Origin of the sequence: Salinarimonas sp. NSM, assembly GCF_052380005.1 — a bacterium.
Lineage (GTDB): Bacteria > Pseudomonadota > Alphaproteobacteria > Rhizobiales > Beijerinckiaceae > Salinarimonas.
Genome location: NZ_JBQTCJ010000021.1, coordinates 1 through 55,125 on the forward strand (window position 1 = coordinate 1; position 55,125 = coordinate 55,125).

Consider the following 55,125-nt stretch of genomic DNA (forward strand, 5'->3'; position numbering starts at 1 on the left):
ACTGTCAACCACTCAACCGGTCCATTCCGTCAGGGATATATCCGGTCCGAACAGACCCCGCGACGCGATCCGCGAAGCGGAAGCCTCGGTTTCCGCTGCCGCCGTCGCTCTTCGGCTGCGCCGAACGCGCTTCGCGCGCCCCATCCGTCTCGGCTTCGCCGAGCCACCTTCCCCTACGGGGAAGGACAGGGGCGCCAGCGCCGGTCGTCCAGAGCCGGGACAGGCGAATGAAGATGTGTGCATCGACCAGCCACGAGGGGGGGGGAGGACGGCGGAGGGCGACATTCACGGATGGGCTTTACGCCGCGATGTTCGCCGGTCACATACGTCTCATGCCCGCTTCCGATTCGCCCGACGCCGCCCTCGCCGCCTACTCCGTTTCACGTGAAACCCGCGCGCGCCTCGAGATCCTCGTGGCGGAGCTGCGGCGCTGGCAGCCGGTCAAGAACCTGGTCGGGCCGCGGACTCTCGACGAGGTCTGGACCCGGCACGTCGCCGATTCGCTCCAGCTGGTCGATCTCGCACCGCCGGGAGCGACACGCTGGGTCGATCTCGGCTCCGGCGCCGGCTTTCCCGGGCTCGTCGTCGCCATCGCGCTGGCGGATCGTCCCGGCTTCCGCATGGACCTCGTCGAGGCGAACGCCCGCAAGTGCGCCTTCCTCAGGCACGTGGCGCGGCTGGCGCAGGCGCCGGTGCGGGTCCACGACGGGCGCATCGAGGACGTGGTCTCGGGCTTCGCCGGCGCGGCGCAGGTGGTCTCCGCCCGGGCGCTGGCGCCGCTCGACACGCTGCTGGGCTGGAGCGAGGAGCTGTTGAAAACCGGCGCGATCGGCCTGTTCCCCAAGGGCGCCGGCGTCGAGAGCGAATTGACCGCCCTCGCGAAATCCCGGACAGTCGCCATCGAGGAGATCCCGAGCCGCACCGATTCGCGCGCGCGCATCCTGCGGATCCGCTGGCTCTCCCGGGACGACGCGTCCCGGATCGACTGACCAGGACAGACCGATCATGACCAGCGACACCTTCGTGGACGACGTGACGAGCGACGTGCCGGCCGGCGACGAGGCCCTTCTCGAGGCGCCGGTGCAGGGCCGCGAGGCCACGGACGCGGCGCCGCAGCGCGAGGCCCGTCGCCCGCACGCCCGCCCCCGCGTGCTCGCGCTCGCCAACCAGAAGGGCGGCGTCGGCAAGACCACGACGGCGATCAACCTCGGCACGGCGCTGGCGGCGATCGGCGAGAAGGTGCTGGTCATCGATCTCGACCCGCAGGGCAACGCCTCGACCGGGCTCGGCATCGAGCGCAAGCAGCGCCGCGTCTCGACCTACCACGTCCTCACCGGCGAGGCGGAGCTGCGCTCGGCCATCCGCGAGACCGCGGTGCCACGCCTGCACCTCGCCCCCTCGACGCTGGACCTGCTCGGCGTCGAGCTGGAGATCGCCTCCGCCCGCAACCGCGCCCACCGGCTCAAGCTCGCCGTCGACGGGCTCGCGCTCGGCGACGCGCTCCGGGCCGAGCCCTTCACCTACATCCTGATCGACTGCCCGCCATCGCTGAACCTCTTGACGATCAACGCCCTGGCGGCGTCCGATTCGGTGCTGGTGCCGCTGCAATGCGAGTTCTTCGCGCTCGAGGGGCTGAGCCAGCTGCTCAAGACGGTCGAGCAGGTGCGCGACAACCTCAACCCGCGCCTCACCATCCAGGGCGTGGTGCTCACCATGTTCGACCCGCGCAACAACCTGTCGAACCAAGTGGTGGCGGACGTCCGCTCCTTCATGGGCGGCAAGGTCTACGAGACCATGATCCCGCGCAACGTGCGGGTCTCGGAGGCGCCGTCCTACGGCAAGCCGGTCCTCCTCTACGACCTCAAGTGCTCGGGCAGCCAGGCCTACCTGCGGCTCGCCTCCGAGATCATCCAGCGCGAACGCACGCTCAAGGCGGCCTGAGACACGGACCCGGGGAAAAGACCATGGCGGAAGAGGGACAGCGCCTGCGGCTCGGCCGCGGCCTCGCGGCGCTCATCGGCGACATGGGGGACGACGACGAGGGCGTGGTCGAGCGCGGCCGCGGCCAGCGCCGCGTGCCGATCGAGTTCCTGCGGCCCAATCCGCGCAACCCGCGCAAGTCCTTCGCCGAGAGCGACCTCGAGGACCTCGCCCAGTCCATCCGCGAGCGCGGCATCATCCAGCCGATCGTGGTGCGCTCGCTGCGCGGGCTCGAGGACGCGTACGAGATCATCGCCGGCGAGCGGCGCTGGCGCGCCGGCCAGCGCGCCGGCCTGCACGAGGTGCCGATCGTCGTCGTCGAGGCGGACGACCGGCTCTCGCTCGAGTACGCCATCGTCGAGAACGTCCAGCGCACGGACCTCAACGCGCTGGAGGAAGCCGCGGGCTACGAGAAGCTCATCGCCGAGTTCGGCTATTCCCAGGCCGATCTCGGCCAGGTGATCGGCAAGAGCCGATCGCACGTGGCCAACACCCTGCGGCTCCTCAAGCTGCCCAAGAGCGTGCAGGACAAGCTTTCCTCGGGCACCATCAGCGCCGGCCACGCCCGCGCGCTGCTCGCCGTGAAGGACCCGGAGGGCGCCGCCGAGCGCATCGTCGCGCAGGGCCTCAACGTCCGCGACGTCGAGCGCCTCGCCCGCGACGAGGAGGCCGCGCCCGGCGCGCGCGGCGGTCGCCCGCGTACGGAGAAGGACGCCGACACCCGGGCGCTGGAGCAGGCGCTCGCCGAGACGCTGGGCCTCGACGTGGCCATCGCGGCGAAGCCCGGCGCGCCCAGCGGCGAGGTCCGCATCCGCTACGACAGCCTGGAGCAGCTGGACATGCTCTGCCGGCGGCTGCGGGGCGGCTGAGGCGAAGCGGAAGGCGTCGCGCCGGGGGCCCCCGCCGCAGGACGCCGGCATACCCTGTCCTTCCCCTGCAGGGAAGGAAAACGCCTCGACTACACGTCGCGGGATCCGTGCTTCGGCGCAGCGTCCGCAGACGTGTCCATCGACCGGTAGGGCGGGAACGGCTCAGCCGCGGGCGCCGAAGATGGCGCTGCCGACGCGGACCATGGTGGCGCCCATCTGGATGGCGGCGCCGAAATCCGCGCTCATGCCCATGGAGAGCTCCCGCAGTCCGTTGCGCTTCGCGATCTCGGCGAGGAGCGCGAAGTGGGGGGAGGGCGGGTTGTCGGCGGGGGGGATGCACATCAGGCCCTCGATCGCCAGGCCGTGGGTCTCGCGGCACGCCGCGACGAAGGCGTCCGCCTCGCCGGGCGCGACGCCGCCCTTCTGCGGCTCCTCGCCGGTGTTCACCTGGACATAGAGCCGCGGGACGCGGGCGCCGGCCTCGCGCGCGCGGGCGATCTCCTTGGCGAGCGCCTGAGCGAGCGAGGGACGGTCGAGCGTCTGGATGGCGTCGAACAGGGCCACCGCGTCGCGGGCCTTGTTGGACTGGAGGGGGCCGATGAGGTGCACCTCGGCGTCCGGGTAGGCTTCGCGCAGGCCGGGCCACTTGCCCTTGGCCTCCTGCACGTAGTTCTCGCCGAACACGCGGTGGCCGGCGGCGAGCACGGGGGCGATGCCGTCGGCGTCGTAGGTCTTCGAGACGGCGACGAGCGTCACCGCGGCCGGATCGCGGCCGGCGTCACGCGCGGCGCGGGCGATCGCCGCCTCCACCTGCCGCAGCCGCTCGACGGTCGCCGCGCCGGCCCGCGCCCGCGCAGCCGCGAAGGCCTCCGCGCCCATGCCTGTCGAATCCATGCCCGTCCGCTCCCTCCGGCGCGCCCGAACCCGTTGACCGGCGCGCCCTTTCGTGCCCAATTGCCCCCGCGTCGCGGGCTCGCGTCGGCGGCGCATGATGGCGCGCGCCGTCTCTAAGCGCCATCCTGCCACATCTCCCACAGGACACGCCAGATCGACCCCGCGATGAAGGCCGAGCGCTACAATCCCAAGGACTCCGAGCCCCGGTGGCAGGCGGAATGGGCGGAAGCCGAGACGTTCCGCACCCGCAACGACGATCCTCGGCCGCGCTACTACGTGCTCGAGATGTTCCCGTACCCGTCCGGGCGCATCCACATGGGCCACGTGCGCAACTACGCCATGGGCGACGTCGTGGCGCGCTACAAGCGCGCCCGGGGCTTCAACGTCCTCCACCCGATGGGGTGGGACGCGTTCGGCATGCCCGCCGAGAACGCGGCGATGGAGAACAAGGTCCACCCCAAGGAATGGACCTACAGGAACATCGCCACGATGCGCGGGCAGCTCCAGTCCATGGGCCTGTCGCTCGACTGGTCGCGCGAGATCGCGACCTGCGATCCGTCCTACTACAAGCACCAGCAGGCCATGTTCCTCGACTTCCTCGAGGCCGGCCTCGTCGACCGCAAGACGGCGAAGGTGAACTGGGACCCGGTCGACCAGACCGTGCTCGCCAACGAGCAGGTGATCGATGGGCGCGGCTGGCGCTCCGGCGCGCTCGTCGAGCAGCGCGAGCTGACGCAGTGGTTCCTGAAGATCACCGACTATTCGGAGGAGCTGCTCGAGGCGCTCGACGGGCTCGAGCGCTGGCCGGACAAGGTCCGGCTGATGCAGCGCAACTGGATCGGCCGCTCGGAAGGCCTGATGGTGCGCTTCGCGCTGGATGCGGCCACCGCCCCCGAGGGCGCGACGGATCTCGAGATCTTCACGACGCGGCCCGACACCCTCTTCGGCGCGAAGTTCATGGCGCTCGCGCCCGACCATCCGCTCGCCAAGGCCGCCGCCGCGCGCGACCCGAAGCTCGCCGCCTTCGCGGAGGAGTGCCGGCGCATGGGCACGTCGGCGGAGGCGATCGAGACGGCGGAGAAGCTGGGCTACGACACCGGCATCCGCGCGGTGCACCCGTTCGACCCGTCCTGGACGCTTCCGGTCTACGTCGCGAACTTCATCCTGATGGAGTACGGCACGGGCGCGATCTTCGGCTGCCCGGGCCACGACCAGCGCGACCTCGACTTCGCCCGCAAGTACGATCTGGGCGCCACCGCCGTCGTCTGCCCGCCGGATGCGGACCCGGCGAGCTTCTCGATCGGCGACGAGGCCTATGTCGGCGAAGGGCGGCTGATCAACTCGCGCTTCCTCGACGGGCTCTCCATCGCCCAGGCGAAGGAGGCGGTGGCCGCGCGCCTGGAGGCGGAGAGCCTCGGCGAACGGCCCGTGGCGACGCGCAAGGTGAACTTCCGCCTGCGCGACTGGGGCATCTCGCGCCAGCGCTACTGGGGCTGCCCGATCCCGGTGATCCACTGCGACGCCTGCGGCGTCGTGCCGGCACCGCGCGAGAGCCTGCCCGTGACGCTGCCGGAGGACATCGCCTTCGACAAGCCGGGCAACCCGCTCGACCGGCATCCGACCTGGCGGGACGTGTCCTGCCCGCGCTGCGGCGGCGCGGCGCGGCGCGAGACGGACACGATGGACACGTTCGTCGATTCGTCCTGGTACTTCGCCCGCTTCACCGATCCGCATCTCGCGGACCGGCCGACGGACCCGAAGGAAGCCGACGGCTGGCTGCCGGTGGACCAGTACATCGGCGGTATCGAGCACGCGATCCTGCACCTGCTCTATTCGCGCTTCTTCACGCGCGCCATGCGCAAGTGCGGCCACCTGAGCCTGGACGAGCCGTTCCGCGGCCTGTTCACCCAGGGCATGGTGGTGCACGAGACCTACAAGGACGCGGGCGGCCGCTGGGTCATGCCGATCGACGTGCGCATCGAGACGGTCGACGGCGAGCGCCGCGCGTTCCACGTGAAAACGGGCGAGCCCGTCACGATCGGCTCCATCGAGAAGATGTCGAAGTCGAAGAAGAACGTCATCGACCCGGAGCACATCCTCGACAGCTTCGGCGCCGACGCCGCACGCTGGTTCGTCCTCTCCGATTCGCCGCCCGAGCGCGACGTGATCTGGACGGAGGAGGGGGCGCAGGGCGCCTATCGCTTCGTCCAGCGCGTCTGGCGGCTCGTCAACGAGACGCCGCTCGGCGATCGCGCCGCGCCGCGCCCCGAGACGCTCGGCGACGATGCGATGGCCCTGCGCAAGGCGACCCACCGCACGCTCGCCGCCGTCGAGGAGGCGATCGAGGGGCTGCGCTTCAACGTGGCCGTGGCGAAGATCTACGAGCTGGCGAACGCGATCTCCGGCGCAGCGCCCAAGGAGGGCGCGAAGGACGGCTCGGCTCCGGCGCCGGATCTCGCCTTGTCCATGCGGGAGGCGCTGGGCGTGCTCGTCCAGCTCGTCGCGCCGATGATGCCGCACCTCGCCGAGGAATGCTGGCGCGTGCTCGGCCGGGACGGCTTCGTCGCGGACGCCGCCTGGCCGGCGGTCGAGCGGGACCTTCTCGTCGAGGACACCATCGTCCTGCCGGTCCAGGTCAACGGCAAGAAGCGCGCGGACATCGCCGTCGCGCGCGACGCCGGAACGGAGGCCATCGAGGCCGCCGCGCTGGCGCACGAGAACGTGCAGCGTGCGATCGAAGGGCGTCCCGTGCGCAAGGTCATCGTCGTCCCGCAGAGGATCGTGAATGTCGTCGCCTAAGGATCGCGCCGCCGTCGCGCCCACCCGCCGCGCGGTGCTCGCCGGGCTCGCCTGCCTCGCGGCTCTCCCCCTCGCCGGCTGCCTGCGGCCGCTCTACGGCACCGCCGCGACGGGCGAGACCGTCGAGGACCTGCTGCGGCAGGTCGCCGTCGAGCCGGTGAAGGTCGAGCCGGGGGAGGAGGTGCTGGCCCACTACCTGCGCCAGGAGCTGGTCTTCGCGCTCGACGGTACGGGCCGGCCGACGACCGAAGGGCCGCGCGCCTTCACGCTCGCGGTCCAGGCACGCGCCGTCGTCCGGGTGCCGATCGTCGACGCGGTGACCCTGCGGGCGAGCGTCGCCAGCCTGGTCGGCTCCGCCACCTACACGCTCGCGACCGCAGAGGGCGCCACCGTGGTCGACAGCGCCACGGTGAACGCGGTCGTCACCTACGAGCGGACCGTGCAGCGCTTCGCCGCCGTCCGCGCCGGGCGCGATGCGCGCATCCGTCTCGCCAAGCGCCTGGCCGAGGAGATCCGCACCCGCGTCTCCATCGCACTGCGGACGGCGCCCGAGCCCGCACCCGCCGTCGCCGCGCCCGTCCCCCCGACCGGCTGAGCGCGGCATGGTCGCGGTCAAGGCCGCCGATGCCGAGGGCGCGCTCAAGCGGATCGACCCGCGGGTGGCGGTCGTGCTGCTCTACGGGCCCGACACGGGCCTCGTCGCCGAGCGGGCGCGGTCCGTCGCCCGGGCCGCCGTCTCCGACCCGGAGGACCCCTTCCAGCTGGTGAAGCTCGACGGGGACGGAATCGCCGGGGATCCCGGCCGGCTCGCAGACGAGGCGGGCACCATCGCCATGTTCGGCGGGCGCCGCGCCGTGTGGGTCCGCCCGACGTCGAAGAACCTCGCGCCCGCGGTCGAGGCGGTGCTCGCGATCCCCACGAGCGACGCCCTCGTCGTCGTCGAGGCCGGCGACCTCGCCAAGACGTCCCCCCTGCGTACGGCGTGCGAGAAGGCGCCCCGCGCGCTGGCGATCCCCTGCTACGCCGACGAGGGCCGAAACCTCTCCCAGGTCGTCGACGACGCGCTGCGCGCAGCCGGGCTCGCGATCGACCGGGACACACGCACGCTCCTCGTCGAGAGCCTCGGCGGCGACCGGCTCGCCACCCGCTCCGAGCTCGACAAGCTCGTGCTCTATTGCCACGGCAGCGGCGCCGTCACCGCCGCCGATCTCGAGGCGGTGCTCAGCGACGTGTCCGGGCTCCAGGCGAGCGTCGTGACGGACGCCGCCTTCGCCGGCGCCGTGCGGCAGGCCGACGAGGCCCTGCGGCGCCTGCGCCTGGAGGGGACCAGCGCGACCGGCATTCTCACCCCGCTGCTCGGCCACGCCACGACGCTGCTGCCGCTCGCCCTCGACGTCGCCGCCGGCTCCGCGCCCGCGAGCGCCGTGGAGGGCTGGCGGGGGCTCCACTTCAAGCGCAAGCCGCTCGTGACGAAGCATCTCGCCCTGTGGACGCCCGACCTGCTGCGACGCCTCGTCGCGCGCATCCAGGACACCGTGCTCGCCACGCGCCGCTCCGCCGACCTCGCCGACCCGCTGACCGAGCGCCTCGTCGTCGACATCGCCCGCACCGCCGCGCAACGCGCGAACCGCTGAGACGCCGGACCGCGGGACGCGGCCTTCCGCCGTAACCTCGGCACGCCCCTTCGGCAGGCCCCTTCGGCACGCCCCTTCGGCACGCCCCTTGCCAAGCGGAGCCGGGCTCGCGAGGATGCGGGTCGGTGCGGCGGGCATGCCCACGCTTTGAGCATTCGAACCGGCAGGGATAGGCAACGATGACGCTTTCTTCCACTGCGAGGCGCGCGGTCGCAGCCTCCACGCTCGCTCTCCTCGCCGCCGCTCCGGCGCTCGCCCAGAGCGGCGATCTCCGCGAGGTGCGCTTCGGCACCAACTGGGTCGCCCAGGCCGAGCACGGCGGCTACTACCAGGCCGTCGCCGACGGCACCTACGAGGCCTGCGGGCTCTCCGTGGAGATCGTGCCGGGCGGCCCGCAGGCGAACAACCGGATGCTCCTGCCGGTCGGCCGCATCGACTTCTACATGGGCGGCAACATGATCCAGGCCTTCTCGGCCATCCAGGAGGAAATCCCGACGCTGGTCGTGGCGGCGAGCTTCCAGAAGGAGCCGCAGATCCTGATGTCGCATCCGGGCGTGCACGACACGTTCGAGAGCCTGAAGAACTCGCAGTCGATCTACGTCGGGCGCGAGGGCCAGGCGACCTTCTACCAGTGGCTCGTCACCGAGTACGGCTTCACCGAGGAGCAGGTGAAGCCCTACACGTTCAACCCGGCGCCCTTCATCGCCGACACGGACGCGGTGCAGCAGGGCTACCTCACCTCCGAGCCGCTCGCGGTGGAGCGCGAGGCGGGATTCACGCCCAACGTCTTCCTGCTGGCGGACTTCGGCTTCGACACCTACTCGACCACGATCGAGACGCGCCGCGAGTTGGTGGAGCAGGAGCCCGAGGTGGTCCAGTGCTTCGTCGACGGCTCGGCCATCGGCTGGTACAACTACCTCTACGGCGACAACGCCGCCGCCAACGAGATGATCAAGGCCGACAACCCCGAGATGACGGACGACCAGATCGCCTATTCCATCGAGAAGATGAAGGAGTACGGCATCGTCGATTCGGGCGACGCGCTGGAGCTCGGCATCGGCGCCATGACGGACGCGCGCATGGAGAGCTTCTTCGGCAAGATGGTCGAGGCCGGCCTCTTCCCCGCGGACCTGGACTACGAGCAGTCCTACACGCTCGACTTCGTCAACAAGGGCGTCGGCCTGGAGCTGCGTCCGGCGCAGTGAGCCGGCCTGTGCGGAATCGGTCCTCTCCGGCGGCATGGCCGGGGAGGTCCGTCGACGCCAGGATGATCGAGGGGAGCAGCGGCAGCAGCCGATGAGCGCGATACAGGCCATGACGTCACCGCCTCCGCCGAGGAGCCGTTCCTCGGACGCGCAATCGGGGAGTGCCACGCTCGTCGCCCTGCGCGGCATCGACAAGACCTTCGCCAACGGCACGCTCGCGCTCTCCGGCCTCGACCTCGACATCCGCGAGAACGAGTTCGTCTCGCTGCTCGGCCCCTCCGGCTGCGGCAAGTCGACGGCGCTGCGCATCCTCGCGGGGCTCATCCCCGCCTCGCGGGGCGACGTCGCCTGGACGGGCGGTGGGAGCGCGGAGGATCATCGCGGGGAAATCGGCTTCGTCTTCCAAGAGCCGACGCTGATGCCGTGGGCGACCGTCGCCGACAACGTCTTCCTGCCGCTGCGCCTGCGCGGCGTCTCGCGCCGCGACGCGGCGGACGCCATTGCGTCGAGCCTCGATCTCGTCGGTCTCTCCAGGTTCGCGCACGCCTATCCGCGGGAGCTGTCGGGCGGCATGAAGATGCGCGTCTCGATCGCCCGCGCCCTGTCGCTGCGCCCGCGCATCCTCTTGATGGACGAACCCTTCGCGGCGCTCGACGAGATCACCCGCTTCAAGCTCAACGACGACCTCCTGCGCCTGCAGCGGGAGTTCGGCTGCACCGTGGTCTTCGTCACGCACTCGGTCTACGAGAGCGTCTACCTGTCGACCCGCATCGTGGTGATGGCGGCGCGGCCGGGACGGATCGTCGCCGAGATCCCGGTCGCGGCGCCGACGCCGCGCAGCGAGGCCTTCCGGACGACACCGCTCTACGGCACGCTCTGCCGCGAGGCGAGCGCGGCGCTGCACGAGGCGATGGGCCCGGCCGACGACACCGATCCGGCGCACGCGGATCACTGATGGGGAGGGGAGCGCCATGAGCGAGGCGAACGCCGCCGCACCGGCGGGACCCGCCGTGGAGATGCGGGCTCCGGCGAAGGACGGCCCGGCACCCGCGAGCCGGCCCGAGCCGGCGCGCCTGCTGCGCGTCGCCCTCCCGCTCGGGCTCTTCGCCCTCGTCGTCCTCGGCTGGGAGCGCTGGGTCGTCGCGTACGAGGTCCCGCACTACATCCTGCCGGCGCCGAGCCGGATCATGGAGACCATGATCGCCGACTGGCCGGTGCTGTGGGCCTCGCTGCTCCAAACGCTGAAGACGACCTTCCTCGGCCTCGCGCTGGCGGTCGCGGGGGGCGTCGGCCTCGCGGTGCTCCTGTCGCTGTCGCGGCTCGTCGAGTACTCGCTCTACCCCTATGCCGTGGTGCTGCAGGTGACGCCCGTCGTCGCCATCTCGCCGCTGCTGCTGATCTACATGCCGCAGGAGGCGGCGGTCCTCACCTGCGCCTGGATCGTCGCCTTCTTCCCGATCCTGTCGAACACGACGCTCGGGCTGCAATCGGTCGACCGCAACCTGCTCGAGCTGTTCGATCTCTACGGGGCGACGAAGCCGCGCTGGGCGCCGCCCTGGCTCGGGCGCTTCCTGTCGCGGGTCAAGGCGCTGTGGTACCTGCGCCGGCCCGCCGCCCTGCCCTACTTCCTCGCCGGCCTCAAGATCGCCGGGGGCCTAGCGCTGATCGGCGCGGTCGTCGCCGAGATCGCGGCGGGCTCCGCCGGCGCCGGGTCGGGCCTCGCCTACCGCATCCTGGAGAGCCAGTTCCGGCTCAACATTCCCCGCCTGTTCGCGGCGCTGGCGCTCCTGTCGCTGACGGGCGTCGTGATCTTCCTCACCCTGTCCGCGGTCTCGCATCTCCTGCTGCGGCGCTGGCACGAGAGCGCGATCGCCGAGGAGCGCTGAATGACCGATCCCTTCGCCACGCGCACAGGCCCGGCGGTCGCCCTCCCGCGAGAGGTCGTCGAGGCGCATTCCTGGCGCATCGAGAACGCGCGGGCGCCGCTGTGCCTCCTCCAGGCCTCGGGCGTGGCGGGCGACGCGGAGGGGTTCGCACGCATAGATCTCGTGGTGGAGGACGGGCGCATCGCCGGGATCGGGCCCGCCGGGGGCTTCCACCTCGACGGGGACGACCTGCCGCGGGTGGATCTCGGCGGGCGCATCCTGCTGCCGCGGCTCGTCGACGTGCACACCCACATCGACAAGGGCCACATCTGGCCGCGCCGCCCCAACCCCGACGGCACCTTCCCCGGCGCGCTCTCCGCCGTCGCCGCCGACCGGGACGCGCACTGGAGCGCGCAGGACGTGGCGCGGCGGATGGACTTCTCCCTGCGCTGCGCGCTCGCCCACGGCACGGGGGCGCTGCGCACGCACATCGATTCGGGCGGGCGCCAGACGGCGATCTCCTGGCCGGTCTTCGCCGAGATGCGCGAGACCTGGCGCGGCATCATCGCGCTCCAAGGCGTGTCGCTGTTCCCGCTCGACCTGATCCACGAGGACCCGCACCAGTTCCACGAGATCGTCTCGACCACGGCCCGCTACGAGGGCGTGCTCGGCGCGGTGACCTTCCTCGGAACGGCGCCGGACGCGCGGGTCGATACCGCGCTCGACATCCTGATGAAGACCGCCGCGGCGGAGGGGCTCGACCTCGACCTGCACGTCGACGAGAGCCTCGCGCCGGAGGCGCGCACGCTCGAGCGGATCGCCGACGCCGCGATCCGCAACCGCTTCCCCGGGCGCATCCTCGCCGGCCATTGCTGCGCGCTGGCGGCGATGGAGGCGGACGAGGCGGCGCGGGTGATCGACAAGGTGGCGCAGGCGCGTATCGCCGTCGTTTCCCTGCCGATGTGCAACATGTACCTCCAGGATCGGCACTCCGGCCGCACCCCGCGGATGCGTGGGGTGGCGCCGCTGCACGAGCTCGCGGCCGCCGGCGTGCCGGTGATGGTCGCCTCCGACAACACCCGCGACCCGTTCTACGCCTACGGCGACCTCGACCTCGTCGAGGTCTTCCGCGAGGCGACGCGCATCCTGCATCTGGACCATTCCGGGCACCGCTGGCTGCGGACGATCGCGGCGACCCCGGCCGACGTCATGGGCCTCGACCGCGCCGGGCGGCTGGAGGCGGGGGACGCCGCCGATTTCGTCCTCCTGCGCGCCCGCTCGATGGACGAGCTCCTGTCGCGCCCGCAATCCGACCGCATCGTCGTCGCCGCCGGCCGCCCGCTCGCCTCCGGCCCGCCGGACTATTCCGAGCTCGACGACCTGATGCACCGCTGACCGATACGAAGACCGCGTGCCCCCGCAGGAGTGACCATGAGCGCCCGCTACGACATCGACGCCCTCGAGAGGCGCCTCGACGGCATCAGGACCGAGCGCAACCCCGCCCTCGTCAAGCAGAAGAGCCGGGACTTCTACTGGTACTCCCCCATCCTCAAGCGCCAGCTCGACGCGGTCACCGGCGAGATCGTGGTCTTCCCGCGCTCCCGCGACGAGGTCGTGCGCACCCTTTCCGCCGCGCACGCGCTCGGCATTCCGGTGACGCCGCGGGGGACGGGGACCGGCAACTACGGCCAGGCGATGCCGCTGTCGGGCGGCATCGTGCTCGACCTGTCGCTCTTCTGCGCGGTCCAGGAGATCCATCACGGCCGCGTCGTCGCCGAGCCGGGCGCGGTGATCGCCGCGATCGACAAGGAGACCCGCGCGCATTCCCGCCAGGAGATGCGGCTGCACCCGTCGACCTACCACACCGCCTCGATCGGCGGTTTCGTCGCCGGCGGGTCGGGCGGCGTCGGCTCGATCCGCTGGGGCGGGCTGCGGGACGCGGGCAACATCATCTCGCTCGAGGTGGTGACCATGGAGGCGAGCCCGCGGGTGCTGACGCTGACCGGCGACGACCTGCACAAGGTCTCGCACGCCTACGGCACCAACGGCATCATCACCAGGGTCGAGATGCCGCTCGCGCCGGCCTACGCCTGGGTGGACGTCATCCACGGCTTCGAGAGCCTGAGGGCCGCGACCGAGTTCGCCAATGCCGCCGGCGAGCAGGACGGGCTCCTGCTCAAGGAGCTCGCGGTCGTCGCGGCGCCGGTGCCGCACGACCATTTCAAGCGCCATCGCAAGTACCTGCCGCGCGAGAAGCATCTCGTCCTCGCGATGGTCGCCGACTTCGCGCTCTCGTCCTACCTCGCGGTGGCCGGGCGCCATCGCGGCGCGGAGCTTCTGTTCCGCAACGACACGCTGCCAGTGGAGGACCTCAAGGGACTGCCCCCGGTGTTCGAGCTGTCGTGGAACCACACGACGCTCCGGGCCCTGCGCGACGACCCGACGATCACCTACCTGCAGGTCCTCTACCCGTTCCCGAACCAGGTCGAGCTCGTCACGAAGATCCACGAGCGCTTCGGCGAGGAACTGCCCGCCCACCTCGAGTTCGTGAAGTTCGACGGCAAGGTCACCTGCTTCGGCCTGCCACTGGTGCGCTTCACCAGCGAGGAGCGGCTCGAGGAGATCATGGCGATCCACGAGGAGATGGGCGCGCCGATCTTCAACCCGCACCGCTACACGCTGGAGGAGGGCGGCATGAAGCAGACCGACGCGGTCCAGCTCGCCTTCAAGCAGGAGGCCGACCCGCAGGGCCTGCTCAACCCCGGCAAGATGATCGCCTGGGAGGACCCGAGCTACGACTACCGCTCGGGCAAGACCTTCCTGTTCCGCGCGCTGGCGGAGGGGTGAGATGAGGGCCGTCGAGACGCCGATGGAGGCTCTCCCCTCTCCCTCGTGGAGAGGGGCCGGGGGTGTGGGGCGGGCAGAACAGGCTCCACGCCGATGCAGCGCTCCGCCGACGCCCGTCGGCATCCATGCCGAGCCTCATCCCGAACGCCCCACACCCCCCACCCCTCTCCACGAGGGAGAGGGGAGCTCCCGATCGCCCTTCATCGGCGGGGCGGGGCGTCCTTCGCTCGCCGGAGAGGGGAGGACGCCCTGACATGCGCATCCTCGTCCTCTACGCCCACCCCGACCCGGAGAGCTACGTCGCGGCCCTCCACCGGACCGTCGTCGAGACGCTGACCGCCCGCGGCCACGAGGTCGACGATTGCGACCTCTACGCGGAGGGCTTCGACCCGGTCCTCTCCTGTGCCGAGCGGCGGGGCTACCACGAGACGCCCTCGAACCGCGCGCCGGTGGAGGACTACGTCCGGCGGCTCGAGGCGGCGGACGGGCTCGTGCTGGTCAACCCGGTCTGGAACTTCGGCTTCCCGGCGATCCTCAAGGGCTTCCTCGACCGTGTCTTCCTGCCGGGTGTCAGCTTCGTCATCGCCGACGGCAAGGTGGCGCCCGCCTTGCGCAACATCCGGGTCCTGATGTCGGTGACGACCTACGGCGCCACGCGCTGGCGCGCGTTCCTGATGGGCGATCCGCCGCGGCGCTGCGTCATGCGCATGCTGCGGGTGCTCGCGGCTCCGACCGCACGCACCGCCTATCTCGCGCATTACGACATGAACAACGCCACGCCCGAGAGCCGCGAGGCCTTCCTGAAGCGGGTCGCGGCGACGCTCTCGGGGGTGTGATGCGCGTTCTCCTGGTCTACTGCCACCCGGTCCCGGAGAGCTTCAACGCGGCCGTGCGCGACCGCGCGGTCGCCGCGCTCGAGGCCGGCGGGCATGCCGTGGATCTGCTCGATCTCTACGCCGAGGGCTTCGACCCGGTCCTCTCGGCGGACGAGCGGCGGGTCTACCACGAGGCCGGCGTCAACGAGGTGCCGGTGGCGGGCCATCTCGCCCGGCTGAAGGCGTGCGAGGCGCTGATCTTCGTCTTCCCGACCTGGTGGTACGGTCCGCCGGCGATGCTGAAGGGCTTCGTCGAGCGGGTCTTCGTGCCCCACGCCACGTTCGGCATGCCGCAGCCGGGGCGGCCGATCACGCGGGTCTTGACGAACATCCGCGTGCTCGGCGCGATCTCGACGCTCGGCGCGCCGCGCTGGTGGTGGTGGCTCATGGGCATGCCCGGCCGGCGCATGCTGCTCACCGGGCTGGGCGTGCTGTGCGCGAAGGGCTGCCGCACGTTCTGGATGGGGCTGCACGAGATGGACTCGGCGAGCGCCGCCGATCGCGAGCGGTATCTCGACCGGGTGGCCGCACGGCTGACGCGGCTGGGCTGAGGCGGTCGTTCTTACCCGGAGGGGAGGAGTCCGCGCGAAGCGCGGGCGGTGGGGCCGTTCGTGTCTTCCTGGCGAGCGGCATCGCCGCCCTCCCCACCCTCCGGCCTTCGGCCTCCGTCCTCCCCTGCGGGGAGGAGGCGGGTTGCGGCCTTCATCCGCCGTTCGGCACGAAATCAGGTGTTCATCGAATCGAAGAACTCGCCGTTCGACTTCGTGGCGCGCAGCTTGTCGAGCAGGAACTCGATGGCGTCGACCGTGCCCATCGGGTTGAGGATGCGGCGCAGGACGTAGGTCTTCTTGAGCTGGTCGGGCGGGACGAGCAGCTCCTCCTTGCGGGTGCCGGAGCGGGTGATGTCCAGCGCCGGGAAGGTGCGCTTGTCGGCCACCTTGCGGTCGAGGATGATCTCGGAATTGCCGGTGCCCTTGAACTCCTCGAAGATCACCTCGTCCATGCGCGAGCCGGTGTCGATCAGCGCGGTGGCGATGATGGTCAGCGAGCCGCCCTCCTCGATGTTGCGCGCCGCGCCGAAGAAGCGCTTGGGGCGCTGCAGCGCGTTGGCGTCGACGCCGCCGGTGAGCACCTTGCCCGAGGACGGGACCACCGTGTTGTAGGCGCGGCCCAGGCGCGTGATCGAATCGAGCAGGATGACCACGTCGCGGCCGTGCTCGACGAGGCGCTTGGCCTTCTCGATCACCATCTCCGCCACCTGGACGTGGCGCACCGCCGGCTCGTCGAAGGTCGAGGCGATGACCTCGCCCTTCACCGAGCGCTGCATGTCGGTGACCTCCTCCGGCCGCTCGTCGATGAGCAGCACGATGAGGTAGCACTCGGGGTGATTCGTGGTGATCGACTGCGCGATGTTCTGCATCAGCACAGTCTTGCCGGTGCGCGGCGGCGCGACGATGAGGCCGCGCTGGCCCTTGCCGATCGGCGAGACGATGTCGATGATTCGCGCGGAGTAGTCCTTGCGCGTCGGGTCCTGCTGCTCGAGCTTGAGCCGCTCGGTCGGGTAGAGCGGTGTCAGGTTGTCGAAGTGGACCTTGTGGCGGATCTTCTCGGGATCCTCGAAATTGACCGTGTTGACCTTGAGCAGCGCGAAGTAGCGCTCACCTTCCTTCGGCCCCCGGATCGGGCCCTCGACCGTGTCGCCGGTGCGCAGCCCGAAGCGGCGGATCTGCGAGGGCGAGATGTAGATGTCGTCGGGGCCGGGCAGGTAGTTCGAGTCCGACGAGCGCAGGAAGCCAAAGCCGTCCTGCAGGGTCTCGACCACGCCCTCGCCGATGATCTCGACCTCGCGGGCGGCGAGCTGCTTGAGAATCGCGAACATCAGCTCCTGCTTGCGCATGGTGCTGGCGTTCTCGACCTCGAGCTCCTCCGCGAAGGTGGTGAGCTCGGTCGCGGTCTTCGACTTGAGATCCTGGAGCTTGATCTCCCGCATGGCGGGAGCCGTGTCCGAGGTCTCGCGGATCGGTGCGTTGATGATGTCGTCTTCGATCATGGGGCGTTCGCGCTGAGGCGAGGCGACAGGGCGGTTCGGGCCGGGTCGGTGGTGAGACACCGCTTCGCGGGACGGTTGCCGGCGAAGGAGCCGGGACCGGATCGCCCGAGGGGAAGCGCGACCTGTCACTCGAGGGGAGGGTAGGGCTGCATATCGCGTTTTCCCGCGACGCTCAACCCCAAAACGCCTTCACTAGAGAATCGGTTTCACGATCACGAGGATGACGATGCCGATCATCAGGAGTGTCGGCGCCTCGTTGAAGACCCTGAAGAACTTCGAGGACTTGTCGTTGGCGTCCGCCGCGAAGGCCTTCACGTAGCGCCCCATCAGGTGATGCGAGACGAGAAGGCCGAGGACCAGCAGCAGCTTGCCGTGCAGCCAGCCCTCGCTCCACCAGCCGCCGAGGAAGGCGAGCCAGAGCCCCGTCACCACTGCGACGAGCATCGCCGGCGTCGTGATCGCCTTCAAGAGCCGGCGCTCCATCACCTTGAAGGTCTCGGACTGCTCGGTTCCAGGCTTCGCGCCCGTGTGGTAGACGAACAGCCGCGGCAGGTAGAGCAGCCCCGCCATCCAGGCGATGATGGCGATGACGTGCAGGCTCTTGAGCCAGAGATATCCGTCGAGCATGGGGTCGCGTCAGCTGCCGCGCACGCGGGCGATCATCGCCTCGACGTGGGGAATCGGCGTGTCCTTCTCGATGCCGTGGCCGAGGTTGAACACGTGCGGGCGCCCGCGGGTCGCCGCGAGGATCGCATCGATGCCCTCCTCCAGCGCCCGCCCGCCGGCGACGAGCGCCTGCGGATCGAGGTTGCCCTGGCTCGCGAGGCCCGCCGGCAGGCGCGCCACGGCCTCGGCGACGTCCGTCTGCCAGTCGATGCCGACAGCATCCGCGAAGCCCGCCGCGGCGAGGCGGTGGAGATGCCCGCCGCCGCGCACGAAGACGATCGCCTTGGCCTGCGGACGCGCCGCCTTCACGCCCTCGACGATGCGCCGCAGCGGGCCGAGCGAGACGCTCTCGACCATCGAGGGCGGCAGGCTCGTGCCCATGCTCTCGAAGATCTGCACCGCGTCCGCGCCGGCGTCGATCTGCGCGACGAGGTAACGGATCGAGGTCTCGACGAGCCTCTCGATCAGTGCCGCGAGAAAGGCGGGATCACGGTAGGCGGCCAGCCGCAGGGGCGCCTGCTCGGGGCTGGAGCGCCCGGCGATCATGTAGCTCGCCAGCGTCCAGGGCGCGCCGCAGAATCCGAGCAGCGTCGTCTCCGCCGGCAGCTCGGCCCGCAGCCGCCGCACGGTCTCGATGACCGGCGCGAGGTGCTCGAGCGGGTCGCGCCCCTCGCCCAGCCGCCGCACGTCGTCCAGCGTGGAGATGGGCGTGAGCCGCGGACCCTCGCCCTCCTCGAACCAGACCTCCTGGCCGAGCGCGTGGGGGACGACGAGGATGTCGGAGAACAGGATCGAGGCGTCGAAGCCGAAGCGCCGGATCGGCTGGAGGGTCACCTCCACCGCGAAATCCGGATCGTAGCACATGGCCAGGAACCCGCCGGCCGTGGCGCGGGTTTTCTTGTACTCGGGCAGGTATCGCCCGGCCTGGCGCATCAGCCATATCGGCTGCGGCCAGACGGCCTCGCCGTCGAGCACCCGCATCAGCTTGCGTGCCGGCTTCTCGGTCATCCGCGTTCCTCCCCCTTCCCTCTCAAATCAGAAATTCTTTCTAGAATCGAATCCTGTTTCTGCTTGGCAGGGGTACAGGGCTGCCGCAACACCGTCCACAGCCGCTCCACATGCGGGGCCCGCCATGGAAGGGTTGAGAAAGGGTTGACGCGGTCGTCCAGCGAATCCGGAATCGCAAACCTTAACAGAACGTTAACGATCCCGATGCGCCGGCGTCCGGCCCGGCCGCGCACCCCGCGCCCGCATTTCCCACCATAGCCGCCGCGGGCTTCCCCAGAACATCCGGTGTTGACGGTATGGAGGCGTCCTCCACAGGCCTCCGGCTGGACCCGCACGCCGGGGGGCTTTATCCACACTCATCGACTCCCCCGACCGTCGGCCTGGGGACGGCGAGGACGTCACGGCGAAGGAGGCGGGCCCTTGGCGCGAAGCTACTTCCACCTGCATCTCGTCTCCGATTCGACGGGCGAGACGCTGATCACCGTCGCCCGCGCGGTGGCGGCGCAGTACGAGGGCGTCTCCGCCATCGAGCACGTCTACCCGCTGGTGCGCTCCGGGACGCAGCTCGAGCGGGTGATCGCCGAGATCGAGGCGGCCCCCGGCATCGTGCTCTACACGCTCGTGGAGCAGGACCTCGCCCAGCGGCTGGAGGAATCCTGCCGCGAGAACGGCTCGCCGGCGCTCTCCGTGCTCTCGCCGGTGCACGCGCTGCTGCAATCCTACCTCGGCGCGGCCTCGACGGCGCGGCCTGGGGCGCAGCACATGCTCAACGCCGACTACTTCAAGCGCATCGACGCGATGAACTTCACCCTCTTCCACGACGATGGCCAGTTGCCGACCGACATCGAGGAGGCCGACGTGGTGCTGATCGGCGTCTCGCGCACCTCGAAGACGCCCACCGCAATCTATCTCGCCAACCGCGGGCTCAAGACCGCCAACATCCCGCTCGTCCCGAACGTGCCGCTGCCGCCCCAGATCGAGAACGCCAGGAAGCCGCTCTTCGTCGGCCTCGTCGCGAGCCCGGAGCGCATCGTGCAGATCCGCCAGAACCGGCTCCTCTCGCTCAACGCGTCGGACGAATCCGACTACGCGGACAAGGACCGGGTGACCGAGGAGATCGCCTACTCGCGCAAGCTCTTCGCCCGCAAGCACTGGCCGGTGATCGACGTGACGCGCCGCTCGATCGAGGAGACGGCGGCGGCGATCCTCGAGCACTACCGCGCCCATCGCATGAAGTTCATCGCGACGTGAGGGCCGGGGAGATCGATCGATGAGCAACGCCCGCCTCTGGCGCGATCCCGCCCCCCTCGTCCTCGCCTCGACCTCGGCGACGCGCCGCGCGCTGCTGGCCTCGACCGGGCTGCCCTTCGAGACCGTGCGGCCGGAGGTGGACGAGCGCGCGATCGAGGCGGGCGCCCGGGCCGAGGGTCTCGCGCCCGACGCGCTGGCGGTGCTCCTAGCCCGCCAGAAGGCGCTGTCGGTCTCGGGCGCGCGGCCCGGCGCTCTCGTGATCGGCGCCGACCAGACCCTGGCGCTGGGCGAGAGGCTCTTCCACAAGCCCGCCTCGCGGGAGGAGGCGCGGGCGCAGATCGCGGCGCTGGCCGGGCGCACGCACGCGCTCCATTCCGGCGTGGCGATCGCCCGCGACGGCGCCGTCGTCGCCGCCTTCGTCGAGACCGCGCGGCTCGTCATGCGCCCGCTCGACGCGGACGCGATCGACCTCTATCTCGCGAGCGCCGGTGAGGCTGTGACGACCAGCGTGGGCGGCTACCAGCTCGAAGGCGTCGGCGCCCACCTCTTCGCACGGGTCGAGGGGGATCATGCGACGATCCTCGGCCTGCCGATCCTGCCGCTGCTCGCCGCCTTTCGCGACCTGGGAGCGCTCGCGCTGTGACGCCGCCTTCCTCTTCGACGCAGACCTGGACGCCGAGAGAGACCATGCCGCCGAGAGCCTTCGTCGCCGGGCATCCGATCGCCCATTCCCGCTCGCCGCTGATCCACGGCCATTGGCTGGAGCGCATGGGCATCGCCGGCAGCTACGAGCGCGTCGACGTCGCGCCCGACGCCTTCCCCGGCTTCCTGCGCGGGCTCGCGCGCGACGGCTACGTCGGCGGCAACGTCACGATCCCCCACAAGGAGGCCGCCTTCCGCCTCGTCGATGCCCCGAGCGCCCGGGCGCAGCGGCTGCGGGCGGTCAATACGGTGTGGCTGGAGGATGGGGTCCTGGCCGGCGACAACACCGACGTCACCGGCTTCGTCGAGAGCCTCGACGCGGCGCTGGGCGCGGGGTGGGAGGCACGCCACCCGCGGGCGCTGGTGCTCGGTGCCGGCGGCGCGGCGCGGGCGGTGGCGGCGGGGCTCCTCGACCGGGGGCTCGCGCGGGTCGTCGTCGCGGCGCGGGACGTGGAGAAGGCGGCGCCGATCCTGGGCTTCGACCCGCGGCGGGTGGCCGCGCTGCCCTTCGCCGAGGTGGAGCGGGCGCTCGGGGGGATCGACCTCCTCGTCAACGCCACCTCGCTCGGGATGACCGGCAAGGATCCGCTCGCGCTCGACCTCGCCGCGCTGCCCGAAGGGGCGGCCGTCGCGGACATCGTCTACGCCCCGCTGGAGACGGATCTCCTGCGCACGGCGCGCGCGCGCGGTCTCGCCACGGTGGATGGGCTCGGGATGCTGCTGCACCAGGCGGTGCCCGGCTTCGCGCGGTGGTTCGGCCGGCGTCCGGAGGTGACGCCGGAGCTGCGCGCACTCGTCGAGGCGGATCTCGCGCGGCCGTCGGTGGAGAGCGTCCGGCGATGACCTTCGTCCTCGGCCTCACCGGCTCGATCGGCATGGGCAAGTCGGCGACCGCGGCGATGTTCCGCCGCGCCGGCGCGCCGGTGCACGACGCCGACGCGACGGTGCACCGGCTCTACGCGGGAGCGGCCGCGCCGGCGATCGAGGCGGCGTTCCCCGGCGCGACGAAGGGCGGCGTCGTCGACCGAGCCGCGCTCGGGCCGATGGTGATCGGCAGGCCCGAGGCGATGGCGCGGCTCGAGGCCATCGTCCACCCGCTCGTCTCGGCCGAGCGGGAGGCCTTCCTCGGGCGGGCGCGGGCGTCCGGCGCGCCGCTCGCGGTGCTCGACGTGCCGCTCCTCCTCGAGACCGGGAGCGAGCGCCTGTGCGACGCGGTCTGCGTGGTCACGGCGCCGGAGGCGGTCCAGCGCGCGCGGGTGCTGGCGCGCCCGGGGATGACGGAGGAGAAGCTCGCCGGCATCCTCGCCCGGCAGGTGCCGGACGTGGAAAAGCGCCGGCGGGCGCATTTCCTGGTGGATACGAGCCGCGGCTTCCCTTCCGCCGAGCGGCAGGTCCGCGATATCGTGCGGGCGCTCGCCGGCCGTCACGGCCGCGCGGCGCGCCCCTGACCAGAGCCTGGCGGAGCCCGAGCCTTGCGCGAGATCGTCCTCGACACCGAGACCACCGGCCGAGACGCCAACCTGGGCGACCGGATCGTCGAGATCGGCTGCGTCGAGCTCCTCAACCAGATCCCGACCGGGCGGACCTGGCATCGCTACGTCAATCCGGAGCGAGCGATGTCGGAGGGTGCCTTCCAGGTGCACGGCCTCTCCGACGACTTCCTCGCCGACAAGCCCGTGTTCGGGGCGATCTGCGACGACTTCCTCGCCTTCGTGGAGGGCGCGCGGCTCGTCATCCACAACGCGCCCTTCGACATGGGCTTCATCGACATGGAGCTCGAGCGGCTCGGCCGCCCGCGCTGGCCCGCCGCGCAGGTGCTCGACACGCTGATGATGGCCAGGCGCAAGTTCCCCGGCGCGCCGGCGAGCCTCGACGCCCTGTGCAGCCGCTTCGGCATCGACAATGCGCGGCGCACCAAGCACGGCGCGCTCCTCGACGCGGAGCTGCTGGCGGAAGTCTACATCGAGCTGATCGGCGGCAAGCAGGTCGATCTGGGCCTCTCCGCGCCGAGCCTCGCCCGCGGCCCCCTCGTCGCGGGTGCGCCCGCCGTGGCGCGGCGCCCGGCCCCGCCTCGGCTGACCGATGCCGAGCGCGAGGCGCACGCGGCCTTCCTCGCGGGGTTCAAGGGCGAGACGGTGTGGGGCGACTACCTGCCGGCGCGCGAGGCGGCGGAGTAGGACGGCGCCTCGATCGACGACGCTTGCGCGCGTCGAGGCCGAATCTTATCCTGTCGGCATGATCCGGTTCAAATTCGCCGCCGACAAGGCCTATGCTGCCCTGCACGAGATGGTGTCGAACCATCCCGGGATCGATCTGCATGCCGCGCTCAAGACGTGCTACTTCGCCGACAAGACGCATCTGAACGAGCATCTCAGGCCGATCTTCGGCGCGACCTATCGGGCGATGCGCTTCGGCCCCGTCCCGCTCGAGATCTACGAGATGGCGAAAGCGGAATCGCTGTGGCTCGCCGAGCTCGGCGTCGAAAGCGTTCCATGGACGCTCGCCGGCTACCGCCTGCGCCCGTCGGGAGCGTCGCAGGTCGACACCTCCGCACTCTCGCGAAGCAATCGGGAGCACCTCCGCGCCGGCCTCGAGCGCTCGCTGTCGATGAGCTTCGACGAGCGGACCGCGGCGACCCACGGCCCGGACTGGCAGGCTGCGGAGCTCGGCTACATGCGCTACGAGGACATGCTCGACGACCGTCCGGACAAGGACGAAGTCATCGAGATGCTTCGTGAGAAAGCACGGTTCATGAGGCTGTAGAGGTGCTGAAGCCCCGGCAGGTCATCGTCATTCCCGATGGGACCGTTCGTCCGCCGAAGCCGAAGATGGTCGCCTGCGTGGAGCCGACGCTCGGATACTTCTACCGGATCAACACGCGCCGCTGGCCGCCCATCGTCAAGCTGGTGCGCGATCCGCTGCACATGTTCCTCGATCACGACAGCTATCTGGAATGCGGGGATCCCCTGGAGATCGACGACTACGTCGTTCGAGATAGCATTGCCAGGAACGGAATTGTCGGCGAGATCCACGAAAGCCTGTGCGGAGAGATCATCAAGCTGCTCACGATGGCGACGACCCTCAGGGAGGAAGATCGGCGACGGATCATCGACGCCCTGTCCTGACACGATGTCCCGATGCGGTGTCGTCACCCCTGCGGGATCGCCTCCGCGAACGGCAGCTCCAGCACCGGGCGGTCGTGGTCGTCGCGGATGTCGAAGGCCCAGCCGGTGCGGTCCTGCGCGTGCTTCTCGCCCTCCGCCATCTCGACGAGGGCGCGGTCGATCGCCTCGCGGCGCACGGCCTCGCCGTCGGGCAGGCGCACGCCGTCCATGTCGGGGTGGACGCCGCGGTCGGAGCGGATGTGGAAATAGTAGACCGGCATGGCTCTCCTCGTGTCGCGCGGGGTGAACGGCGCGGCCGGGCGGGCCGTTCCCGCACCGCGGCACGAGGGGCACCTACTCCTCGACCGCGTGGGCTTCCAGGTCCTCGAGGCGCACGAAGTCGAGGGCGCGCGCATGCGTCGCGGCGAGCCTGACCTTCGGGGCGACGCCCGCCTCCAGCGCCTCGCGCCAGCGCAGCGCGCACAGGCACCAGCCGTCCCCCGCCCGCAGACCGGGGAAGTCGAACTCGGGGCGGGGCGTCAGCAGGTCGTTGCCGCGGGCCTGGCCGAAGCGCAGGAACGCGTCGGTGACGACGGCGCAGATCACGTGCGTGCCGACGTCCTCCGCCGCCGTGTTGCAAAAGCCGTCGCGGAAGAAGCCCGTGCGCGGCGACGCGCAGCACAGGGCGAGCGGGCCGCCGAGCACGTTGCGGGCCCCGTCCCCGCGCTCGAAGCGTCGCGACAAGTCGTTCATCGGCGCGTCCTCCCGAGGTTTCCTACGGAGAGCTAGGACGGGGCGGGCGCCCCGTCGAGCCCGTCAGCGCTCGCCGTGGCGCCGGCGCGGCGCACCCTCGGCGGGGCCGCGGCGCGCGTCGTCCTTCCGGAAGGGCGCCTCGCCGCGCGGGGCGGGCTTGCCGCGGGGGCCACCCTTGTCGAATCCACCCTTGCCGAACCCGCCCTTGCCCGGCTTGCCGCTCCCGGCCTTGGCGTAGCCCGGCTTGCCGAAGGCGGGCTTGCCGAACCCGGGCTGCGGCCCCGGCTCGCCGTCGGCGCGCGCGACGCGGACGTTCTCGTCGTTCGGGCGCTCGGCGGCCTGGGCGAAGCGCTCGGCGGCGTCGACGACGATGCCGAAGCGCGTCTCCTCGGGGAAGATGCGGATCGGGCCGACCACGCCGCGCTCGACATTGCCGAGACGGCAGATCAGCGGCAGCAGCCATTTCGGGTCGGCGTTCTGGCGTCGCCCCACGGACAGCGTGAACCAGGCCATCGGCAGGCGCTCGCGCGCCTCCCGCGGCTCGCGGCCGCCGCGGCCCTCGAACGGCGTCTTCTCGCGCGCGGCGAACGTCTCCCGCTCCTCGCGGGTGCGGCGCTGCGGACGCTCGCCGGGATCGGAGACGTCCTCGGGCGCCGGCAGGCGCGCGCGCCACAGGCGCACGAGCGCGGCGGCGATCTCCTCGGGAGAGCGGGTCTCGAGCAGGCGCTGGGCGGTCTCCCGCTCGTCGTCGCCGGAAGCCTCCACGAGCACGGGGTCGGCGAGGAAGCGCGCCTCGTCGGCGGCGCGGATCTCCTCGATCGTCGGCGGGCCGGACCACTCGACGTCGATGCGCGCCGCCTGGATCAGCCCCTCCGCCTTGCGGCGGCGGTTCACCGGCACGATCAGCGCGCACACGCCCTTGCGCCCCGCGCGGCCGGTGCGGCCGGAGCGGTGGAGCAGCGCCTCGCGATCGTTGGGCAGGTCGGCGTGGACGACGAGGTCGAGGTGCGGCAGGTCGATGCCGCGCGCGGCGACGTCGGTCGCCACGCACACCCGCGCGCGCCCGTCGCGCAGGGACTGGAGGGCGGTCGTGCGTTCCGCCTGCGACAGCTCGCCCGACAGCGCCACCGCCGAGAAGCCGCGCTCGAGAAGGCTCGCATGGAGATGGCGCACCTGCTCGCGGGTGGCGCAGAACACCATCGCCGCCCGCGCCTCGACCTGGCGCAGCACGTTGACGACGGCGTGCTCGACCTCGCGCGGCGCGACGCGGACGGCGCGATAGGCGATGTCGGCGTGGGGTGCGTTGCGCCCGACCGTGTCGATGCGCATCGCGTCGGTCTGGTGGTCGCGGGCGAGCGCGGCGATCTGCGGCGGGATCGTCGCGGAGAACAAGAGCGTGCGGCGCGTCGCCGGGGCCGCGTTCAGGATGAAGGTCAGGTCCTCGCGGAAGCCGAGATCGAGCATCTCGTCGGCCTCGTCGAGCACGGCCACCTCCAGCGCGGAGAGGTCGAGCGCCCCGCGCTCGATGTGGTCGCGCAGGCGCCCGGGCGTGCCCACGACGATGTCGGCGCCGACCTCGAGCGCGCGGCGCTCGCGGCGCGGGTCCATGCCGCCGACGCAGGAGACGAGGCGTGCGCCGGTGCGCTCCCACAGCCAGGCGAGCTCGCGCTCGACCTGCAGCGCCAGCTCGCGGGTCGGCGCGACGACGAGGGCGCGGGGCGCGAGCGAGGGCACGAGGATGGGGGCTGCGCCGATCAGCGTCTCGGCGAGCGCGAGGCCAAAGGCGACCGTCTTGCCGGAGCCGGTCTGGGCGGAGACGAGGAGGTCGCGCCCCTCGTGGCCGGGCGCCAGCACGGCCGCCTGGACCGGCGTCGGCTCGGCGTAGCCGCGCGCGGACAGCGCCTCGGCGAGGAGGGGGTGGGTCGCGGGAAAGGGCATTGCGGTCGGTACCGTCGAAAAGAGGTCCCCGCCGGGCCGATCCGGGCATCCCCGGTTTCGGTTCTGGTCCGTCGGTGCTGGACTGGCGGGAGGGGGCGCTGCGGCGCGCGGGCCGGGCGTTCGGTCCCCACATAAGCCATCGCGCGACGAATTGCGAGCGCGTTGCGCGCCGGGCGGCCCTGCGGGTTGCGCATCGCGCGCCGGCGCGTCATTGCTGGGCGCGGGAGGAGAGCGCCGACCCATGACCCTCGACGTCGTCGCGTTGCGCGCATTCTACGAGAGCCCGCTGGGCGAGACCGCGCGGCGCTTCGTCGGGCGCGCGCTCGACGATTTCCTGGCGCCGGTCGGCGGCGCGCGGGTGATGGGGCTCGGCTATCCCGGCCCCTTCCTCCACGCCGCCCGCGGGCGCGCCGAGCGCGTCCTCGCCTTCATGCCGGCGGCGCAGGGCGTCGAGCCCTGGCCCGGGGATGCGCGCTCCGCCGCCTGCCTCGCCGACAGCCTGATGCTGCCGCTGCCCGACGGCTGCATGGACCGCGTGCTCCTCGTCCATGCGCTGGAGACGTCGGAGGATCCCGACGAGCTGTTCTACGAGGTCTGGCGCGTGCTCGCGCCGGGCGGGCGGCTCGCGGTCGTCGTGCCCAACCGCGGCGGGCTGTGGGCACGCATGGACGTCACCCCCTTCGGCCACGGCCAGCCGTACTCGCGCGGGCAGCTCAAGGCCCTGATGCGCCGCACGCTGTTCACCCCCGAGGCCTGGACGGAGACGCTCTACGTCCCGCCGCTGCCCTCGCGCGTGCTGCGCGGCTCCGCCGGCGCCTGGGAGCGCATCGGCACGCGCCTCGCCCTGCCCTTCGCCGGCGTCCACGTGGTGGAGGCCACGAAGCAGCTCCACCGTCCGCTGATGGTCCGCCAGACCCGACGCGGGACGCGCTTCATCCCGGTGCTGGTGCCGCAGGCGAACGGGGCTGCGAACGGGGCGGCGACGGGGCGGTGGGGAGCGCCGTGAGGCGCCTCATGCGGCGAGGTCGGCGACCACCGCGTCGAGGACGGGAAAGCCCGCCTGCGTGACGGCGAGACGGCCGCCGGCGCGGGGCGCGATCAGGCCGTCGCCGACGAGCGCGGAGATCCGCCGCGGGTCGAGGGTGCGGCCGGAGAGCGCCTCGTAGGTGGCCGGGTCGACACCCTCCGCGAGCCGCAGGCCCATCAGCAGGAACTCGTCGCCCTGCGCCTCCTCCGAGAGCACCTCGCGCGTCACCGTGGCGTTGCCGTCGCGCTCCACCAGCGCGAGCCAGGTCTCGGGATGGCGCTCGGTCGCCAGCGCGATGCGCCCCTCGTTGGTCACGAGCCGCGCGTGCGCGCCGGGGCCGACGCCGGCATACTCGCCATAGCGCCAGTAGACGAGGTTGTGGCGCGACTGCGCGCCCGGGCGGGCGTGGTTGGAGATCTCGTAGGCGGGCAGCCCCGCGGCGTCGCAGACCTCCTGCGTGACGTCCCAGAGCGCGCGCGCCTCGTCGGCCGTGGGCACGACGAGCTTGCCGGCGCGGTGGAGCTTCTCGAACCAGGTGTCGGGCTCGATCGTCAGCTGGTAGAGCGACAGGTGCTCGGCGGCGCGGTCGATCGCCTCCCGCAGCTCCGCCGCCCAGGCGGCGGGCGCCTGGCCGGGGCGGGCGTAGATCAGGTCGAAGGACGAGCGCGGGAAATGCGCCTGCGCCACCGCCACGGCGTCGAGCGCCTCGCGCGCCGTGTGCAGGCGCCCGAGCGTGCGCAGGTCCGGATCGCTGAGCGCCTGGACACCGAGGGACACGCGGCCCACGCCCGCGGCGCGATAGCCGGCGAAGCGGGTGGCGTCGACGCTGGTCGGGTTCGCCTCGAGCGTCACCTCGACGTCGGGCGCGACGCTCCAGGCCCTCGCGATGGCGTCGAGGATCGCGCCCACCGTGCGCGGCTGCATCAGCGAGGGCGTTCCCCCGCCGAAGAAGACGCTGCCCACCGTGCGGCCGGGCGCGAGCGCGCCCTGGTGGGCGATCTCGGCGGCGAAGGCCGCGAGGAAGCGCGCCTCGTCCGGCGGCTCGCGCCGCACGTGGCTGTTGAAGTCGCAGTACGGGCACTTCGAGGCGCAGAAGGGCCAGTGCACGTACACGCCGAATCCGGCGCTCGTGGTGGGGTGAGCGGTCATGACCCCGCAGATGTGACCGCGCGCGGGCGGTTTGGCAACAGCCGGGGCGCGACGGGGCGGGGCCCGTACCCGAGTCCCCACCTGAGTCCCCCGCGCGACACCCGCGTTTAAACGGACATTAACCCTCTTCCTGGCGGAGTCGCCCGACGGGTACACTGCACGCGAATCGTGACAGCGTCGCCGCCCGCCGCCGGGTCTCCGGGTGCGCGGGCGTGCGGCGAACGGGGGCCTCGACGGCTGATGGGCGACGGGTACGGGCAGGTGGGAGAGCATACCGAGACGCGCGATCGGGGGCGGGCGCCGCTTCGCGCGCCGCTTCCCGCGTCGCCGCGCGCGTCCCTGCCCGGCCGGATGCGGGCAGCCCTCCTCGGCACGAGCGTGCTCGCGGCCGGCGCGCTGCTCTCCGGCCCGGCGCGGGCGCTCGCGCCCGACGCGCTGCTCGCCCGGCTCGATCCGCAGAACGCCATCAGCTTCGCCTTCGTGGCGGGCTCGCTCGTCTTCGCGCTGACCACCGCCTTCGTCTACCGCATCGAGCAGCGGCGCTCGGCGGAGCGCGAGGCGGGGCTGCGCGCCGAGCTCGCCGAGCTGCGCGCCGCCGCCGACCGGGCGGAGACGGTGATCGGCGCGGAGAGCCAGCTCGTCGTCTCCTGGGACGGCCGCGACGCCGAGCCGCGCATCGAGGGCGACCCGAACGCCCTCGGCCCGGCGGCCGCCGGCAAGCGCCTCCTCGCCTTCGGCGCCTGGCTCGCGCCGGCGGACGCGGGCGCGCTCGACGGCGCGCTGACGCGGCTGCGCGAGCGCGGCGAGGCCTTCCGCCTGACCCTGCGCGCCCAGCGCGACCGCTTCGTCGAGGCGCAGGGGCGCGCGCTCGGCGGGCGGGCGATCCTGCGGCTGCGCGACGTCACCGGCGACCGGCTGGAGCTGCTCCAGGCCCGCGAGACGCTGGTGCGCCAGGGCGACGACCTGAAGAACCTGCGCGCGCTGCTCGAAGGCATGAGCCAGCCGGTCTGGCTGCGCGACGGCGAGGGCCGCATCGCCTGGGCGAACCCCGCCTGGCTCGCGGCGGTGGAGGCGCTGTCGCTGGAGGACGCCCGCGCGCGGGGCCTCGAGCTCCTCGACCGCGGCGCCCGCGAGGATGCCGCGACCGCCCGCGCCGCCCGCGACCGCTTCGCCGCGCGCACCACCGCGATCGTGGCCGGCGCCCGACGCACGCTCGACGTCGCGGAGACGCCCTCGCCGGGGGGCTTCGTCGGCATCGCGGTGGACGTCACCGACCTCGAGGAGGTCCGCGCCGACCTGCAGCGCCAGATGCAGGCGCACGTGCGCACCCTCGACCACCTGCCGAACGCGGTGGCGATCTTCGATTCGAGCCAGCATCTCGTCTTCCACAATTCCGCCTATCGCGCCCTGTGGGGCCTCGACCGCGGCTTCCTGGAGAGCGGGCCGTCGGAGGGCGAGATCCTCGATCGCCTGCGCGCCGAGCGGCGCCTGCCCGAGCAGGCGGACTGGCGGCGCTGGAAGGCGGACGTGCTCGCGAGCTACCGCGCCATCGAGCCGCAGGAGACCTGGTGGCACCTGCCCGACGGGCGCACGCTCCACGTCGTCGCCAACCCGAACCCGCAGGGCGGCCTCACCTGGCTGTTCGACGACGTCTCCGAGCACCTCTCGCTCGAGAGCCGCTACAATTCCCTCATGCGCGTGCAGGGCGAGACGCTCGACGCGCTGGAGGAGGGCGTCGCCGTGTTCGGCTCGGACGGGCGGCTCAAGCTCGCCAACCGCGCCTTCCGCGCGCTCTGGCGGCTGCCGCAGCCCGCCCCCGGCGAGGAGCCGCATCTCGAGAGCATGATCGCCGCCTGCCGCGGCCTCGCGCCGGACGAGGACGCCTGGGCGGCGATCCGCGCCGCCGTCGCCGGGGACGCGGAAGGGCGCACGGAGCTGGCCTTGCGGCTGGCGCGCCGCGACGGCCTGCATCTCGACTGCGCGGTCCAGCCGCTGCCCGACGGCGCGACGCTGATCGCCTTCGTCGACGTGACCGCCAGCGTCAACGTCGAGCGGGCGCTGATCGAGAAGAACGAGGCGCTGGAGGTGGCGGCGCGGCTGCGCGAGGACTTCGTCCACCACGTCTCCTACGAGCTGCGCTCGCCGCTCACCACGATCATCGGCTTCGCGCAGCTGCTGGGCGACGAGACGGTGGGCGGGCTCAACGACCGCCAGCGCGAGTACGCCGGGCTGATCATGCGCTCCTCGGGGGCGCTGCTCGCCATCATCAACGACATCCTCGACCTCGCCTCGATCGACACGGGCTCGCTCGAGCTCGATCCGGAGGAGGTCGACATCCGCGAGACGATCGACGCCGCCGTGCGCGGGATCGACGACCGCATCGCCGAGAACAAGCTCTCCCTCGTCATCGACGCGCCCGGCGGCATCGGCGGCTTCATCGCCGACGCCAAGCGCGTGCGCCAAGTGCTGTTCAACCTGCTCTCGAACGCCGTCGGCTTCTCGGAGACCGGCCAGACCGTGCGCCTCTCCGCCCGCAAGACCGCCGGCGAGGTGGTGTTCGAGGTGGCCGACCAGGGCCGCGGCATCCCGCCCGAGGTGGTCGAGCGCGTTTTCGACAGATTCGAGAGCCATACGCTCGGCACCCGCCACCGCGGCGTCGGGCTCGGCCTGTCCATCGTGCGCGCCTTCGTGGAGCTGCACGGCGGGCGGGTGTCCTTGACGTCGAACCCGGGATCGGGAACGACGGTGACCTGCGTCTTCCCGGCGGACGGGCCGCAGCGCCTCGCGGCCGAGTAGCGCGGGGCGCGCGTCCTTGGGCGCCGCGGCCGACGCGTGCGCCCCGACAGCGAGGATTCGATGCCAGAGAGAGGCCTGATGGGCCTGCCCCCGGGTCCCGACCCGCGCCTGCCGGTCTGGGAGGTGCTGCTCGACGACGAGCGGGCCACCCGCGACATGGCGCGCTTCATCGCCGACGAGCTGAAGCCCGGCGACCTCGTCACGCTGTCGGGCGGGCTCGGCGCGGGCAAGACGACGTTGGCGCGCGCCATCGTCCGCGCGCTCGCCGGCGACCCCGCGCTCGAGGTGCCGAGCCCCACCTTCACGCTGATGCAGACCTACGAGACGCGCAGGGCGCCCGTGGTCCACGCCGACTTCTACCGGCTCTCCTCCTCCGACGAGCTCGTCGAGCTCGGCTGGGACGAGGCGACGGAGAGCGCCATCGCGCTCGTCGAATGGCCCGACCGGGCCGCCGCGGCGCTCTCGGCGTCGCGCCTCGACATCACGCTCGAGATCGTGGCGCACGACGGCGGCGAGGCCCGCGTCGCGATCCTGGTCGGCGTCGGCGCCTTCGGCGAGCGGCTGGTGCGGGCCCGCGCGCTCAAGGGACTGCTCGCCCGGGCCGGCTGGTCCGGCGCGCGCCGCGCCCCGATGACGGGTGACGCCTCGACCCGCGCCTACGAGCGGCTGACCCGCGACGGAGGCGAGACGGCGGTCCTGATGATCGCCCCGCGCCGCCCGGACGGTCCGCCGATCCGCCAGGGCAAGCCCTACAGCGCCATCGCGCGCCTGGCCGAGAGCGTCCACGCCTTCGTCGCGATCGACCGCGGCCTGCGCTCGCTCGGCCTCTCCGCCCCGCGCATCCTGGGCGAGGCGCTCGACGAGGGGCTGCTGCTCCTGGAGGACCTCGGCGACGAGCCGGTCGTGGACGCCGACGGCGCGATCCCCGAGCGCTACGCCGAGGCGGCGCGGCTCCTCGTCGAGATCCACACGACGACGCTTCCGCACGTGCTCCCCGTGGCCGACGAGATCGAGCACCCGGTACCGCCCTACGACGAGGCCGCGCTGTCGATCGAGGTCGAGCTGTTCGTCGACTGGTACCTGCGCTTCCGCGTCGGCCACGAGCTCACCGCGGCCGCCCGTGCCGAGTTCCTCGCCGCCTGGCGGGAGGTCTTCGCCCTCCTGGACGAGGCGCCGGCGACCTGGTGCCTGCGCGACTACCACTCGCCCAACCTGATCTGGCTCCCCGAGCGTGCGGGCATCGCCCGCGTCGGGCTGATCGACTTCCAGGACGCGGTGCTGGGCAACCCCGCCTACGACCTCGTCTCGCTCGCTCAGGACGCGCGGGTCGACGTCGCGCCCGAGCTCGAGCTCAGGCTGCTCTCGCTCTACGCCCGCGAGCGGCGCGCGCGCGACCCCGGCTTCGACGTCGCCGCCTTCGCCCGCGACTACGCCATCCTGGGCGCGCAGCGGGCGACGAAGTGCCTGGGCATCTTCACCCGCCTCGACCGGCGCGACCGCAAGCCCGGCTACCTCGCCCACCTGCCGCGGCTCGAGGCCGTGCTCGCGCGCAACCTCGCACACCCCGCACTCGCCCGCCTCAAGGCGTGGTACGAGGCGCACGCGCCGCGCATTGCGGCGGAGCCCGGCTCCGCAACCCCCTCGTGACGATGACCTCATGACCACGCCCCGCCCCACCACGGCCATGGTCCTCTCCGCCGGCTACGGCCGGCGCATGCGCCCGCTCACCACGACGACCCCCAAGCCGCTGGTGCGGCTCGGTGGCAGGGCCCTGATCGACCACGCGCTCGCTCGCCTCGCCGCGGCGGGCGTCGAGACCGCGGTCGTCAACGTGCACTACCTCGCCGACCTGCTGGAGGCCCATTGCGCGCGGCGCACCGCGCCGCCGGCGCTCGTCGTCGCGGACGAGCGGGAGCGGCTGCTCGACACCGGCGGCGGCATCAAGGCCGCGCTGCCGCGGCTCGGGCCGGGGCCGTTCCTGGTCCACAACACCGATTCCGCCTGGCTCGAGGGCCCGCGCAGCAACATCGCGCGGCTCGTCGACCTCTACGACCCGCAGCGCATGGACATCGCGCTGCTGCTCGCCGCCACGGCGGGATCCATCGGCTTCGACGGCCCGGGTGATTTCGAGATGGACGGCGAGGGCCGCCTGACCCGCCGGCGCGAGCGGGCGGTTGCGCCCTTCGCCTATGCGGGCGTGGCGATCCTCTCGCCGGCCCTGTTCGCGGACACGCCCGAAGGGCCGTTCTCGCTCAATCTGCTGTTCGATCGCGCCGAGCGCGCCGGGCGGCTCCACGGCCTGCGCCTCGACGGCACCTGGCTCCACGTCGGCGACCCGCGCGCGCTCGCGGAAGCGGAGGAGCGCATGGCGACGGCGGGCTGACCGCCGCCGCCGGCCCGCGACGCGGATCGTCTTAGCCTGTTCTTAAGCCGTCGGCTCTATCCCTACGCTCGTCTTCCCAAGTGGAATTGGGACTGGGGAATTGGGGCCGCACATGCATATCGTGGTCGTGGACTCGAGCCGGGTCGTCCTGAAGATGGTCGCGGGCCTGCTCGCCCCGAAGGGTCACCAGGTCGAGACCTTCACCGACAGCCGCGAGGCGCTCGCCTTCGTCACCGACACGCCGAGCGTGGACGCGCTGATCACCAGCCTGGAGACCCGCCCGATCGGCGGCTTCGAGCTGTGCTGGTCGGCCCGCCTGCTCGCCGAGGACCGCCGGCCCCTCTACATCATCGCGATGTCGTCGACCGACAACGCGCGCAACCTCTCCGAAGCGCTCGATTCGGGCGCGGACGACTTCCTCTCCAAGCCCCCTGTGGCGGAGGAGCTGAACGCGCGCCTGCGCGCCGCCCAGCGCCTCACCACGCTCCAGCGCGAGCTGATCCGGCTGGCCGAGACCGATTCGCTCACCGGCCTGCTCAACCGCGGCGCCTTCATCCACCGCCTCGGCGAGGCCGCGCGCCGGCACGGGCCGCAGGGGCGGCTGGCGCTGATCGGCATCGATCTCGATCACTTCAAGAAGATCAACGACGGCCACGGCCACGCGGTGGGCGACGCCGCCATCCGCGCCGCCGGCGAGGTGCTCGCCGCGGTGGCCCGCGACCACAAGGGCTTCGCCGGCCGCGTCGGCGGCGAGGAATACGCGCTCGCGCTCCCCGGCATGCGCGGCATGGAGGCCTCCGACGTCGCCAACACCCTGCGCGGCAAGATCTCCGAGATCCGCGTGCGCGGCCGCTCCGGCCCGGTGAAGTTCACCGCGAGCCTCGGCGTCGGCGAATGGTCCGACGGCGAGACGGTCGAGGGCCTGATGAAGCGCGCCGACCTCGCCCTGTTCGACGCCAAGGCCAACGGCCGCGACCGCGTTATGACGGCGTTCTCGGACGTGTACGTGTCGCGGGTGGGGTGAGGGGTCAGCGGGCAGGAGGAGAGGCTTCGTCTTCCGGGGGAGACGTCTTGGCGAGACGGCTGGCGAAGTAGAGGGCCTTCTGCTCCTCGGTGGCGAGGTAGGACTCGACGTCGCTGCCCACGATCGGTTCCGGATCGCCCTTCGCCCATTGCTGGGCACGGCCGTCGCTGCCTTTTCGTTTCTGCTTCTCGAAGAAGTCGCGATAGCGGAACGGCGCGATGCCGATGAAGGGCTCGAAGCGTACACGTCCATCGTCACAGTCCGCGGCTGAGGGCGCCGCAGGTCGACCGAGCACGATCTCGTCGGGATAGAGCTCTGCTGCGTAGCTCTTCGGATAGGGCTCGATATAAACGACGCGCCTGATCCCCGCGGCGATGATGTGCTTGGCGCAGAGGTGGCATGGAAAGGTCGTGCAGAACAGCGTGGCGTCCTTGAGCGAGATGCCGAGGCGGGCGGCATCGGTGATGGCGTTCATCTCCGCATGGATGATGCGGCCGTACTCGATCATGTCCATCAAGAGGAGCTGCTTGCCGAGGTCGATCCCTCGCTCGTCCGAGATGCGCTTCAGCAGTGCCCGAGAGTCGATACCCGTGTAGGTCTCTGCGACGACGCCAACCTTCGCGAGGTGGTGGAGCGCGTCCGTGAGGAGCTTGTGCTTGAACTCCTCGTTCGTGTCGGCTCCGCGGATGTACTCCCGCGACTCGGGCTCGTCCCCGTCCCAGTAGGTGCCGCCGCGGGGGCTCGGGACCTCGTTCGTGCCGAGCACCTTCACCTCCCCGTCGATGGAGAAGACCGCCGCGCCGACCTGCCGCGAGAGGTCGAGCGAGCGCAGGGCGGCCGACTTCGCCAGGTACATGCCGTGCTCGTCGCGGGAGGGCGAGGCGAAATTGTAGCCGAAGACGAGGCGGACGAGGCGCTCGACCGTCGCCTTGAGGTTTCCTGTTCGGTCGCCGTCTATGAAGACGTCGGCCAAGGGGAAAACGTCGCGCAGCCGCTGGCCATGCTCCACGGAGGCTTCGAACTCGTCCCGCTCGAGAAGCTTCAGGGCGCATACTTCGAAACGGTGGCCGCGCGTGGCGGCCGCGTCCTCGTCCCTCATGCGCTCGATGAGGCGCGTGCGACGCCGTGCCGTATCCGAGTGCACGGATATCTGCAGGACGCGCTTACCATAAACCTCCCTCAGCAAAGCGATTTCCTCGGGGCGCTTGAGTTGCCTGAGGATGTAGGCGACGCTTGGCGCGGGTTTCTTGGCGGAGCCCGTCTTCTTCTCTCGTTCGGAGCGGATCATCGTGAGCGCCGCATAGGCCATCGCGGCGTTCTCCTCGGTGCGCTTGCGCAACGCGTTGGCTCGCCTGATCAGGCGCAGAATCCGCTTCGCATAGCCCTCCGTCTTGGTCGGTGGCCCATCAACCTCAGTGAGGAAGTCGGTGAGATGAATCTGGATCGCGTCGTAGCCGACGCGTTTCAGCTGCTCCGCCAGTTCGGCCTGAACGGCTTCCTGGTCGGAGCCCACCGGCGCACAGAGGCAGAAAACCAGCTCCGGCCCACCCTTCGCTTCGCTGCTCGGCATCGGTGTCGCTTCGTTCCGAGATTGGCACATTCCCGACTGCCGGGCGTTGATGAATCTGCTAACCTGATTCGCGTATGAAAAGACAGATGCGACGGGAGGTCGAGATGGCGGAACGTGCGAGCTACGAACGCGGATGGTTCGCCGACCAGATGCTGGCGCTCGTCGATGCGGAGCCGTCTTTCGTGTCGTCGCTCGAGAAGCAGATCGACCGACCCGCGATCCGTGCCTATGCCATGCGCCTCAAGGCGCAGGCGGAAGCCGAGAAGCGAGCGGCCGCGGAGCCCGCCGGGAACGGCTCCGGCCGCGACGGGCCCGCCGCAGGCTGAGCCCGGTCGCCTCCTCGCCTCTCTCCCCTTGCCCCCCGCCCCGCCCCGGTGTGAACTCCCTCCCGAACGCTAGGCACCTGCGCAGAGCACTGCGCCACGCTCCCGGGAGGACCACCATGCGCGCCATCGTCGTCGAGAAGGCCGAGACCGGCACGACCGCCGCCCTGACGGACTTTCCCGAGAGCGAGCTGATGGAGGGGGACGTCACCCTGCGCGTCTCCCACTCCACCGTGAACTACAAGGACGGGCTCGCCCTGACCGGGCGCATGCCCGTCGTGCGGCGCTTCCCCATGATCGGCGGCATCGACGCGGCGGGGGTGGTCGAGACCTCGACGCATCCGGATTGGAAGCCCGGCGACGCGGCGATCCTCACTGGATGGGGCGTCGGCGAGACGCATCTGGGGGGCTACGCCGAGAAGGTGCGCGTGCCCGGAGGCTGGCTCGTGCCGCTCCCCGCGGGGATGGACGCCGCGCGCGCCATGGCGCTCGGCACCGCCGGCCTCACCGCCGCTCTGTGCGTGCTCGCGCTCGAGCGCCACGGCCTGACGCCGGAGGCCGGCCCGGCGCTGGTGACGGGCGCCGCCGGCGGCGTCGGCTCGGTGGCGGTGGCGCTGCTGGCGAAGGCCGGCTGGCGGGTGATCGCCGCGACCGGCCGGCCGGAGGAGGCGGCCTACCTCGAGGGGCTCGGCGCCGCCGAGATCGTGGCGCGCGCCGAGCTGACGGGGCCGGTCAAGCCGCTCGCCAAGGCGCGCTGGGCGGCGGGCGTCGATACGGTCGGCGGCGCGATGCTCGCCAACGCCCTCTCGATGACGCAGCCCGACGGCGCGATCGCCGCCTGCGGCAATGCCGGCGGCATGGACCTGCCGACCTCGGTCGCGCCCTTCATCCTGCGCGGCGTGGCGCTCCTCGGCGTCAACTCCGTCCCCGCCCCCATCCCCCTGCGCCGCGCCGCCTGGGACCGCCTCGCCCGCGACGTCGATCCTGCGATCCTCGACGCCATGACGACGACGATTCCGCTCGAGGACGTGATCGCCACGGCCGACGAGATCCTCGCCGGGCGGGTGCGCGGGCGGATCGTGGTGGAGGTGGGGTGAGGCGGCTCAGCCGGCGACCGGGGTGAGCGGGCGCTCGCGGCGCGTCTTCAGCCAGGCCTCGTTCTCGAGGAGCGCGATCCGGCCGAGCTCGTGCACGATGGCGCGCGCCTCGTCCTCGCGCTCGGGCCGGGGGCGATTCGAGCCTTCGTCCCAGATCGCCGCGAGCGCCTCCTCGGCGCGGTGGAAGGCGCGGTAGGCGTCGCGATAGGCGAGCGCCTCCGCCTCCCAGCCGAGCTTCTCGGCGAGATAGCGCCAGGCGCCGGCGACGGCGTTGAGCAGGACGACGAGGACGATGGCGGCGTACTTGGCCGCGGTGGAGGCGGACAGGTCGGCGAAGCCGGCATCGACGAGGGCGTGCCCGAGCCCGGCGGCGGCGAGTCCCAGCGCGGCGGCCGCCGGCAGCGCGAAGGCGAGCGAGACGAGGACGGGCCACACGCCCCGGAAACGCGGCGAGACGACGTCGCGGACGGTCGCGACCACGGCGGCGGCGGTGATGCCCCCGACGAGGCTCCACCAGCCGAGGAGCATGCCCGATGCTTCGAACGGCTTCTTGACCCCGGGGACGCCGAGCCAGACGAGGAGCAGCGCCGCCAGCACGCCCGACGTCACGACGAGGAACCAGCTCTGGCGCTCGGCGCGCGCGGCGTGCGTCTCGCGGTCCTCCGCGTTGCGCTCGAAGTACCAGATCTGGCTGCCGATCCAGTCCTTCGGAGGCTTCTCCAGCGTCCCGAGCTTCGCGCGCGGCGTCCCGCCGCCTTCACGCACCCGGCTCCATTCCGCATCGGCGGGCGGCGTCCGCATCGCCTCGGCGGTCGTGCGACTCAGCCAGATCCAGGTCAGGATGCCGGTGACCCCGTCGCGGATACGGGCGAGGTCGCGATCGACGCCCTGGAGATGCTCACGGTCGACGCGCTCGGGCGAGCCCGCGCTCCACCACGCGTTCTGGACGCGCAGCATCTCCGCTACCGCGCGATAGTCCTCCGCGCGGGGCTGCCAGCGCCGCCGCCCGGCGAGGAGGGCGACCGCGCCGATGGCGAGAAGGAGCACCAGGTATCCGATCAGGACGGATGGATCGCTCGGCCTGAACTTCGCGAAGGTCTCGTAGACCGCGACTGCGCCGACGAAGAGGAGCGCGAGCGCCCAGAAGGCGCGCTCGGATGGCTTCTTGGCGCCGCGCGATGCGAAGCTCAGCGTGCTGCGCGCCCGCTCGAGCGCGGCGATCGCGCTCGCGTCCGCGCGCATCGGCGTCGCCCGGCTCGCGACCTCGCGGCCGTACCGGTCGAAGGCGCGCGCCAGGCGCAGCGACGGATGCCCCGCCTCGACCGTCGGCGGCTGCGGCTTCTCGTGACCGCCCGGCGGAGGCGGCTCGATCGGCCTGAGCGCCGACACCGGATAGGTGAGCGCCGGCCAGAAGCGACGCCGCTCGGGCCGCCAGTCCTCCGTCGGGTCGATCAGCCAGACGGACCGGCTCGGCGGCGGCAGGACCGGCGACCATGCCTGCCGCAGCACGGTGCTGCGTCGCGCGACCGCGCGCCCGGCGGCGTCGGGGAGGCCGTGGCGGCGCGTGGCGACGACGCGGATCGTGCTGCCGTCCGTCAGCGCGCCGTCCTCGGCGGGTGCGCCGGCGATCCCCTTCGCCCGGCGCGCCATCTCCGTCTCGGCGGCGCCCGGCTCGGTCACCGCGACGAGGAGCGTCGCGGCCTCCGCGATCCATTGGCCCACCTGCTCGTAATGCGCATGGCGCCCGCTCCGATCGTAGCCGCTCGCGTCTCGCGAGAGCGGGCCGGTCCCGGCGAGCGGTGGCAGGACGCGCACCAGCACCTCGGGCTCGGGCGTGCGCAGCAGCGCCTCGAAGTCCTCCCGCTGCCGTTCGCACCAGGCGACGAAGGCCGCGTGCTCCGTCTCGGCGAGACTCGTGGGCGGCGCGAAATCCTCGCGGAAGAGATCGGGCGCGAAGGGCAGGATCGCCGCGACGCGCCACAGCGCTCCTGTCGCGCGCGCGGCCCGCGCGGCGATCAGGTCCGCGCCCATGGCCGCGCCGGTTAGGAGGAGCTTCGGCGTGTCCGGAAAGTCGCCGTCGAGCCGCGCGAAGACCGCGGCGAGGCGCGCTTCCACCGTCGCCGCGCGGGCTTGGTTGACCGTGGCCGACGTCCGATCGAAGAAGCGCTGGCCGGTCACGCCGACCAGGAGCGGCTGCGCCTCGCTCCACAGACGCGCGGCGCTCTCGGCCCCGTAGGCGTCGAGCGGGATGCCGGTGCGCACGATCCCCGGCTCAGCGCCCGCCGAGCCGCGCCTCGATCTCGGCCAGCATGGCCGCGACCTCGGTGCGCTTGGGCGGGGTCTCGACGTCCTTGAAGACGACGCGCCCCTGGAAGCGGGCGCGGTCGAAGCTCGCCTCGTCGGCGAAGGCCGCGCCCTCGAACCAGGCGTTGCGGCCGAAGCGGGCGCGGTCGAACCGCGCCGGCCCGCCGAAGCGGGCGGTGTCGAAGCCCGCGTTGTCGGCGAAGTCGACGTCGGAGAAGTCCGCCCCGTCGGCGTAGGTGACGTTGCCGAGCCCGGCCTCGCCGGCGAAGGAGGCCCCGGAGAAGTCGACCGGGCCCGCGAAGGACCCGCCGCGGAACCAGGCGTCCTTGGCGAAGCGCGCGGCGGCGAAGGAGACGCCGGCGCGGAAGGAGACGTCCCGGAACTCGGCCGAGCGGGCGAAGGCGGCGTCGGCGAAGGTCGCGGGGGCGGAGAACACGGCGCGCTCGAAGGTCGCCTCGCGGCCGAACACCGCACCCGTCGCGTCCACGGGACCGTGGAACTGCGCGGCGGACGCCCAGATCCCCATCGGCAGCCGGGCGCCCGCGAGCCGCAGCGCGCCGGGCACCACGGCGCCGCCGAGGTCGATCGAGAGATCGGCCGCGCCGCCGAGGTCCACCGCCGCCGCGAAGGCGAAGAGCCGCGTCGCCCGCGGGCTATCTGCGAAGGCGGGGGCGAGCTGGAGCATCTCCATCGCCCACGGGTTCCACCGGCCGATCCCCGCCGCGAGCCGCTCCCGCGCCGCGGCGTCGCGCGCCGCGCCGGCGGCGGCCGGCGGCGCGCCGACGGGCGTGGCGCAGGCGCTCTCGGCGGCGTCGAGATGGGGCTCGAGCCAGGGGACGAGGCGCAGGAGGGCGGTGCGGGGGGAGCGAGAGAGGAGCATGATGCGGCGTCCCGGGTGAATGCCCGGGATGATAGCGCAACTGCGAGCCGTTAAGAAGATGGTAAGGGATCCGAATGCGGATTCGGACGACGAGCGAGGGATCGCGATGGCCGGGACGAGCGGGACCTGGGGCGGGCGCAACGGGGTGACGGGCATCCGCATCCTGCTCGTCGGCGTGCGCTCGCCGATCAACACCGGCATGATCCTGCGCGTCGCCGAGACCTACGAGGCGGACGTCGCGCTCACCGGCGCCGACGACGTGCTGGACGACCCCGTGCGCCTGCAGACGATCCGTGACTTCTCCTGCGGGGCGCTCGAGCGGCGCGGCTTCACCCGTCTCGCGGGTCTCGAGGCCGCGCGCGCCTGGATCGGGGAGGGACGGCTCGTCGCCACGACGATCGCGGCCGATGCCGTCGAGCTGCCGGCGTTCGCCTTCCGCCCGGGCGACGTGATCGCCTTCGGCTCGGAATACGACGGCCTCGACCCCGCCTTCGCGGCGGCGGCGGACGTGGCGCTGACGATCCCTATGCCGGACGTGTTCACGCCCAAGCCGCCGACGGCCAACCCGATCGATCCCGGCCGCACGGCGCCGCCGTCCAACGACGGGCGGCCCAACCTCAACGTCGCGATGTCGGTGGGGATCGCGTGCTACGCGGCGTATTGCGCGGGGGTGGCGGGGGCCGGCTAGGCGGCGGGGGTGCCGTTGCCGCTGCGGCCGGGATCGCGGCGCCGGCGGTCGGCCTCGAAGTCCGCCGGATCGAGATCGAACAGGCGGCAGAGCCGCTCCACGCTCATCACCGGCAGTGCCACGATCTCGGATCGGTTCGAAGCCGAGGTCGCCTCTCCTCCATCGCCGGCGCTTCGCGTCGGTTCTCGGCCGCTGGGCCGCGACGCCCGATACGCGTCGAGGCTGATGATCGTCGCCATGCGATTCTCCGTGGCACCGGTGCCGTCGGCAGAATCGCGTGCCGCACGTTAACAAGCGGTTACCGAACCGTCGAATGCGAGAGGCGATTCCGGATCGGCGCGCTTCGTCAACGCATCCGGGGTTGCTTCACTGATGGAAGTATGAATATGGTTAACGAAATGTAGGGTGCGTCGCGTCTCCTGGTTCGGCAGCGTGCGGGGGGTCGTTTCGCCATGGCGAAGACGAGGCACTTCAAGGCATTCGTGATCAGCCCGATCGGCAAGGAAGGCAGCCCCGAGCGGGCGCACGCCGACTGGGTCTTCGAGGAGATCATCGCGAAGGCGTGCGAGCGGCTTCGCCCGCAATACGACATCCATGTCGTGCGTGCCGATCACGAGGAGCGAACGGGATCCGTGATGGGTCGCGTCCTCCAGAACATCCTGCACCACGACCTCGTGATCGCGGTCCTCGCCTTCGAGCGGCCGAACGTGTACTACGAGCTCGCGCTCGCCCACGCCGCCGCCCGCAACGTCATCATGCTGCGCTCGGAGAATCCGCGGGAGCCGCGTCACTTCGACGTGACCGACATGAACGTCGAGTCCTACGACTATCAGGCCGGACGGGCCGCTCCCGAGAAGCTCATCGCAAGGCTCGTCAAGTACATCGAGAACACGCTCGATGAGCCCATCCATCGGGAGAAAGCGTTCGACAAGTACGATCCGTTCGGCCGGGTGTTCAGGGAGTATCGCTTCTACGACGAGTTTCGACATCTCGCCGTCAAGGAGGTGAATGTCGAGGAGATGCAACAGAAGAATATCGTCCACTATTCAGATTATTTCCTCAATGCGAACGAATTTTTGACGCTGACTGGCATAACGCTGAAGCACTTCACGCATCCGCGCTTCACCTATACGAGGCCGGACGGCGACCTCATGACGTTCTCGGACGTCCTCCAGTACCTCATCACCGTGAAGGGCGTCGACGTGCGTGCGGTCATGCTTCATCCGAGCAATCCGACGCTGCCAGCGATGCTGTCCTACGACGGGCCGGACAAGTTCAAGGCCAGCGTGCAGCAGGTCAAGGACGAATGCCGCGAGGCCTTCAAGGCGTGGAAGCGGATCGCGAAGGTGCTCGAGCGCCAGCCGACCTCCGACAAGGCGCCCAAGCGCGGCTCGCTCGAGATCATCCAGCTCCGCCACAGCCCGATGCGCTACCGGATGACGCTCACCGACGGCTCGCTCCTGCTGACGCCGTATTTCAACCAGATCCCCTACAATGGGCAATCGCCGTCGCTGGCGGTCACCTCGACGGCGGCCTTCTACAGGGCCATCAAGGAAGATCTGGACGTGCTGATCAGGGACGATCGGCGCGCGCCGCCCGGAGACGTGGCGGCCACGGGCGGCGGGACGTGACGAGAGCCCCGGTTCCCCCCGACCCCGAACCATGCTAACCGCCCGCGGAACCCTCAAGCCCCGCGGGACCCTCCATCATGCCCACCCGTAAAGAGCGCGTCACCCGCGCGCTCCTCTCCGTCTCCGACAAGACCGGCATCGTCGACTTCGCCCGGGCGCTCGCCGCGCGCGGGGTGGCGCTCGTGTCCACCGGCGGCACCCATCGGGCGCTGGCGGAGGCGGGGCTCGCGGTCACGGAGGTGTCGGATCTCACCGGCTTCCCGGAGATGATGGACGGGCGGGTGAAGACGCTGCATCCGAAGGTGCACGGCGGGCTGCTCGCCCGGCGGGCGGACCCGCAGCACCAGGCCGCCATGCTCGCCCACGGCATCGCCGAAATCGACCTCCTCGTCGTCGACCTCTATCCGTTCGAGGCGACGCTGGCCGGGGGCGGCGACTACGAGGCCTGCGTGGAGAACATCGACATCGGCGGCCCGGCGATGATCCGCGCGGCGGCGAAGAACCACGAGAGCGTCGCCGTCGTGGTCGACCCCGCCGACTATGGGACGATCCTCGCGGAACTCGAGAGCCACGACGGCGCCACCACGCTGACGCTGCGCAAGCGCCTCGCCCAGAAGGCCTACGCCCGCACCGCCGCCTACGACGCGGCGATCTCGAACTGGCTCGCGGACGCGCTCGCCGTCGAGGCGCCGACCTTCCGCGCGGTGGGCGGGCGGCTCGCCGAGGCCATGCGCTACGGCGAGAACCCCCACCAGAAGGCGGCCTTCTACCGCACCGGCGAGGCCCGCCCCGGCGTCGCCACCGCCCGCCAGGTGCAGGGCAAGGCGCTCTCCTACAACAACATCGCCGACACCGACGCCGCCTACGAGTGCGTGGCGGAGCTCGATCCGGCGCAGAGCGCGGCGGTCGTGATCGTCAAGCACGCCAACCCCTGCGGCGTCGCCACCGGCGCGACGCTGGCGGACGCCTACGACCGCGCGCTCGCCTGCGACCCGGTCTCCGCCTTCGGCGGCATCGTCGCCGTCAACCGGACGCTCGACGCCGAGGCGGCGGCGAAGATCGTCGAGGTCTTCACCGAGGTGATCATCGCGCCGGACGCCACCGAGGAGGCGCTTCGCATCGTCGCCGCCAAGAAGAACCTGCGCCTGCTGCTCGCCGGCGCTCTTCCCGATCCGCGGGCGAAGGGGCTCGCCGTGCGCACCGTCGCCGGCGGGCTGCTGGTGCAGGAGCGCGACCGCGCGGTCGTCTCCGACATGACGCTCACCGTCGTCTCGAAGCGCCAGCCCACCGCGCGGGAGATGGCGGACCTCGCCTTCGCCTTCCGGGTGGCCAAGCACGTCAAGTCGAACGCCATCGTCTACGCCCGCGACGGGGCCACCGTCGGCATCGGCGCGGGGCAGATGAGCCGGGTGGACTCGTCGCGCATCGCCGCCTGGAAGGCGGGCGAGGCGGCGCGCGCGCTCGGCATCCCCGAGAGCCTGGCGAAGGGCTCGGTGGTGGCGTCGGACGCCTTCTTCCCCTTCGCCGACGGGCTGCTGGCGGCGGCCGAGGCCGGCGCCACGGCCGTGATCCAGCCCGGCGGCTCGATGCGCGACGCCGAGGTGATCGCCGCCGCCGACGAGGCGGGGCTCGCGATGGTGTTCACGGGGCACCGGCACTTCCGGCATTGAACATGGGTAGATAGCCCGCGCACGCCACCTCGGGCGGCGCACAAGACGTCGGGTCCGCATGCCTCCCCACGGTGCGTTCCACTCCGGATGGAAATGCAGCGGGAGGTCTGCGACAGCTTGACCCTGCCATGCCTTTGTGGCCACATGGCCGCGCACGAGGCGGGGCGGTGTGCATGAGCGGTGGCATCATCCTCGAGACGCGGGGCCTGACGAAGGAATTCAAGGGTTTCGCCGCGGTCTCGGGCGTCCACCTGAAGGTGCGGCGTGGGGCGATCCATGCTCTGATCGGCCCCAACGGCGCCGGCAAGACCACCTGCTTCAACCTGATCACCAAGTTCCTGGAGCCGACGCGCGGGACGATCCTGTTCGGCGGGCGCGACGTCACCCGCGCGAAGCCGGCCGACGTGGCGAAGATGGGCATGGTGCGCAGCTTCCAGATCTCGGCGACCTTCGGCAATCTCACGCTGCTCGAGAACGTGCGCGTCGCGCTGCAGCGCAAACTCGGCACCTCCTTCCACTTCTGGCGCTCGGAGCGCTCGCTGTCGGCCCTCGACGCGCGGGCTACGGCGCTGCTCGAGGACGTGGGCCTCGCCGACTACCGGAACCTGACGGCGAACGAGCTGCCCTACGGGCGCAAGCGCGCGCTCGAGATCGCCACGACCCTCGCCCTCGATCCCGAGATGCTGCTGCTCGACGAGCCGACCTCGGGCATGGGGCGCGAGGACATCGGCCGCACCGCGGCGCTGATCCGCCGCGTCGCGATGGACCGCACCGTGCTGATGGTCGAGCACAACCTCTCGGTCGTCGCCGACCTCTCCGACACGATCACCGTGCTCGCCCGCGGGGAGATCCTGGCGCAGGGCTCCTACGCGGAGGTCTCGACCGACCCGCGGGTGGTGGAGGCGTACATGGGCACGGGGATGGGCACGGGGATGGGCACGGGGGCGGGGACCGGTGCGGACGCGAGCGGGGCGGCGCAGGCCCATGGCTGAGGCGACGACGACGACGAGCCGCGGAGGGGACGCCGGCGGCGTCGCGAGCCCTCTCCTGCGCGTGCGCGATCTCGACGCCTGGTACGGCGAGAGCCACGTGCTGCACGGCATGGCGTTCGAGATCGCGGCGGGCGAGGTCGTGACGCTGCTCGGGCGCAACGGCGCCGGCAAGACCACGACGATGCGCGCGATCATGGGCATGCTGCGCCAGCGCACGGGCTCGATCGTCTTCGACGGGGTCGAGACCATGGCGCTGCGCTCCGACAGGATCGCGCGGCTCGGGATCGGCTACGTGCCGGAGGAGCGCGGCATCTTCGCGAGCCTCGACGTGCGCGAGAACCTGGAGCTGCCACCGGTGGTCAAGCCCGGCGGCATGAGCGTCGCGGAGGTCTACGCGCTGTTCCCGCGCCTCCGGGAGCGCCGGGCGAGCCAGGGCACCAAGCTCTCCGGCGGCGAGCAGCAGATGCTCGCCATCGCCCGCGTGCTGCGCACCGGAGCGACGCTGCTGCTGCTCGACGAGCCGACGGAGGGGCTCGCGCCGGTCATCGTGCAGCAGATCGGCGCCATCATCCGCGCGCTCAAGGAGAAGGGCTTCACCATCCTGCTCGTCGAGCAGAACTTCCACTTCGCCGCCACCGTCGCCGATCGGCACTACGTCGTCGAGCACGGGCAGGTGGTGGAGATGTTCCGCAACGAGGAGATCGGCTCCAGCATGAAGACGCTGCAGGACTATCTCGGCGTCTGAAGAAGAATGTCGCGGCGTCCGGGCCGCGCCGCAACCGAAGGGAGAACGACCATGACGAACCGCATGCTCCTCGCCGGCCTCTCCGCGCTCGCGCTCGGCGCGGCGGGCGACGCCGCCGCGCAGACCGAGGTGACGATCGGCGTCCTCAACGACCAGTCGGGCCTCTATTCCGATCTCACCGGCCAGGGCTCGGTCTGGGCCGCGCGCGAGGCGATCGCGGACTTCGATCCCGCCGCGCACGGGCTTTCGGTCGAGCTCGTCTTCGCCGACCACCAGAACAAGCCGGACGTCGGCTCCTCCGTGGCGCGGCAATGGTACGACGTCGACGGCGTCGACATGATCGTCGACGTGCCGACCTCGTCGGTGGCGCTCGCCATCAACGAGCTCACCCGCGAGCGCAACAAGGTGTTCCTGTCGTCGGGCGCGGCGACGTCGGACCTCACCGGCAAGGCCTGCTCGCCCAACACCGTGCACTGGACCTACGACACCTGGTCGCTCGCCAACGGCACCGGCAAGGCGATCGTCGAGACCGGCGGGGAGAGCTGGTTCTTCATCACGGCGGACTACGCCTTCGGCCACGCGCTCGAGCGCGACACCGCGGCGGTCGTGGAGGCGAACGGCGGCGCGGTGGTGGGCACCGTGCGCCACCCGTTCCCGGGCTCGGACTTCTCGTCCTTCCTCCTCCAGGCGCAGGCCTCGGGCGCGCAGATCATCGGGCTCGCCAACGCCGGCGGCGACACGGTCAACACCGTCAAGCAGGCGGCGGAGTTCGGCATCGTCCAGTCCGGCCAGAGCCTCGCGGCGCTCCTGATGTTCCTCACCGACGTGCACGCGCTCGGCCTGCCTGCGGCGCAGGGCCTGATCTTCACCGAGGCCTGGTACTGGGACCTGAACGACGCCAACCGCGCCTTCGCGGAGGAGTTCGCCGCCGCCAACGACGGCCGGCATCCCACGATGGTCCATGCCGGCGTCTACTCGGCCGTGACCCACTACCTCAAGGCCGTCGCCGAGGTCGGCTCGGCGGAGGACGGCGCCGCCGTCGTCGCGGCGATGAAGGAGATGCCGACCAGCGACCGGCTCTTCGGCGAGGGCGAGATTCGGCAGGACGGGCGCAAGATCCACGACATGTACCTGTTCGAGGTGAAGGCGCCGGAGGAGTCGGAAGGCCCGTGGGACTACTACCGCCTGCGCGCCACGATCCCCGCGGCGGAGGCCTTCCGCCCGCTCGCCGAGGGCGAGTGCCCGCTGGTGAACTGATCGCGCGGCGCGGGGCAGGGTCCGGCCCCGCCCCGCGCCCGCCGCTCCCGTCCGTTCGTCCACCGCCAGGATCGAGGCCCGCCGCCCGTGCTCGAGCTCATCGGAGTGTCCCCGCAGATGCTGTTCGGCCAGCTCATGCTCGGGCTGATCAACGGCGCCTTCTACGCGGTTCTGAGCCTCGGGCTCGCGGTCATCTTCGGGCTCCTCAACGTCATCAACTTCACGCACGGCGCGCAGTACATGATGGGGGCCTTCGTCGCCTACATCCTGCTCGTCGTCTTCGGCGTGCCCTACTGGGGCGCGCTGGTGCTCGCGCCGGCGGTCGTCGGGGCGGTGGGCATCGTGATCGAGCGCACGCTGCTGCGGCGCCTCTACCACCTCGACCACCTCTACGGCCTGCTGCTGACCTTCGGGCTCGCGCTGATCATCGAGGGCCTGTTCCGCTCGCAATACGGCGTCTCCGGCCAGCCCTACCCGAACCCGCTGCCGGGCGGGACCAATCTCGGCTTCATGTTCCTGCCGACCTACCGCGGCTGGGTCGTCGTCGCCTCGCTCGTCGTCTGCTTCGGGACATGGCTCGTGATCGAGCGCACCAAGCTCGGGTCCTACCTGCGCGCGGCCACCGAGCGGCCGGACCTCGTGCAGGCGTTCGGCGTCAACGTGCCCTTGATGATCACGCTGACCTACGGCTTCGGCGTCGCGCTGGCGGGCTTCGCCGGGGTGCTCGCCGCGCCGATCTACCAGGTGAGCCCGCTCATGGGCGCGAACCTGATCATCGTCGTCTTCGCGGTGGTGGTGATCGGCGGGATGGGCTCGATCCTCGGCGCCATCGTCACGGGCTACGCGCTCGGTATCGTGGAGGGCCTCACCAGGGTGTTCTGGCCGGAGGCGTCGAGCACGGTGATCTTCGTCGTCATGGCGATCGTGCTCCTCGTGAAGCCCGCCGGCCTGTTCGGCACGGCCAGGTGAGAGGGGATCGCATGACCATCTCGCGCGGCACGCTCGCGTTCCTCGCCTTCCTCGCGCTGGCGCTCGTCGCGCCGTGGTTCCTCTACCCGGTCTTCCTGGTGAAGGTGCTGTGCTTCGCGCTCTTCGCCTGCGCCTTCAACCTGCTCGTCGGCTACGTTGGCCTGCTCTCCTTCGGGCATGCGATGTTCTTCGGAGGCGCCTCGTACTTCTGCGGCCACATGCTCAAGGTCTGGGGCTGGCCGCCGGAACTGGCGATCCCCGCGGCCGCGCTCGCGGCCGGGGCCATGGGCCTCGTCGTCGGCGCGCTGGCGATCCGGCGGCAGGGCATCTACTTCGCCATGGTGACGCTGGCGCTCGCGCAGATGTTCTACTTCTTCGCGCTCCAGGCGCCCTTCACCGGCGGCGAGGACGGCATCCAGGCTATCCCGCGCACGCCGATCCTCGGCGTGATCGACACGCGCGACGACACGGTGCTCTACTACGTCGTGCTGGCGATCTTCACCGCCGGCTTCCTGCTGATCCATCGCACGATCCACTCGCCCTTCGGGCAGGTGCTCAAGGCCATTCGCGAGAACGAGCCTCGCGCGATCTCGCTCGGCTACGCGGTCGACCGCTACAAGCTCCTCGCCTTCACGCTGTCGGCCGCGCTCGCCGGGCTGGCGGGGGCGACGAAGGCGCTCGCCTTCCAGCTCGCCTCGCTCACCGACGTCGCCTGGCAGATGTCCGGCGAGGTGGTGCTGATGACGCTGGTGGGCGGCATGGGCACGGTGTACGGCCCGGTGGTGGGCGCGGCGGTGATCGTCACCATGCAGAACTACCTCGCCGGCTTCGGCGAATGGGTGCTGGTGACGCAGGGCGTGATCTTCGTCGTGGTCGTGCTGCTGTTCCGCCGCGGCATCGTCGGCGAGGCCATCGCCTTCGCGCAGACGCGCCGCCGCCGAGGCGCGGACGCCGCCGCGACCGCCCCCGCGGAGCGGGGCGGCTCCGCCTAGGGGACAGGCGCTTCCGCCCCGGCGGGGCGATGAGCGTCGGCCGAGCGCGGCGGGGGCGGGCCTTCACCTTCCCTCCAGCGGCGGCTCGGAACTCGGGCGACGCACGTCGATCATCCTCGGCCCGCGTCCGCGCCCTCGACACCCTCGGCGCCCTCGGCTCCGTCCGCGACGGCCTCGGCCGCCGCGGCGGTCTGCGGCCCGCCCGCGACGGTGCGGGTGCGCACCTGCGGCAGGGCGCTCGGGTGCTCGTCCTGGAGCCAGGCGATCAGCGCCTCGCGCACGGCGCAGCGCAGGTCCCAGGCCTCGGCGGGCGTGCGCGCGCTCATGAGGCCGCGCACGGTCATCGTGTCGCGGCCGGCGTCGATCACCTGCAGCCCCACGACCTCGCCGTCGAAGAGCGGGTTCTCGCGCACCAGCGCCTCCAGCCGCGCGCGGATGGCGGCGACCGGCGCGCCGTAGTCCACGTGCAGGACGACGGAGCCGATCAGCTGCGGCGCCTCCCGCGTCCAGTTCTGGAAGGGCTGCTCGATGAAGCGCTTGAGCGGCACGATCAGCCGGCGCAGGTCCCACAGCCGCACGACGACGTAGCTCGTGCGGATGTCCTCGATGAAGCCGAACTCGCCCTCGACGATCACCGCGTCCTCGAGCCGCATCGGTTGGGTGATGGCGATCTGCAGGCCGGCGATGATGTTCGACAGGGCCGGCTGCGCCGCGAGCCCGATCACGAGCCCCGCGACGCCCGCGGACGCGAACAGGCTCGTGCCGTACTGTCGCGCCACCGGGCTCGTCGTCAGCAGCGCCGCCACGGTGAGGAAGGCGACCAGGATCACGGCGATGCGGCGCAGGAGCCGCACCTGCGTCGACGCCTTGCGCGCCAGCGTCGCGTCCTCGCTCTCACGCGGCAGGCGGCGCAGGTAGACCTCGGCCGCGACGTCCACGACGATGATCAGCGCCCAGCCGAGGACGACGATCAGCGCTAGCAGCAGGAGGTAGGCGACCCAGCCCCGCGTGCCGGCGGCGAGCGGGACCGCCGGCAGCGCGCCGGCGAGGACGACGATGACGAAGGCGAGCCGCGTCGGGCGGCGGATGCGGTCGAGGATGCCGCGGCCGAACGCGCCCATCCGCCGGCCGATCGTGGCGCGGATCGCCCGCACGACGAGGGCGTGGACGAGGAGCGCCGCGAGCGCGAAGAGCCCGAGCACGAGCGCCGTCTGCGCCCACGCCGGCAGCCCCGCGACGATGCCGCCCGCGTCGCGGGCGAGCGCTGCGATACGCTCCACCTCGGTCCCTCCCCCGGCTCGTGAACCGTGGCGAACGCGGCGCCGAGCGCGGCGGTTCCGCGGGGCCCGGGCTGGGCGGGGCGACCGCCGGCCCTCAGCGCACCAGCACGAGCTCGGCTTCCTCCTCGGTCACCGAGCAGCCGAGGATGATGCGGATGTCGTCGAAGTCGCCGTCGCCGTTGAAGCGCGGCGAGGGCCGGTCCTCGAAGCCGTAGAACATGAAGGCGCCCTCCCGGCAGGGCTTGTTCGCCGCGTGCGGGTTGCGGTGCTTGCCCCGCGGCAGCACGCCGCCCGCGCCGTCGTGGCAGATGTCGAGCGTCTCGCAGAAGACGGTCTCGGCGACGTCGGCGTCCTTGGGGAAGTTGAGCTTCACCGCATTGCCGGGCGTGATCGTCGTGTCGGAATAATAGTCGTACTGCTCCACGTTCGGGTTGTTCCAGCGCTCGGGCCGCGTGCGCGAATTGCGCACGTTGCGCAGGCGCAGGCTGAGCGACTCGCCCTCGGCGCAGACCGGCATCCGGTAGGCGATCTCCGAGCCGCCGTTGTCGGCGATGAGCGTCATCCTCGAGCGCTGCCCCTGCGCGCCGACGCCGTTGCCCAGCCCCCTGCGCTCCGGATCGAAGCAGTACGCCCAGATCTGGTTGTAGTCCGCCGCCTCGTGGCTGAGCTGGACGAGCGGCGGCTCGGGCGTGACGACGCGGTTGAGAGCGCGGGCGACCGCCACGACCTCGACCCGCAGGACGTCGGGCATGCCGGGCACCGCGGAGACGATGCTGAGCGGCACGTCGGCGCTCACCGTCACCTCGTGCTCGGTGCCGCCGTCGGCGCGCGGGACGGCGCGGGTCTCGACCGCGACGTCGCGCACCTGGTCGCCGAGCCGCGCGAGGATCGCCTGCTTCGCCGCCGCCGCGACCGCGTCGCGATCGGCCGCATCGTGGCTCGACAGCGCGAAGGCGTCGGCCTCCGCCTGGAGGGCCGAAGCGACGGCCGCCGAGCGCGCGTAGTCGATTCCGGCACCGGTCACGCCGAGCGCGGGCAGGAGGCTCAGGGCGAAGGCGACGGCGACGACGCCGCTCCGATCGCGCAGGAATCGTCGCAGGCATCGCGGACGCATGGACCACCTCTCACGCAGCACACGGACGCCCGTGGACGTCCAACGCAGGCGAGGGTGACGAAGCCGCGTTACCGCTGCGCGCAGCCGATCGGTAGAATGCGAGACGTCCGTCGATCAGCGCGTGAGCGCGACGCGACGCTCGTAGATGTCCCGTGCGATCGCCTCGAAATGGGAGACGAGCGTCGAGACCTCGGAGGTGAAGGCGTGCTGCGACGAGGACGCGCAATCGGCGAGGAGGCGCCGCGTCGACGTGTCGGAGACCGAGAAGCCGACGGTGAAGACCTCGACACCCGCGCCGCGCAGGCTCGCGCAGACGGACGCCATGCGCTGGTCGAGCAGCCGCGTGTGGTTCGAGCGGTCGAACTCCGCGCTGTCCGAGAGGCGGCCGTAGGCGGTGTAGTCGCTGTCGTTGGACGGAGCGTGGCCCGTGTAGAAGCCGTTGGTGCCGTCGGTCATGAACACCACGATGCGCTGGTACTGGGCGTGGGCCGGCGCGTCCGGCCAGGGGTCGGGTCCCCACAGCCCGTCCCAGCGCGGCGAGAGCACGCGCCAGCCCCAGAGCAGGCCGACATGGCCGAAGGTCCCGCCGCGGTGCCAGGCCTCGAACCGGCCGACCTCGGTGAGGAGCCGGTCGCGGTCGGCGGTGAAGGGGACGATCGCGTTCTTCGGGCAGCCGAGATTGGGGCCGCGCCCGTCGTTCGACTGCGCGTTCGTGTTCCAGCTCTCGTCCACGTCGTTGGGCAGATAGGAATTGTACCGGTCGCTCGGCGCACCCGATCCGGTCCAGGACGGCCAGTAGTAGGGCGGGAACGCCGCCCCGGCCGGCGGCGCGTCGGTCAGCTCCTCGGGAGAGCCGGCGCGCTCCATCACGCATCCCGCCCAGCCGTCGGCCACCCAGCACTTGTTTCCGCGCTCGACACCGGGACACGCGCCGCTTCCGGTCCATTCCGACAGGGTCCCGATGTGGCAGAGGCCCTGGGTCCAGGTCACGCCGGTGCCCCGGCAGCGGCTCTGCGGCACCTCGCTCGCGTGCCAGACGTACCGGTTGCGCGTGATGGCGGCGAGGCCTCCCGGAGCCGGGGCGAGGAAGCCCGCATTGCCGCGGCCGATGTTGACCGTGGCGGAATAGGGAACGATGGCCACGCGAACGAGATCCGTGCCCTCGCCCTCCGGCAGCAGCGTCTCGACGAAGGTGCGCGCGGAGGAGCGCAGCGCGTTGATGCGCCCGCCCTTCATCGAGCCCGTCACGTCGACGACGAGCACCACCTCGTAGAGCCGGCTCGAGGTCTGCGCTTCCGATTCCAGCGTGAAGGGGATCGTGTCGAACCCGATCACCCGCACGATGCGCGTGCGCAGGCTGCCTTGCACGGTCAGGCGCACGCGCCGCACGCCGGTCTCCTCGTCGGTGACGACGACGGGATCGACGCGCGTGATGGTGACGTCCTCGTGCAGGTCGCCGACGAGCGTCGTCAGCATGGTGCGGGCGTAGTCCTCGGAGCCGACCTGCTCCGTGCGGGTCACGGTCGCGAGCGCCGTCCGGTCCATGGCGGTCAGGATCTGCGGGCGCACGCCCGTGACCCGGGCGTAGTCCACCGCGGCTCCCGCCATCCCGAGCAGGGGAAGCATGGAGAGCGCGAAGGCGACCGCGATCGTGCCGCGTCGGTCGGCGAGGAGCGTCCGGAACATCGATGGGCTCGCGTGCTGTCGTTCGGATGCGTTTCCCGTCCCTAGCAGGCGTCCATTAATTTTAGCGGAATCCGATCGCCTACCGGGCGCGCCGTCGCGCGCACGCGCCCCGTCTCGCCAGCGCGGTCCCGATGGCGTAGGGATGGCGCATGGCCGCTCGCGACGACGAGACCCCGCTCGACGACGATGCCCTGCGCGACGCGCTGATCGCCCTCCTCGATCTCGACGTCGCCGCGGGGGTCGACTGCGCGCTCGACGAGACGCCGCACGATCGCTTCGCGGAGGCGGCGCGCCAGCGCCAGGAAGGGTCGCGGGACCAGGAACCGCGGGACGGAGGACCGCGCGACGAGGATCGACGCGACGCGGATCGGCGGGAGGATCCGCGGGCGCGGCGCGCGCCGTCCCGGCCCGACCCGTCCCAGCCCGACCGCTCACGGCCCGCCCCCTCCGAGCGCGCTCCCGCTCGTCCCGCGGTCCCGCCGGGCGCCCTCGATCCGGAGGGTGCGGTGGCGAGCGCCCGGGCGCTCGCAGAGGCGGCCGAGGACCTCCCCGCGCTCGAGCGCGCGCTCGCCGGCTTCGAGGGCTGCGCGCTCAAGGCCTCGGCGCGCAGCCTCGTCTTCGCCGACGGCAGGCCCGGTGCGCGGGTGATGATCGTCGGCGAGGCGCCGGGCGCCGAGGAGGACCGCTCGGGCATCCCCTTCGTCGGGCGCGCGGGGCAGCTTCTCGACCGCATGCTCGCGGCGATCGGGCTCGGCCGCTCCGACGTCTACATCGCCAACGTCGTGCCCTGGCGACCGCCGGGCAACCGCACGCCGACGCCGCAGGAGGTCGCCGCCTGCCTTCCCTTCACCCGCCGCCAGATCGCGCTCTGCGATCCGGACATCCTCGTGTGCATGGGCGCGCCGGCGACGCAGCACCTGCTCGGCGTGCGCGAGGGCATCACCCGGGCGCGCGGGCGCTGGCTGGACTACGACACCGGCCGGCGCACGATCCGCGCGCTGCCGATGCTGCACCCGGCCTACCTGCTGCGCAATCCCGTCGTGAAGCGCCTCGCCTGGCGCGACCTGCGTGCGCTGCGCACCGCGCTCGCGGCGGGCGCGGCCGCTCA

Annotated in this window: 52 protein-coding genes (2 of these 52 cut by a window edge); 36 read left to right on the forward strand and 16 right to left on the reverse strand. The window is 71.8% G+C overall.

Annotated features, from left to right (window positions below; translation table 11 throughout):
• Positions 1–332: 332 nt before the first annotated feature.
• The 3 genes from rsmG to ACTZWW_RS09835 are packed head-to-tail and all read left to right on the forward strand — an operon-like array spanning position 333 to position 2,849.
• On the forward strand, positions 333–989 hold the full coding sequence (gene rsmG, locus ACTZWW_RS09825) for a 16S rRNA (guanine(527)-N(7))-methyltransferase RsmG (RefSeq protein ID WP_444780771.1): 657 nt from the start codon (positions 333–335) through the stop codon (positions 987–989).
• A gap of 16 nt (positions 990–1,005) precedes the next feature.
• Complete coding sequence (locus ACTZWW_RS09830; protein WP_444780772.1) at positions 1,006–1,941, forward strand: ParA family protein; 936 nt, start codon at positions 1,006–1,008, stop codon at positions 1,939–1,941.
• 23 nt (positions 1,942–1,964) lie between these two features.
• On the forward strand, positions 1,965–2,849 hold the full coding sequence (locus tag ACTZWW_RS09835) for a ParB/RepB/Spo0J family partition protein (protein ID WP_444780773.1): 885 nt from the start codon (positions 1,965–1,967) through the stop codon (positions 2,847–2,849).
• A gap of 162 nt (positions 2,850–3,011) precedes the next feature.
• On the opposite strand, the gene ACTZWW_RS09840 is transcribed toward ACTZWW_RS09835, so the two are convergent.
• Complete coding sequence (locus ACTZWW_RS09840; protein ID WP_444780826.1) at positions 3,012–3,728, reverse strand: YggS family pyridoxal phosphate-dependent enzyme; 717 nt, start codon at positions 3,726–3,728, stop codon at positions 3,012–3,014.
• A 180-nt stretch (positions 3,729–3,908) separates the two neighbouring features.
• Between ACTZWW_RS09840 and leuS the strand changes: the two genes are divergently transcribed.
• The 10 genes from leuS to ACTZWW_RS09890 all read left to right on the forward strand — a co-directional run bounded on the left by leuS (position 3,909) and on the right by ACTZWW_RS09890 (position 15,519).
• Positions 3,909–6,542: a leucine--tRNA ligase gene (leuS, locus tag ACTZWW_RS09845; protein ID WP_444780774.1), complete on the forward strand. Its 2,634-nt coding sequence runs from the start codon at positions 3,909–3,911 to the stop codon at positions 6,540–6,542.
• Positions 6,529–7,137, forward strand: coding sequence for a hypothetical protein (locus ACTZWW_RS09850; protein ID WP_444780775.1), 609 nt, complete (start codon positions 6,529–6,531; stop codon positions 7,135–7,137). Before leuS ends, ACTZWW_RS09850 begins: the two co-directional genes overlap by 14 nt.
• 7 nt (positions 7,138–7,144) lie before the next feature.
• Entirely contained in the window at positions 7,145–8,176 is a 1,032-nt protein-coding gene (gene holA / locus ACTZWW_RS09855; protein ID WP_444780776.1) for a DNA polymerase III subunit delta, read from the forward strand.
• A gap of 179 nt (positions 8,177–8,355) precedes the next feature.
• The gene (locus ACTZWW_RS09860; RefSeq protein WP_444780777.1) at positions 8,356–9,381 is read left to right on the forward strand and encodes an ABC transporter substrate-binding protein; all 1,026 of its coding nucleotides are present in this window, start codon (positions 8,356–8,358) and stop codon (positions 9,379–9,381) included.
• 109 nt (positions 9,382–9,490) lie between these two features.
• Positions 9,491–10,336, forward strand: coding sequence for an ABC transporter ATP-binding protein (locus tag ACTZWW_RS09865; protein ID WP_444780778.1), 846 nt, complete (start codon positions 9,491–9,493; stop codon positions 10,334–10,336).
• A 61-nt stretch (positions 10,337–10,397) separates the two neighbouring features.
• Positions 10,398–11,267 (forward strand): ABC transporter permease, encoded by an 870-nt coding sequence (locus tag ACTZWW_RS09870; RefSeq protein WP_444780827.1) that lies wholly within the window; start codon positions 10,398–10,400, stop codon positions 11,265–11,267.
• Positions 11,268–12,641, forward strand: coding sequence for a cytosine deaminase (locus ACTZWW_RS09875; RefSeq protein ID WP_444780779.1), 1,374 nt, complete (start codon positions 11,268–11,270; stop codon positions 12,639–12,641).
• 36 nt (positions 12,642–12,677) lie between these two features.
• Positions 12,678–14,093: an FAD-binding oxidoreductase gene (locus ACTZWW_RS09880; protein WP_444780780.1), complete on the forward strand. Its 1,416-nt coding sequence runs from the start codon at positions 12,678–12,680 to the stop codon at positions 14,091–14,093.
• A 254-nt stretch (positions 14,094–14,347) separates the two neighbouring features.
• Positions 14,348–14,929, forward strand: a complete 582-nt coding sequence (locus ACTZWW_RS09885) for an NAD(P)H-dependent oxidoreductase (RefSeq protein WP_444780781.1) — start codon at positions 14,348–14,350, stop codon at positions 14,927–14,929.
• The gene (locus ACTZWW_RS09890) at positions 14,929–15,519 is read left to right on the forward strand and encodes an NAD(P)H-dependent oxidoreductase (RefSeq protein WP_444780782.1); all 591 of its coding nucleotides are present in this window, start codon (positions 14,929–14,931) and stop codon (positions 15,517–15,519) included. The genes ACTZWW_RS09885 and ACTZWW_RS09890 overlap by 1 nt, the downstream gene beginning before the upstream one ends.
• Positions 15,520–15,692: 173 nt before the next feature.
• On the opposite strand, the gene rho is transcribed toward ACTZWW_RS09890, so the two are convergent.
• The 3 genes from rho to hemE form a co-directional block, all read right to left on the reverse strand.
• A complete protein-coding gene (rho, locus tag ACTZWW_RS09895; RefSeq protein ID WP_029032109.1) occupies positions 15,693–17,018 on the reverse strand; it encodes a transcription termination factor Rho in 1,326 nt (441 codons plus the stop codon).
• A gap of 192 nt (positions 17,019–17,210) precedes the next feature.
• On the reverse strand, positions 17,211–17,645 hold the full coding sequence (gene hemJ, locus ACTZWW_RS09900; RefSeq protein WP_444780783.1) for a protoporphyrinogen oxidase HemJ: 435 nt from the start codon (positions 17,643–17,645) through the stop codon (positions 17,211–17,213).
• 9 nt (positions 17,646–17,654) lie between these two features.
• A complete protein-coding gene (gene hemE, locus ACTZWW_RS09905) occupies positions 17,655–18,692 on the reverse strand; it encodes a uroporphyrinogen decarboxylase (RefSeq protein WP_444780784.1) in 1,038 nt (345 codons plus the stop codon).
• Positions 18,693–19,112: 420 nt separating this feature from the next.
• Here hemE and ACTZWW_RS09910 point away from each other — a divergent pair, with 420 nt between their 5' ends.
• The 7 genes from ACTZWW_RS09910 to ACTZWW_RS09940 are packed head-to-tail and all read left to right on the forward strand — an operon-like array spanning position 19,113 to position 23,770.
• Positions 19,113–19,943 (forward strand): pyruvate, water dikinase regulatory protein, encoded by an 831-nt coding sequence (locus ACTZWW_RS09910; protein ID WP_444780785.1) that lies wholly within the window; start codon positions 19,113–19,115, stop codon positions 19,941–19,943.
• Between the two features lie 19 nt (positions 19,944–19,962).
• On the forward strand, positions 19,963–20,586 hold the full coding sequence (locus tag ACTZWW_RS09915) for a Maf family protein (protein ID WP_444780786.1): 624 nt from the start codon (positions 19,963–19,965) through the stop codon (positions 20,584–20,586).
• 44 nt (positions 20,587–20,630) lie between these two features.
• Positions 20,631–21,488: a shikimate dehydrogenase gene (locus tag ACTZWW_RS09920; RefSeq protein ID WP_444780787.1), complete on the forward strand. Its 858-nt coding sequence runs from the start codon at positions 20,631–20,633 to the stop codon at positions 21,486–21,488.
• Positions 21,485–22,093, forward strand: a complete 609-nt coding sequence (coaE, locus tag ACTZWW_RS09925) for a dephospho-CoA kinase (RefSeq protein ID WP_444780788.1) — start codon at positions 21,485–21,487, stop codon at positions 22,091–22,093. Before ACTZWW_RS09920 ends, coaE begins: the two co-directional genes overlap by 4 nt.
• A gap of 24 nt (positions 22,094–22,117) precedes the next feature.
• A complete protein-coding gene (dnaQ, locus tag ACTZWW_RS09930) occupies positions 22,118–22,822 on the forward strand; it encodes a DNA polymerase III subunit epsilon (RefSeq protein ID WP_444780789.1) in 705 nt (234 codons plus the stop codon).
• Positions 22,823–22,880: 58 nt separating this feature from the next.
• Positions 22,881–23,408, forward strand: a complete 528-nt coding sequence (locus ACTZWW_RS09935) for a type II toxin-antitoxin system antitoxin SocA domain-containing protein (protein ID WP_444780790.1) — start codon at positions 22,881–22,883, stop codon at positions 23,406–23,408.
• A gap of 2 nt (positions 23,409–23,410) precedes the next feature.
• A complete protein-coding gene (locus ACTZWW_RS09940) occupies positions 23,411–23,770 on the forward strand; it encodes a hypothetical protein (RefSeq protein WP_444780791.1) in 360 nt (119 codons plus the stop codon).
• Positions 23,771–23,793: 23 nt separating this feature from the next.
• Here the strand turns inward: ACTZWW_RS09940 and ACTZWW_RS09945 are convergent, their stop codons facing one another.
• The 3 genes from ACTZWW_RS09945 to ACTZWW_RS09955 all read right to left on the reverse strand — a co-directional run bounded on the left by ACTZWW_RS09945 (position 23,794) and on the right by ACTZWW_RS09955 (position 26,440).
• Positions 23,794–24,030 (reverse strand): DUF6894 family protein, encoded by a 237-nt coding sequence (locus ACTZWW_RS09945; RefSeq protein WP_444780792.1) that lies wholly within the window; start codon positions 24,028–24,030, stop codon positions 23,794–23,796.
• Positions 24,031–24,103: 73 nt separating this feature from the next.
• Complete coding sequence (locus ACTZWW_RS09950) at positions 24,104–24,502, reverse strand: DUF2237 family protein (protein WP_444780793.1); 399 nt, start codon at positions 24,500–24,502, stop codon at positions 24,104–24,106.
• 63 nt (positions 24,503–24,565) lie between these two features.
• Positions 24,566–26,440 (reverse strand): DEAD/DEAH box helicase, encoded by a 1,875-nt coding sequence (locus tag ACTZWW_RS09955; RefSeq protein ID WP_444780794.1) that lies wholly within the window; start codon positions 26,438–26,440, stop codon positions 24,566–24,568.
• Between the two features lie 241 nt (positions 26,441–26,681).
• On the opposite strand from ACTZWW_RS09955, the gene ACTZWW_RS09960 reads away from it, so the two are divergent.
• On the forward strand, positions 26,682–27,446 hold the full coding sequence (locus ACTZWW_RS09960; protein WP_444780795.1) for a class I SAM-dependent methyltransferase: 765 nt from the start codon (positions 26,682–26,684) through the stop codon (positions 27,444–27,446).
• 6 nt (positions 27,447–27,452) lie between these two features.
• Here ACTZWW_RS09960 and hemW read toward each other — a convergent pair whose 3' ends face one another.
• Positions 27,453–28,616 carry a radical SAM family heme chaperone HemW gene (gene hemW / locus ACTZWW_RS09965; RefSeq protein ID WP_444780796.1) on the reverse strand — a complete coding sequence of 388 codons (1,164 nt, stop codon included), beginning with the start codon at positions 28,614–28,616 and terminating at the stop codon, positions 27,453–27,455.
• A gap of 351 nt (positions 28,617–28,967) precedes the next feature.
• Here hemW and ACTZWW_RS09970 point away from each other — a divergent pair, with 351 nt between their 5' ends.
• From ACTZWW_RS09970 to ACTZWW_RS09985, 4 genes are all read left to right on the forward strand, one after another.
• A complete protein-coding gene (locus ACTZWW_RS09970; protein ID WP_444780797.1) occupies positions 28,968–31,412 on the forward strand; it encodes a PAS-domain containing protein in 2,445 nt (814 codons plus the stop codon).
• A 60-nt stretch (positions 31,413–31,472) separates the two neighbouring features.
• Positions 31,473–33,059 carry a tRNA (adenosine(37)-N6)-threonylcarbamoyltransferase complex ATPase subunit type 1 TsaE gene (gene tsaE, locus ACTZWW_RS09975; RefSeq protein ID WP_444780798.1) on the forward strand — a complete coding sequence of 529 codons (1,587 nt, stop codon included), beginning with the start codon at positions 31,473–31,475 and terminating at the stop codon, positions 33,057–33,059.
• Between the two features lie 10 nt (positions 33,060–33,069).
• On the forward strand, positions 33,070–33,795 hold the full coding sequence (locus ACTZWW_RS09980; protein WP_444780799.1) for a nucleotidyltransferase family protein: 726 nt from the start codon (positions 33,070–33,072) through the stop codon (positions 33,793–33,795).
• Between the two features lie 112 nt (positions 33,796–33,907).
• Positions 33,908–34,819, forward strand: a complete 912-nt coding sequence (locus ACTZWW_RS09985) for a GGDEF domain-containing response regulator (protein WP_444780800.1) — start codon at positions 33,908–33,910, stop codon at positions 34,817–34,819.
• 4 nt (positions 34,820–34,823) lie between these two features.
• On the opposite strand, the gene ACTZWW_RS09990 is transcribed toward ACTZWW_RS09985, so the two are convergent.
• Positions 34,824–36,389: an anti-phage dCTP deaminase gene (locus ACTZWW_RS09990; RefSeq protein ID WP_444780801.1), complete on the reverse strand. Its 1,566-nt coding sequence runs from the start codon at positions 36,387–36,389 to the stop codon at positions 34,824–34,826.
• Between the two features lie 104 nt (positions 36,390–36,493).
• On the opposite strand from ACTZWW_RS09990, the gene ACTZWW_RS09995 reads away from it, so the two are divergent.
• Both ACTZWW_RS09995 and acuI read left to right on the forward strand, forming a co-directional pair.
• A complete protein-coding gene (locus ACTZWW_RS09995) occupies positions 36,494–36,715 on the forward strand; it encodes a hypothetical protein (protein ID WP_444780802.1) in 222 nt (73 codons plus the stop codon).
• Between the two features lie 116 nt (positions 36,716–36,831).
• A complete protein-coding gene (acuI, locus tag ACTZWW_RS10000; RefSeq protein WP_444780803.1) occupies positions 36,832–37,809 on the forward strand; it encodes an acrylyl-CoA reductase (NADPH) in 978 nt (325 codons plus the stop codon).
• A 6-nt stretch (positions 37,810–37,815) separates the two neighbouring features.
• On the opposite strand, the gene ACTZWW_RS10005 is transcribed toward acuI, so the two are convergent.
• Together ACTZWW_RS10005 and ACTZWW_RS10010 are read right to left on the reverse strand one after the other, a co-directional pair.
• Entirely contained in the window at positions 37,816–40,071 is a 2,256-nt protein-coding gene (locus tag ACTZWW_RS10005; protein ID WP_444780804.1) for a hypothetical protein, read from the reverse strand.
• 10 nt (positions 40,072–40,081) lie between these two features.
• Positions 40,082–40,993: a pentapeptide repeat-containing protein gene (locus tag ACTZWW_RS10010; protein ID WP_444780805.1), complete on the reverse strand. Its 912-nt coding sequence runs from the start codon at positions 40,991–40,993 to the stop codon at positions 40,082–40,084.
• A 106-nt stretch (positions 40,994–41,099) separates the two neighbouring features.
• Here ACTZWW_RS10010 and ACTZWW_RS10015 point away from each other — a divergent pair, with 106 nt between their 5' ends.
• A complete protein-coding gene (locus tag ACTZWW_RS10015; RefSeq protein ID WP_444780806.1) occupies positions 41,100–41,681 on the forward strand; it encodes a TrmH family RNA methyltransferase in 582 nt (193 codons plus the stop codon).
• Here the strand turns inward: ACTZWW_RS10015 and ACTZWW_RS10020 are convergent.
• On the reverse strand, positions 41,678–41,920 hold the full coding sequence (locus tag ACTZWW_RS10020; protein ID WP_444780807.1) for a hypothetical protein: 243 nt from the start codon (positions 41,918–41,920) through the stop codon (positions 41,678–41,680). The two genes, ACTZWW_RS10015 and ACTZWW_RS10020, sit on opposite strands and share 4 nt — an antisense overlap.
• A 213-nt stretch (positions 41,921–42,133) precedes the next feature.
• Between ACTZWW_RS10020 and ACTZWW_RS10025 the strand changes: the two genes are divergently transcribed.
• The 7 genes from ACTZWW_RS10025 (at position 42,134) to ACTZWW_RS10055 (ending at position 49,937) form a co-directional block, all read left to right on the forward strand.
• A complete protein-coding gene (locus ACTZWW_RS10025; RefSeq protein WP_444780808.1) occupies positions 42,134–43,312 on the forward strand; it encodes a hypothetical protein in 1,179 nt (392 codons plus the stop codon).
• Positions 43,313–43,389: 77 nt separating this feature from the next.
• Entirely contained in the window at positions 43,390–44,982 is a 1,593-nt protein-coding gene (gene purH / locus ACTZWW_RS10030) for a bifunctional phosphoribosylaminoimidazolecarboxamide formyltransferase/IMP cyclohydrolase (protein ID WP_444780809.1), read from the forward strand.
• Positions 44,983–45,155: 173 nt separating this feature from the next.
• Complete coding sequence (locus ACTZWW_RS10035) at positions 45,156–45,974, forward strand: ABC transporter ATP-binding protein (RefSeq protein WP_444780810.1); 819 nt, start codon at positions 45,156–45,158, stop codon at positions 45,972–45,974.
• Positions 45,967–46,719: an ABC transporter ATP-binding protein gene (locus ACTZWW_RS10040; RefSeq protein ID WP_444780811.1), complete on the forward strand. Its 753-nt coding sequence runs from the start codon at positions 45,967–45,969 to the stop codon at positions 46,717–46,719. Before ACTZWW_RS10035 ends, ACTZWW_RS10040 begins: the two co-directional genes overlap by 8 nt.
• 51 nt (positions 46,720–46,770) lie before the next feature.
• On the forward strand, positions 46,771–47,976 hold the full coding sequence (locus ACTZWW_RS10045; protein ID WP_444780812.1) for an ABC transporter substrate-binding protein: 1,206 nt from the start codon (positions 46,771–46,773) through the stop codon (positions 47,974–47,976).
• Positions 47,977–48,093: 117 nt separating this feature from the next.
• Complete coding sequence (locus ACTZWW_RS10050) at positions 48,094–48,945, forward strand: branched-chain amino acid ABC transporter permease (RefSeq protein WP_444780828.1); 852 nt, start codon at positions 48,094–48,096, stop codon at positions 48,943–48,945.
• Positions 48,946–48,956: 11 nt separating this feature from the next.
• Positions 48,957–49,937: a branched-chain amino acid ABC transporter permease gene (locus ACTZWW_RS10055; RefSeq protein WP_444780813.1), complete on the forward strand. Its 981-nt coding sequence runs from the start codon at positions 48,957–48,959 to the stop codon at positions 49,935–49,937.
• A gap of 110 nt (positions 49,938–50,047) precedes the next feature.
• Here the strand turns inward: ACTZWW_RS10055 and ACTZWW_RS10060 are convergent, their stop codons facing one another.
• The 3 genes from ACTZWW_RS10060 to ACTZWW_RS10070 form a co-directional block, all read right to left on the reverse strand.
• On the reverse strand, positions 50,048–51,217 hold the full coding sequence (locus ACTZWW_RS10060) for a mechanosensitive ion channel family protein (RefSeq protein ID WP_444780814.1): 1,170 nt from the start codon (positions 51,215–51,217) through the stop codon (positions 50,048–50,050).
• 94 nt (positions 51,218–51,311) lie between these two features.
• Complete coding sequence (locus ACTZWW_RS10065) at positions 51,312–52,331, reverse strand: TadE/TadG family type IV pilus assembly protein (protein ID WP_444780815.1); 1,020 nt, start codon at positions 52,329–52,331, stop codon at positions 51,312–51,314.
• 114 nt (positions 52,332–52,445) lie between these two features.
• The gene (locus ACTZWW_RS10070; protein WP_444780816.1) at positions 52,446–54,017 is read right to left on the reverse strand and encodes a TadE/TadG family type IV pilus assembly protein; all 1,572 of its coding nucleotides are present in this window, start codon (positions 54,015–54,017) and stop codon (positions 52,446–52,448) included.
• A 149-nt stretch (positions 54,018–54,166) separates the two neighbouring features.
• Here ACTZWW_RS10070 and ACTZWW_RS10075 point away from each other — a divergent pair, with 149 nt between their 5' ends.
• On the forward strand, positions 54,167–55,125 hold the 5' portion of the coding sequence (locus ACTZWW_RS10075) for a uracil-DNA glycosylase (protein ID WP_444780817.1). It continues 25 nt past the right edge of the window; the window shows 959 of its 984 coding nt (coding positions 1–959); the start codon lies at positions 54,167–54,169; its stop codon lies off the right edge, out of view.
• Positions 55,123–55,125: the 3' portion of an MmcB family DNA repair protein gene (locus ACTZWW_RS10080; protein WP_444780818.1), read on the reverse strand. It continues 504 nt past the right edge of the window; only the last 3 of its 507 coding nucleotides appear in the window; its start codon lies beyond the right edge, outside the window; its stop codon occupies positions 55,123–55,125. The genes ACTZWW_RS10075 and ACTZWW_RS10080 overlap by 28 nt on opposite strands.

What these genes read in the sequence shown, in the direction of transcription:
- ACTZWW_RS09960 (WP_444780795.1), top strand. Translation starts at nt 26,682, where the DNA reads ATGACCCTCGACGTCGTCGCGTTGCGCGCATTCTACGAGAGCCCGCTG.
- ACTZWW_RS09970 (WP_444780797.1), top strand. Translation starts at nt 28,968, where the DNA reads ATGCGGGCAGCCCTCCTCGGCACGAGCGTGCTCGCGGCCGGCGCGCTG.
- ACTZWW_RS09840 (WP_444780826.1), bottom strand. Translation starts at nt 3,728, where the DNA reads ATGGGCGCGGAGGCCTTCGCGGCTGCGCGGGCGCGGGCCGGCGCGGCG.
- ACTZWW_RS09885 (WP_444780781.1), top strand. Translation starts at nt 14,348, where the DNA reads ATGCGCATCCTCGTCCTCTACGCCCACCCCGACCCGGAGAGCTACGTC.
- ACTZWW_RS09950 (WP_444780793.1), bottom strand. Translation starts at nt 24,502, where the DNA reads ATGAACGACTTGTCGCGACGCTTCGAGCGCGGGGACGGGGCCCGCAAC.
- ACTZWW_RS09860 (WP_444780777.1), top strand. Translation starts at nt 8,356, where the DNA reads ATGACGCTTTCTTCCACTGCGAGGCGCGCGGTCGCAGCCTCCACGCTC.
- leuS (WP_444780774.1), top strand. Translation starts at nt 3,909, where the DNA reads ATGAAGGCCGAGCGCTACAATCCCAAGGACTCCGAGCCCCGGTGGCAG.
- ACTZWW_RS09945 (WP_444780792.1), bottom strand. Translation starts at nt 24,030, where the DNA reads ATGCCGGTCTACTATTTCCACATCCGCTCCGACCGCGGCGTCCACCCC.
- ACTZWW_RS09935 (WP_444780790.1), top strand. Translation starts at nt 22,881, where the DNA reads ATGATCCGGTTCAAATTCGCCGCCGACAAGGCCTATGCTGCCCTGCAC.
- hemW (WP_444780796.1), bottom strand. Translation starts at nt 28,616, where the DNA reads ATGACCGCTCACCCCACCACGAGCGCCGGATTCGGCGTGTACGTGCAC.
- ACTZWW_RS10035 (WP_444780810.1), top strand. Translation starts at nt 45,156, where the DNA reads ATGAGCGGTGGCATCATCCTCGAGACGCGGGGCCTGACGAAGGAATTC.
- tsaE (WP_444780798.1), top strand. Translation starts at nt 31,473, where the DNA reads ATGCCAGAGAGAGGCCTGATGGGCCTGCCCCCGGGTCCCGACCCGCGC.
- ACTZWW_RS10025 (WP_444780808.1), top strand. Translation starts at nt 42,134, where the DNA reads ATGGCGAAGACGAGGCACTTCAAGGCATTCGTGATCAGCCCGATCGGC.
- ACTZWW_RS09865 (WP_444780778.1), top strand. Translation starts at nt 9,491, where the DNA reads ATGACGTCACCGCCTCCGCCGAGGAGCCGTTCCTCGGACGCGCAATCG.
- acuI (WP_444780803.1), top strand. Translation starts at nt 36,832, where the DNA reads ATGCGCGCCATCGTCGTCGAGAAGGCCGAGACCGGCACGACCGCCGCC.
- hemJ (WP_444780783.1), bottom strand. Translation starts at nt 17,645, where the DNA reads ATGCTCGACGGATATCTCTGGCTCAAGAGCCTGCACGTCATCGCCATC.
- ACTZWW_RS09830 (WP_444780772.1), top strand. Translation starts at nt 1,006, where the DNA reads ATGACCAGCGACACCTTCGTGGACGACGTGACGAGCGACGTGCCGGCC.
- rho (WP_029032109.1), bottom strand. Translation starts at nt 17,018, where the DNA reads ATGATCGAAGACGACATCATCAACGCACCGATCCGCGAGACCTCGGAC.
- ACTZWW_RS10050 (WP_444780828.1), top strand. Translation starts at nt 48,094, where the DNA reads ATGCTGTTCGGCCAGCTCATGCTCGGGCTGATCAACGGCGCCTTCTAC.
- ACTZWW_RS09995 (WP_444780802.1), top strand. Translation starts at nt 36,494, where the DNA reads ATGGCGGAACGTGCGAGCTACGAACGCGGATGGTTCGCCGACCAGATG.
- coaE (WP_444780788.1), top strand. Translation starts at nt 21,485, where the DNA reads ATGACCTTCGTCCTCGGCCTCACCGGCTCGATCGGCATGGGCAAGTCG.
- ACTZWW_RS09980 (WP_444780799.1), top strand. Translation starts at nt 33,070, where the DNA reads ATGACCACGCCCCGCCCCACCACGGCCATGGTCCTCTCCGCCGGCTAC.
- ACTZWW_RS09835 (WP_444780773.1), top strand. Translation starts at nt 1,965, where the DNA reads ATGGCGGAAGAGGGACAGCGCCTGCGGCTCGGCCGCGGCCTCGCGGCG.
- holA (WP_444780776.1), top strand. Translation starts at nt 7,145, where the DNA reads ATGGTCGCGGTCAAGGCCGCCGATGCCGAGGGCGCGCTCAAGCGGATC.
- rsmG (WP_444780771.1), top strand. Translation starts at nt 333, where the DNA reads ATGCCCGCTTCCGATTCGCCCGACGCCGCCCTCGCCGCCTACTCCGTT.
- ACTZWW_RS09955 (WP_444780794.1), bottom strand. Translation starts at nt 26,440, where the DNA reads ATGCCCTTTCCCGCGACCCACCCCCTCCTCGCCGAGGCGCTGTCCGCG.
- ACTZWW_RS09850 (WP_444780775.1), top strand. Translation starts at nt 6,529, where the DNA reads ATGTCGTCGCCTAAGGATCGCGCCGCCGTCGCGCCCACCCGCCGCGCG.
- purH (WP_444780809.1), top strand. Translation starts at nt 43,390, where the DNA reads ATGCCCACCCGTAAAGAGCGCGTCACCCGCGCGCTCCTCTCCGTCTCC.
- ACTZWW_RS09870 (WP_444780827.1), top strand. Translation starts at nt 10,398, where the DNA reads ATGCGGGCTCCGGCGAAGGACGGCCCGGCACCCGCGAGCCGGCCCGAG.
- ACTZWW_RS09920 (WP_444780787.1), top strand. Translation starts at nt 20,631, where the DNA reads ATGCCGCCGAGAGCCTTCGTCGCCGGGCATCCGATCGCCCATTCCCGC.
- ACTZWW_RS09990 (WP_444780801.1), bottom strand. Translation starts at nt 36,389, where the DNA reads ATGCCGAGCAGCGAAGCGAAGGGTGGGCCGGAGCTGGTTTTCTGCCTC.
- ACTZWW_RS10070 (WP_444780816.1), bottom strand. Translation starts at nt 54,017, where the DNA reads ATGTTCCGGACGCTCCTCGCCGACCGACGCGGCACGATCGCGGTCGCC.
- ACTZWW_RS09985 (WP_444780800.1), top strand. Translation starts at nt 33,908, where the DNA reads ATGCATATCGTGGTCGTGGACTCGAGCCGGGTCGTCCTGAAGATGGTC.
- ACTZWW_RS10015 (WP_444780806.1), top strand. Translation starts at nt 41,100, where the DNA reads ATGGCCGGGACGAGCGGGACCTGGGGCGGGCGCAACGGGGTGACGGGC.
- ACTZWW_RS10020 (WP_444780807.1), bottom strand. Translation starts at nt 41,920, where the DNA reads ATGGCGACGATCATCAGCCTCGACGCGTATCGGGCGTCGCGGCCCAGC.
- hemE (WP_444780784.1), bottom strand. Translation starts at nt 18,692, where the DNA reads ATGACCGAGAAGCCGGCACGCAAGCTGATGCGGGTGCTCGACGGCGAG.
- ACTZWW_RS10055 (WP_444780813.1), top strand. Translation starts at nt 48,957, where the DNA reads ATGACCATCTCGCGCGGCACGCTCGCGTTCCTCGCCTTCCTCGCGCTG.
- ACTZWW_RS10065 (WP_444780815.1), bottom strand. Translation starts at nt 52,331, where the DNA reads ATGCGTCCGCGATGCCTGCGACGATTCCTGCGCGATCGGAGCGGCGTC.
- ACTZWW_RS09915 (WP_444780786.1), top strand. Translation starts at nt 19,963, where the DNA reads ATGAGCAACGCCCGCCTCTGGCGCGATCCCGCCCCCCTCGTCCTCGCC.
- ACTZWW_RS10045 (WP_444780812.1), top strand. Translation starts at nt 46,771, where the DNA reads ATGACGAACCGCATGCTCCTCGCCGGCCTCTCCGCGCTCGCGCTCGGC.
- ACTZWW_RS09875 (WP_444780779.1), top strand. Translation starts at nt 11,268, where the DNA reads ATGACCGATCCCTTCGCCACGCGCACAGGCCCGGCGGTCGCCCTCCCG.
- ACTZWW_RS10010 (WP_444780805.1), bottom strand. Translation starts at nt 40,993, where the DNA reads ATGCTCCTCTCTCGCTCCCCCCGCACCGCCCTCCTGCGCCTCGTCCCC.
- ACTZWW_RS10040 (WP_444780811.1), top strand. Translation starts at nt 45,967, where the DNA reads ATGGCTGAGGCGACGACGACGACGAGCCGCGGAGGGGACGCCGGCGGC.
- ACTZWW_RS09890 (WP_444780782.1), top strand. Translation starts at nt 14,929, where the DNA reads ATGCGCGTTCTCCTGGTCTACTGCCACCCGGTCCCGGAGAGCTTCAAC.
- ACTZWW_RS09880 (WP_444780780.1), top strand. Translation starts at nt 12,678, where the DNA reads ATGAGCGCCCGCTACGACATCGACGCCCTCGAGAGGCGCCTCGACGGC.